The following is a 56,215-nucleotide window of genomic DNA, read 5'->3' as shown; positions in this document are numbered from 1 at the left end:
GCGGCGTGCGCGCACGTCGTGCCAGACGGCGGCGCCGAGCAGGGCAAGCAGCAGCAGGAGTGGCAGATGTGTCAAGATGGGCTCCGGTCAAAAAAAATCCGGCACGAGACTTCCGTGCCGGATGGGGGCCGACTGGCGGCGGCCGGTAAGCTGCGATCAGGTATTGGTCGGGGTCTTGGCCGAGATACGGGTCGCCAGGGTACTGAACAGGGTGCTGATGTTGCCACCCAGTGCGCTGACTGCGGCGATGATGACGCCGGCGATCAGCGAGGCGATCAGTGCGTACTCGATTGCGGTGACGCCGTCTTCTTCTTTGATCAGGTTGGCGATGAAGTTCATGGTATTTCCTTTCAGTGATATAAATGAGTTGGGCTTTATGCGCTCGTCCACACGGCCATTGCCGCGATGAAGCAGACGACTGCGAGCAGGACGCTCAGGACCAGGTACGACATCGCCGGGCTGCCGCTTCTTTCGTAATGCTGCTCCGGGTTATCTTCCTTGTCGTACACGTTCGCTCCTATCCTCTTGCCGCCGTTCCGCATGAAACGAAACGCAGCGCATGAGTTGAATCTTACGGATCGGCACTTTCGTTGCCATCCGTCAAAACTACCTTTTTGAGGGGGACTTCTTGCCGTGGCGGTCTAGGACATATGTCCTAGACGCCGTGTGGGAGGGGGCTGACAGAGGGATGACGCCCAGGGAGGGCGCCAATAAGGGCACGGTCAGGACAGGCCGTGCTTGGTGGCGTAGACGTACAGTTCGAGGCGATTGGCCACGTCCAGTTTCTGGTAAATCGTGGTCAGGTGGTTGCGCAGCGTGCGCTCGGAAATGAAAGCGCGCTCGGCCAGGTCCTTGTTCAGGGCGCCCTTGCCCTGCACGATCATGCCGATCACCTCGCGTTCGCGCGCCGTGAGCGAGGCGATGCGCTGGGCCTCCGGATCGGCCTTGGCGCTTGGGGCCACCAGCTGGCCCAGCAAGACCTGCATCAGCGTCTGGTCGAGCCACAGCTCGCCGCCATGCACCTTGCGCACGGCCGCCAGCACGTCGTCGGTCGGGGCCTCCTTGGAAACCACCCCGCGGGCGCCGGCCTTGACCGCCGCCGCCAGAGTCGCCTGGTCGCGGTTGGCGCTCAGGATGACCACCTTGCTGGTGCCGTTCTGCAGCAGGGCCGGAATGAAATCGATCGAGCTGCTGCCTTTCAGGTCGAGGTCCAGCAGCACGATGTCGGGGCTGAACTCGGCGCACAAGGCCCTGGCCTCGATGCCGTCGCTGGCGCTGCCGACCAGCTGGAAGGCGTCGCCCTCGGCCTGGATCAGGCGCTCCAGGCCCCACAACATGGTTTTATGGTCGTCGACCAGCAAGATACGAATGGTCATGGTTCTCCTTGAAACTTGGTTCAAATCGGAATGCGGATGCGCAACAGGGTCTGGCGGCCGTCGGCCTCGACCTCCAGCCTGCCGCCCAGGCCCTGGACCCGTTCCGCGATCGAGCGCGGCACGAAGGGTGCGGCCGCCTGTCCGGCCACGGCCGCCGGGTTGAAAATATCGATGGCGAGCGTGCCGCCCTCTTCTTCGACCACCACGCCGGCCGTGCGCGCCCGCGTATGCTTGCAGATATTGCTGATGCCTTCGGTGACGATCTGGAACACCTCGGCCGCCATGCGGTCGTTGATGGCGCTGCCGGCATGCATTTCCAGCATCACGTCGAGGCCATAGAAGGTCTCGACCTGGTGCAGCTGGCGCCGCAGTGCGATCAGCAATTCCGGTTCTTCCTGGCGCCCACTGCGGAATCGCTGGGCGAAGTCGCGCATGTCGCCGATCACGCCCGAGCACATCGCCATCAGGCGGTCGAGCTCGGGCGCGACCGGACTGTCGTCGCCGGCCTGGTTGCGGATCGCGGCCACTGCGTGGCGCAGGCCGATATACGGCTGAATTGTACTGTCGTGCAAGTCGCGGGCAATGGTCTGGCGCTCGCGGAACGCCGCTTCCGACGCCAGGCGGTCGAGCAGGTCGATGGTTTCGATGACCGGGAAGGCCTGTTGCACGATATGCTTCAGGAAACCGGCGTCGCTGCGCTTGAGCCGGGAACCGGTGACGATGATGCGGCCACTGCCCTTGCGCAGGGGCAGCGAGGTGCTGATATAGCCGCTGACATCGAGCAGGTCGGCGACGTGGCCGCAGGCGTCGGGGTCGGCCTTGAGCCAGTCGCGTGCACCCTTGCCTTGCTGCAGGGCTGTGGCGCGGCCCAGCACGAACAGGCCGAAGTGGCGCGGCGGCGCCTGGTACAGGGTCGCGCCATCCGCGAGCCCGAGCAGCGGCTCGATGTCGGCCGCATCAGGCCGGCTGCGGCTGATCGCGCGCCCGCTCCTCGGATGGTGGGCGGTGCTCATGACCCAGCGCTCATGGCTGTCCTGCATCAGCAGCACGCAGCTGTCGGCGCCATAGAAGCGCAGGATCTTTTCCATCAGCGAATCCAGGGTGTGCTGCACCCCGAAGCGCGGATTGGACAGGCGGCTGACGTCGCGCAGCAGCGCCAGGCGGCGGCGCTGGTCGACCGCCAGCCCGCCCCAGAACGCGACCATATAGCCCAGCGCCAGCACGAAGGTCGCGCGCAGCAGCAGGATGTGCAGCGACGCCAGGCCCTGCGCCGCCAGCACCGACAGCGCCACCACGCCGACCGAGCCGAGGGTGAGCTTGGCGCCGGCGTCGAAGCCGTGGCGGAACGAGGCGGCCAGGATGGCGAAGAAAAAGAACGAGAAGAAGGGACTGGCGCTGCCGCCGCTGGCCCAGACGATCAGGCCATACCAGGCGATATCGATCCAGTACACCAGCGGACCGTGCGAAAAGCCGGCGCGGTAGCCGGCGATCGCCAGCAGGGTCAGGCTGTGCAGGACATAGGCAGCGAACACCGCCCAGGTCCATTCGCCCGACACCGTCACGCCGCCCGGCCCGATGTACAGGGTCAACAGCGCCGACACGGCCAGCAGCACGCGCATGCCGAACACCATCCAGACCTCGGCGTCGGCGGAAGCCACGCGCTGCTCGGCATTTGACTGGCCCGCGCGCGCGCGAACCGATGAACGAAGGAAGGAAGGAACGATGCTAGCTAACCAATTCATGTTGTGCGGCGCCGACAGGGGCGTTGAATCCTTTCTAAAAGCGATGCGGGAAAGGATTTTTGCCCTGTAGAATCCCCGAAGCTTACCGCATGCCAAGTCATACTTTCCGTAAAATTTCCTGGATTACGATGTATTCCCTTCCCCGACGTCAATCTGGCGCCACAATCGTCGAAATGGCGATCATCGCGCCGGTATTCCTGCTGGTGCTGGTCGCGATCATCGAGCTCAGCATGATGTTCTTCGCGACCCTGACCATGCAGTATGCTGTGCGCGAAGGCGGTCGTTACGCCATCACGGGCCAGACTGCCGATCCCAATGTCGTCATCGCCAGGATCCGCGACAACTCGATGGGGATGTTCGAACGCACCTCGCCCCAGGTCTCGGTCAACGGCACCAAATATGTGAACTACAGCAAAGGCATGTTCGGCGCACCCGGCGACATCCTCGTGATCCAGCTCGACTGCAGCTGGCCGGTGACGACGCCGATCTTGTCCAGCTTCTTCACCAATGGCGTCTATCGCTTCGCCGTCGCAGCCACGATGCGCAACGAGATATTCCCATGACGCAATTTAAAACACGCAAGGCTGGCATGACTGTATCGAAATTCCGCAAATCCGAGCGCGGCGTTGCGGCAGTCGAGCTCGCCCTGCTGCTGCCCATGCTGGTGATCCTCGCGCTGTGCGCCATCGATGGCGCCCGGGCCCTGCAGGCGAACATCATCATGACCAATATCGCGCGCGAGGGAGCCAATCTGGTGGCGCGCGGCGGCACCGATCTCGACGACGGCGCCCAGGACGTCATCTATGCCGTGATGGCGAGCGCGCCGCCGCTGAACGTCAACCAGCAGGGCATGATGTACATCACGCGCGTGATGGGCGTGACGGGAACGGGGGGAACGCGCAGCGTCGTACTGGACCAGTACCGCTGGGACGACGCCGCACGCAACCTCGGCGCCCGCCGGACCGCCTATCAGCCAACCAGCCGGATCTATGCCTGCGGCTCGTGGAGCAGCGCCGGCAAGTGCTCCAGCATCAGCAGCACGTCGCGGCCCGCCGTGGCCGTGCTGACGGGCAAGCTCGACGATGGAGAGATCGTCTACGTGGTCGAGACTTTCTATAAATTCGACATGCTGGTGAGCGCTTTTACTTTCCGCAAAGATGCCCTGCCCACCTTCGGGCCCGACCTGTATTCCATGAGCGTGTTCTGATATGCGTCCTACTCTTCACCGGCAGCGCGGCGTCGTCGCCATCATGGTGGCCATCGCCATGCTCGTCCTCCTCGGCGTGGTCGGCCTGACTCTCGACGCCGGCCTGGCTTACCTGATCAAGGCGCGCCTGAACGCGGCGGTCGACTCGGCCGCCCTGGCAGGCGCACGGGCAGTTACTACCGGCAACAACCAGGCCGAGCAGACCGCCAGCGCGCGCGCCGCGGCGGCGGATTTCTTCGCGGCCAATATACCCACCAATTACCTGCTCTCCGCGCCAAGGATCCTGAGCACGAACGTGACCTTCAAGGGTGGCCAGGCGATCATCGACGTCGAGGCGGACGCGAAGATGCCGGTGTCGATCATGCAGGTGATGGGCTTCGAGTCGCTGACCCCGGTGGCGGCGGCGCAGACCATCCGCAACGACCTGGACATGGCGCTGGTGATCGATACTTCGGGATCGCTGAGCGCCTCGGCCACCACCGTGCGCAACTCGGCCAAGAGCTTCCTGAACAAGTTCAACGTCACCCAGGACCGCGTGGCGCTCGTGCACTTCGCTTCGGGCGCCGAGACCGACGTCCCGTTCAACCTGTCGGCCCGCGGCTTCAACCGCACGCTGATGACTACCAAGATCAATAGCTACGCGTTCACGGGCGGCACCGCGTCGGTGGAAGGCATGTGGAATGCGCGCGAGCAGCTGAACCTGGTGCCGATGGCCAACCGCTCGACCATGCGTGTGATCGTGTTCTTTTCGGATGGCGCACCGACGGCCCTGGGCACCTTCCTGGCCTTCACGAATACCAGCGATTGCAAGGACCTGCTTGGCAAGAGCATCGCCGGCACGATCGATTCGGCCGGCGCCACGTATGGCTTGAGCAAGCTCGACGACAGCGACAACGTCATCATCAAGGAAAACTGCAGAGTGCTGCGAAACGGCGCCTATACCGCGCGCCGCCTGCCGGACTGGTACAACGCCCATAACGACGGCGCCAAACCCGACGACATGACCAAGCGTGAGTTCCCCATTGTGACGAGCACGCCGCGCACGGTGACGGCCGACATCAGCACTGCGGCATTGTTTTCACGCAACGTCGACCTCGCTTCGCGGAATCTGGCCGAAGCGATTGCCTCGAACGTCCGTGACCAGGGCATCGTGGTGTTTACCCTCGGCATGGGCGCGGCGTTGAAATCGACCGGCGCCCACGATACGGCCAATACCGGCGAGATGGTGCTGAAATGCATGGCCAACGCCGTCGATGCACCGAAGCGCTGCCAGAATGCCAACCAGCCGGTCGGCATGTACTGCTACGCTGCCACCGACGCCGACCTGACGCCCTGCTTCTCGCGCCTGGCCTCGGCCATCCTGCGCATCTCGAAATAAGCGCCGGAGCGCCCCGGCAGCGGCCGGGGCGCCCTCGCCGCCCGATCACATCAGCTTGTCGAGCGTGATCGGCAACTCCCGCACCCGCTTGCCGCAGGCATTGTAGATCGCGTTGGCGATCGCCGCCATCGTGCCGGTAATGCCGATCTCGCCCACCCCGCGCATGCCGGCCGGCGCATGCGGATCGGGAATGTCCAGCCACATCACCTCGACCTCCGGCACGTCCAGGTGGGCCGGCACGTGATATTCCGACAGGCTCGCATTGACCACACGCCCGCTGCGCTCGTCGAAGTGCGTCTCTTCCATCAGCGCCGCGCCCAGGCCCATGATCATCCCGCCCCGCAGCTGGCTGGCGGCGGTCTTGGCGTTGAGGATGCGGCCGACGTCGAAGGACCCGAGCAGTCGCGTCACGCGCGGCTCGCCGGTGACGACATTGACCCGCGCCTCGCAGAAGATCGCGCCGTAGGAATGCATCGACCAGTGCTCGCTTTCCTGCGACGGCGGCGCCTTGGCCGTGACGTCCACTTCGTCGCGGCCGGCCCGCGCCAGGATGTCGGCGTAGCTTTCCCAGCGACTGGCATCGTCGATCTTGCACAGGCCGGCGTCGCGCGACCGCACTTGTTCAGGCTTCAAGCCCGCCAGCGGCGAATCGCGACCGGCCAGCTTGAGCAGCTCGGCGCACAATGCCGCGTGCGCTGCCTTGACCGCGGCCGCGACCACGGCGGTCTGCTGCGAGCCGCCGGCCAGCACCGCGCCCGGCAGCGCCGAGTCGCCATAGTCGAAACTCACCTTTTCCATCGGCAGCCCCAGGCGCACCGCGCACAACTGGGTCTGGGCGGTGGCCGTTCCCATCCCCATCTCGTGCACGCCGACCGACACCCGCGCATGGCCGTCGCGCGCGAGGACGATACGGGCCGCCCCGCCTTCCATCCGGTAATAGGGGAACACCGCAGTGGCGCAGCCCAGGCCGACCAGCCATTCGCCCTCTTGCCGCATACGGGGCTTCGTGTGCCGCTCCTGCCAGCCGAAGGCCTGGGCGCCGGCGCGATAGGCCTCGATCAGGTGGCGCGACGAGAACGGCGTGCCCTCGGTCGGGTCCTGCACAGGCTCGTTGCGCCGCCGCAGCACGATCGGGTCGATGCCCAGCTGGTCGGCCAGCTCGTCCACCGCGCTTTCGAGGGCGAACGATCCGACCGATTCTCCCGGCGCGCGCATCGGGACATTGGCGACCATATTCATGGTCACCTTCTGCACCTCGAGCTTCATGGCGGGGGCGGCATACAGCACGCGCGCATTGTGGATGTACGGCTCGGGCATGGCATTGTATTCGGTCATCACGGCCACGCCGGTGTGGATCAGGGAAACGAAACGGCCGTCGCGGTCGGCGCCGATGGCCACCCGCTGCTCGGTCGTCGTGCGCCCGCCAACGGCGCGGCACACGCCTTCGCGCGACAGCATGATGCGCACCGGCCTGCCGGACACTTTCGACGCGGCTGCCGCCAGCAGGTGGTGGCGCCACACCAGCTTGCCGCCGAAGCCGCCACCGACGAAAGGCGACGTGACCCGCACCTGTTCCTGCGCGATGCCGAACACCTGGGCCAGCGTGAAGGCCGCGTTGACGACGCCCTGGGTGGAGTCGTGGACCCGCAGGACGTCGCCATCCCAGGCGACCGTCACCGCGTGCAGCTCGATCGCGTGATGGTTCTGGCGCGGGGTGCGGTACACCAGGTCGACCCGCTGCGCCGCCGACGCCAGCGCGGCCTCGGCGTCGCCGATGATGTTCTGCAGCGGCGCACCCATGAATTCGGCCACCTTGATGCCGGCCGCGCGCGCGGCTTCCATGCTGGTCACCCCGTCCTCGACGTCGTAGCGCACCTGCACCAGGGACGCCGCATGATCGGCCTGCTCACGGGTCTCGGCCAGCACCAGGGCCACCGGCTGGCCGTTCCAGTGCACCCGGTCGTCCTGGAACACCGGCAGCGCGTCCCCGCTGCCGCCCAGCGGCTCGCGCATCAGGAGCGGCGGCGGCTGCATCTTCGGGGCATTCAGATGGCTCATCACCAGCACGACGCCGGGCGCCGCCTCGGCCTTCGCGACGTCGATGGCGGCGATGCGCCCTTTCGCCACCGTGCTGTATACGAGGGCGGCATGCACCATGCCGTCCAGCGCGAACTCGGCGGCATATTTGGCCTCGCCCTTCACCTTGACTGGGCCGTCCAGGCGCGATACCGGCGCGCCGATCAGCGGATCGTCGCTGGACGTCAGTGGATCGGGCTTGCCGCCCGTGACGTAGCGGTCGGGCGCGAGCGCCACCGCCTTCTGCATGATCGCCTGGCCGGCCTTCTGGATGTTCTGCACGATCTTCATGTTCCAGCTCCTCAGGAATGCGCGGTGGCCAGCCCGTCGAGCACGGCCACCATCGTGCGCTGGGCCAGCGGGATCTTGAACGCGTTGTCGCGCAAGGGCCTGGCATCGGCCATCTCGGCGCGCGCCGCGGCCTCGAAATGGATGGCATCGGCCGGTTGGCCGCGCAGCATCTGCTCCAGCGTCGCCGCGCGCCACGGCTTGTGCGCGACGCCGCCCAGCGCCAGCCGCACGTCGCTGACCACCCCGTCCCGGACGTCGAGCGCGGCCGCCACCGACACCAGCGCGAAGGCATAGCTGGCGCGGTCGCGCACCTTGCGGTAGGTGGAGTTGGCGCCGAAGGCCAGCGCCGGAATCTCGATCGCCGTGATCAGTTCGCCGGGCTGGAGGATGGTCTCGCGCTCGGGATGGTCCTCGGGCAGCAGGTGAAAATCGGTGAACCTCACTTGCCGCGTAGCGCCCACGCCCTGCAGGTGGACGACGGCGTCGAGCGCGGCCAGCGCCACGCACATATCGGACGGATGGGTGGCGATGCAGGCGCTCGATGCCCCCAGCACCGCGTGCATGCGATGCACGCCCTGGAGCGCGTCGCAGCCCTCGCCCGGATTGCGCTTGTTGCAGTGGGCGCCGTCGCGGTCGTAGAAATAGGTGCAGCGGGTGCGCTGCAGGACGTTGCCGGCGACGGTGGCCATATTGCGGATCTGGCCGGAGGCGCCGGAAGCGATGGCGCGCGCCAGCAGCGGAAAACGCGTGCGCACCGCGCGATGCTCGGCCAGCGCCGTGTTCTTGACGGCGGCGCCGACCAGCAGGCTGCCGTCGGGACGTTCTTCGATCTGCTGCGACAGGCCGCTGACGTCGACCAGTTGCGCCGGCCGTTCGATGGTCTCGCGCATCAGGTCGACCAGGTTGGTGCCGCCGCCGAGATAGCGGCTGCCCTGCGCCGCGCCCTGGCGCACGGCGTCCTGCGCGTCGTGCGCGCGGGCGAAGGTGAACGGATTCATGAGGCCTCCCCGGCCGCAGCCTTGCCATGCAGTTGCACATGGTGTTCGGTGACCGCGGCCACGATGCCGTTGTACGCGCCGCAACGGCACAGGTTGCCGCTCATGCGCTCGCGCACCTCGTCTTCGCTGCAGGCAATCGACTCGGCGCCGATGTCTTCGGTGACGTAGCTCGGCACGCCGCGCCGCAGCTCGGCCTCCATGCCCAGCGCCGAGCAGATCTGGCCTGGCGTGCAATAGCCGCACTGGAAGCCGTCATGCTCGATGAACGATTGCTGCAGCGCATGCAGCTGGCCGTCGGTGGCCAGTCCCTCGACCGAGGTGATCGCGCGCCCCTGGTATTGCACGGCCAGAGCCAGGCAGGACAGGATGCGCTGCTCGCCGTCGAGCAGCACGGTACAGGCCCCGCAGGCGCCCTGGTCGCAGCCCTTCTTGGTGCCGGAGAGGTGCAGGTACTCGCGCAGGAAGTCGAGCAGTGACACGCGCGGGTCATCCGGGAGTGCGACGGCGTTTCCGTTGATGGTGATGGTGGTCGACACGGTAGAAACTCCTTCTCGGGTGGCGGTCGCCTGCCTGCAGGATCATGGCGAAATCGTGCGGGAAAGTGACCGTGTGTGTTCCGATAACGAGTACCAAGTGTAGAGTCAGCCGTGCCGGAAAGGCGCACGCTTGAGGGTCATGATGGCGGTTCGGAGGATCGTGCAATGGGTCGATTCGCGGCCGGAGCGGCCGTGCTGATCGAGACGGCCACGGGGTCGCTGGCCGGGAAGGATTCGGCAAGCGCTTCGTCGAGCGCAGCTTCCTGGTGCAGGTCCACGAGGGCCTGCAGGTCGCCGCTCTTGCGCCGGCGCGATGCCTTGACGTGCCGCTTCGCCCCGGGCTTGGAAATGCTCATCGTCTGGCTCCCGTATGATGCGGCCGTCCACGGCGCCGCCCTGTTTCAATGTAGTACACCGCGCGTGCTTGCGCCAGCACAGGATGCATCGTGCCCCGGCATCCTGCCTCGGCGTGAGCCGTTTCAGCCGGTCGCATCCAGGTAGACACCGCGCTCGAGCGACAGGCCGCGCTTGACCTCGCGCGTCAGCGCATCGGCCAGCACTTCTTCTTGTCCCGCCTCGAGGCCGGCGATGGCCTGGGCCACGACGTCGTGCGGCGACGCCTTGGGCGCGTCGATGCCGGCGGTCATGTCGGTATCCATGAAGGCCACGTGCAGCCCGAGCACCTGCGTGCCCTGAGGCTTGAGGGCGATGCGCACGCCATTGGTCATCGACCAGGTGGCCGCCTTCGACATGCCATAGGTGGCGCCGCCCGGGATGCTGATCCAGCTCAGCACCGACAACACGTTGACGATGGCGCCGCCGCCATTGGCGCCGAGGATGGGCGCGAAGGCCCGGCACATGGCGAGCGTGCCGAACAGGTTGGTGTCCAGCTCTTGCCGCGCGCGGTCGACGGCCTCGTCGTCGAACACGTGGCCGCCGCGCACGATGCCGGCATTGTTGACCAGCAGTGTCACGTCGCCGCATTCGGCGGCCGCGCGCCGGACTTGTTCCGGTTGGGTGATGTCGAGCTCGAGGGGAATGACGCCGGGCAGGTCGATGCCGCGTGGATCGCGCGCGCCGGCATACACCTTGCGCGCACCGGCTTCGAGCAGGAGCCTGGCCCAGGCGCGGCCCAGCCCCCGGTTCGCCCCGCTGATGAGTACGACGGAATCCCTGACCTTCATGGCGCTCTCCTGTTTGGATGCCGGGTGCACGCCCGCCCCGGCGATGCATCGATACTAAGGTCAGACCGCGGCCCGCCACAGTAAATCCTTGTGAAATGGCGTGCGTTCGATCCGGCGCAAACCACCCCATCTCTCCCATTGGTTGCGCCCGCCTCCGCGCCGCACATCTCATCACACGTCTTTACAACCGGCCTTCCACGGCCCGACTAAGCTCGGTGACGATTGCAGCACACGAACGCGGCCAACGCCACCACCGACAGGGAGCCTTCATGACATTCACGCGCACCAAACTCGCAGCCGCCCTCGCCCTCGCCGCCTGCGGCGCCGCGTCACTGGCCGCCGCCCACCAGGGCGGCAAGCCCCATACGGGGGGAATCCAGACCCCTGCCGCCAAGGGCGTGAAGGCCGACTACGACATCGTCCACACCAGGATCACCACCGAGGGCAACGTCGCCACCTTCCACGTGGCGGTATCCGGCAAGGCCGGCAAGACCTATCCGACCAGGACCGGCAAGCTGGGCGGCAGCGCGGTGTTTTCCTACGTCTGGCCGACCACCATCGACCCCTACGTGGTCGGATTCGAGAGCAAGGCCGGCATCCTCACCTTCGCCGTCACCTCCCACCCCGACTTCGACGACACCCCGCTGTACGACGAGAACGGGGATGGCGACGTCGGCAACGACGGCAACCTGTGGCACTCGCACTGGGTGGTACTCACCAAGGACGACGCCTGCGGCAAGGATGCGCTGAAGGTGGTCGATATCCCCCAGGGCGCCAAGCCGCGCCTGCCCAAGACCTGGCCAGGGTTTCCGATCCTGCTCGACAGCCCCGGCTGGCACCCGGTATTCAAGGCCGACGCGCTCGAGGTCAAGGTGCCGTTCGACGACATCGGCGTGGCCGAGGCGGCGAGCTTCGACGGCGTCACCGCGGCGCTGCGGGTCAATGCCAGCGTCCACAGCCCGCTGCTGTGCGTCGCGGACGTGTTCAAGGTCGCGTCCGGAAAACTGACGCTGCCGGGCAAGGTCAACCAATGACAGTCGCCATCCCTATGCTTTATCACCACCAGGAGGAACCATCATGAGCAAGCAAGCACTGATCGTCATCGACGTCCAGAACGACTATTTTCCGAACGGCCGCTGGGAGCTGGCCAACATGGACGCCGCCAGCGCCAACGTCGGCCGCCTGCTGCGCCACTACCGGGCCGGCCGGGCGCCGATCGTCCACATCCGCCACGAATTCCCCGACGCCGCCAGCGCGCCGTTCTTCGCGCCCGGATCCAGCGGCGCCGCGATCCACCCGTCGGCCGCCCCGATCGAGGGCGAGCCGGTGCTACTGAAGCACCACATCAACTCGTTCCGCGATACCGCGCTGCTGGACATCCTGCGCGGCCACGAGGTCGACGAAGTCGTGATCTGCGGCGCCATGAGCCATATGTGCGTCGACGCCTGCAGCCGCGCCGCCAACGACTTCGGCTTCAAGGTCACGGTGGTGCACGATGCCTGCGCCTCGCGCGACCTGGAATTCGGCGGGGTCCGGGTGCCGGCGGCGCACGCCCATGCCGCCTTCATGGCGGCGCTCGGATTCGCCTATGCCGACATGCGCGCCACGGACGAGGTCACGACGGCATGATGGCCAACGCCTCCGGCCGCGCGACCGCCTCTGCGGCGTAGTGGCGGGTAGCGTTCGTCAGCCGGTAGCGCACCCCCTGCCGCCCATAATCGACCTCGACCAGCGAGCGCGCCACGAGCCCCGGGATGCACCACTTCACGGCGGCGCCGTCGATCTCGGGGCAGGCGCATACCCGGGCGGCGTCGTCGAGGGTGAAGCTGCGGCGGAACACCGACAGGCGGTGCAGGACGGCGCGCTCGCGCGGCCCGAGCAGGCGCCAGCTCCAGTCCAGCAGCGCGTCGGCCGAACGGTGCCGGCCCTCTTCCTCCGCGTCCGGATCGCACAGCGCCCCGATCCCGCCAGCCTGTGCCGCCATGCCGCAGGTCCTGGCGCGCGCCGCGGCCAGGCCGATCAGCAAGGGGTTGCCGTCCAGCTGGCGGCACAGTTGCGCCGCCTGGGACCGGCCGGCTGGATCGAGCCGGGTTCCACAGCGCAGCGCGAACAGTTCCAGCGCCGCCGGCAAGGCCAACGGCGCCAGCCGGTGCACCCATTCCGCGCGCAGGTCCAGCGCCTCGCGGCTGGTCGCCAGCAGGTGCAGCCGGGGCGCGGCCCCGAGCAGCGCCTCGGCCAGCAGCGCCGCCGGGTCGGCGAGGTGGCCGCAGTTGTCCAGCACCAGCAGCAGGCGCCGCTCCGCCAGGGCGGCGCACAGGCCGCGGAGCGAGCCGCCCACCGCCAGCCCCACGGCGCCTGCTACCGCATCGGTCAGCCGGGCGCCGTCGGCCAGGGGCGCCAGGTCGAGCCAGGCCACGCGGCCGTCGAAGCGCGGCGCCACACGGCGCGCCACCGCCAGCGCCAGCGCGCTCTTGCCCAGGCCGCCGGCGCCGACCACCGAGACCAGGCGCCGCTCGCCGACCAGGCGCGCCAGCGAAGCGACCGTCTCCTCGCGGCCCAGCAGCGGCGTGGCGCCGCCCGGCAGGTCCGCCACCTTCGGCAAGGCGGGTGGCCGGAGCCGGCGCACGGCGGCGACGAACACATAGCCACGCCCCAGCACGTTGACGATGTAGCGGCTGCCATGTTCGCCGTCCCCGAGCGCGCGGCGCAGGGCGGCGATATGGGCGCGCAGCCGGCCCTGCTCCTGTCGGCGCCGGGCGCCAGGCGAGCGACGATCTCGTCCTTGCCCACCACCTCGCCGGCGCGCCCGGCCAGCAGCGCCAGCAATTCCAGCGCACGGGCGCCGAGCGGCAACGCGCGCCCGTCCAGGCGCAGCTCGCGCCGGTCGAGCGACAGCGTAAAAGGGCCGAACCGCAGCTCGCCTTCCATCTCCATCACCAGCCTCCCCTGTCAATCTTATGATTACGATCATATGACTTGGATCAAGAGGCCGATGTGAAAAAGTGTGAAATCGCGATGATCTATAGGTCTTGCAGCAGGAGCAACGCGGCGCGCCGGTCGGCGCCGTCGTGGCCGTCGCCGAGGGCCAGCACCAGCGGTTGCAGCAACGCCCGCGCACGCGCGCCGTCACCGGCGTCACGCCACGAGCGGGCCAGGCTGATCGCGCAGCGCAGCTCCCAGGCCAGCGCGCCCTGGGCCCGCGCCGCAGCCAGACCCCGTTCGAACAGCGCCTCGGCCGTCCGTGGCGCGCCCGGTCCCGCCAGCAGGCGTTCGGCGCTCGCGCGCCAGACCTCGGCGGCGCACCAGCCGACCTGGCCCTGGGCGCAGCGCTGCGCGGCCGCGTCCACCCCGGCGCCTGCGGCCGCACCAAGCCAGGTCACCAGGTGGTCGCCCTGAACCGCGTCCAGGCCCCGGGCGGCGCCGGGCAGCGGATCCAGGCGACTGGAGCGGGCCGCCAGCACCTGGCGCGCCAGCCGCGCCCAGTCGCTCCAGTAAGCCAGCGCGTGACGCCCGGCATGCTCTTCCAGCAGGCCGGCCAGTTCGCGCGCCCAGCCTTCGTCGCCGCGCCACAAGGCCACCGGCAAGGCTCCCAGCGCCACGGCCCAGGCCAGCGATGCCGGCGCGCCGTCGCGGGACGCCAGCGCCACGAGGTCACGCGCCAGCGCCGCCGCCGCACGCCCCTCCCCCAGCAGCCAGCGCGTGCGCGCCAGCAGCACGCCGCAGGCGACGTCGGCGCCGACCGGCCCGGCCAGGCGCAGCGGCGCGCGCGCATCCTGGGTCGCGGGACGCCGCCGGGCCAGGCGCAGCGCCGCGTCATGCTCGCCCAGCATGTGCAGGCTCGCGGCCGGCAGGCGGCGCGCCACCGCCAGCGTGCGCGCCAGCCCGGCCTGCGCCGCCACCCGCGCCATCCGCAGTGCGTGTTCGTGGGCGCTGCGATACAGGCCGGCGCCAAGGCAGCACACGGCGCACACATGCAGGGCTTCGGCCAGGGTCTCCGGCTGCCCGCCGGCCTCGGCCTGGCGGATCGCGCGCAGGTACGGCTCCCAGTCCGTGACCGCACCGCGGGCCATGGCGGCGTGCAGGCGCGCCGCGTAGAGCGGGTCGGCCACCGTCCCGGCGTCGATCGCGTCCAGCGCCGCGCGCACGTGGCGCTCCAGCTCCCGCTCGCCGAGCAGGCCCGCGCCCAGCACCGCCGGCGCGGCCACCAGGCGCACGCCCAGCGCGCGCTCGCCGCCGGGTCCGAAGGCCCAGTCGAGCGCGGCGCGCAGATTGCCCACCACATGGCTGGCGCAAGCCAGCCAGGCGTCATGGTCGAGGGTGTCCCAGGCCCGCTCGCAGTCGTCCAGCAGGCCCAGGGTGTAAAGCGCGTGGCGCGCCGCCAGCGGGCCGCGCCCGGGATCTTCGGCCAGCCGCTCGATCGCATAGGCGCGGGTGAGACCGAGCAGCACGAAGCGGGCATCCGGCCCCCCGGTGTCGGCCACGACCAGCGACTTGGACACCAGGTCCAGCAGGCAAGTCACCACGCAGCCGGCGGCGCCCGGCCCCACCACCGCCAGCGCCGCCTCGAGCGAGAACGGGCCGACGAACACCGCGCAGTGGCGCAGCACGCGTTGTTCGTCCGGCGACAGCAGTTCATGGCTCCAGTCGAGCAGTGCGCGCAAGGTGCGATGGCGCGGCAGCACGGTGCGGCGCCCGCTGCCGAGCAGGCGCAGGCGATCGCCCAGCTGCTCCACCACGCCGTGCACGCCCAGCAGGCCCACCTGGGCGGCGGCGAACTCGATCGCCAGCGGCACGCCGTCGACCCGGCGGCACAGCCTGACGGCGGCCGGAAGCTCGGCCTGGCTTAGCCGGAAGGAGTCCATGCCGGCCTCGGCCCGGCTGGCCAGCAGTTCCAGGGCCGGGTAACGCAGCGCCTGTTCGAGATTCAACGCGGGATCGTCGGGCGGACAGGCAAGCGGTCCCAGTCGCAGCACCCACTCGCCGTCGGCGTCCAGCGGCTCGCGGCTGGTGGCGACGACGTCGATCCCGGGGGCCAGCCGCAGCAGGCGTTCGGCGAGGGAGGCCGCGGCCTCGATCAGGTGCTCGCAGTTGTCCAGCACGATCAACATGCGGCGCGGCGCCAGCCAGCGCTCCAGCAGCGCGCGCACCGCCTCGCCGTCCGGCTCGAGGCCCAGGCTGGCGGCCAGCGCATCGGGAATCTGGATCGCGCTGCTCAAGAGGGCCAGGTCGACGAAGCAGGCGCCGTCGGCATAGCCGTCCTGCAGCTCGGCGGCCAGGCACAGCGCCAGCGTGGTCTTGCCGATGCCGCCATGGCCGACGATGGTGACCAGGCGGCAGCGCGGCAGCAGCGCCCGCAGCTGGTCGAGCACGTCGTCGCGCCCCAGCACGCTCGTCATGCGCAGTGGCAAGGGTCGCGCGCCGGCGGGCGGCGCGGCACCGGTATCGGCTTCGGCATCGAGGCGCAGCGCGACCACCGGGGCCACGAAGCTGTAGCCGCGCCCGGGCACGTTGGCGATGTAGCGCGTGGCGCCGGGAGCGTCGCCCAGGGCCTTGCGCAGCGCCCCGATGTGGACCCGCAGGCAGCTGTCCTCGACCACGCTGCCGGGCCAGATCGTGCGTTCGAGTTCGGCGCGGCTGACCACTTCGCCGGCCCGCTCGACCAGCACCAGCAGCAGCTCCAGCGCGCGCCCGCCCAGCCGCACCGGGGTCGGCCCCAGGAACAGCTGGCGCGCCTGGCGCAGCAGGCGGAAGGCGCCGAAGACGTAGACGGGCGCCTCGCCCTGATGTTCCTGTCTTATTCCCACACTGCGTCCCGCACTGCGCTCCGCGCCTGCCCCTTGTCGTCAGGACCGGTGTGCGCCAGGCGCTGCGCCACGATCCCCGCCTCGCCGCTGGCGGCCAGTTGCGCCGACGCATAGCGGCGTGTCGTGTTCAGCAGGCGGTAGCGCTGCGCGTGGGCGCCAGCTGCGCCGTCGTCGGCGGCCAGCAGCGAGCATGAGCCCAGCACCGCCAGGGCCCGCTCCGCCTCGCATGGCGCCAACGCACCGAAGGCGCACACCCGCAGCGCCGTCTCCGGCGCGAAGGCGCCCGCGAACACCGACAGCCGGCGCAGCAGCGTGCGCTCCGCCTCGTCCAGCAGGCGATGACTGGCGTCGAGCATGGCCCCGAGCGAGGCATGGCGCGGGCCAGCCAGGCGCCGGCTGCGCGTCAGCAGGAGGAACAGGTCATCCAGGCGCGCCGCCAGTCCCTCGACGCCCAGCGCCTCGACCCGCGCGGCGGCCATCTCGAGCGCCAGCGGCAGGCCGTCCAGCTGGCGGCACAATGCGGCCACGCAGGCCAGGTTGGCCGGCGTCAGCGCGAAGCGGCTGCTATTGGCCTCGGCGCGCTCGACGAACAGGGCGATCGCGGGCAGCGCCAGCGCTTGCCTGCAATCGAGCGCGGCATCCGGCGCCGGCAAGTCCAGCGGCGGCACCCCGACCAGACACTCGCCGGCGAAGCCCAGCGGCGCGCGGCTGGTGGCCAGGACCGTGACGCGCGCCTCGGCGCCGGCCAGGCGCGCGGCCAACGCCGCCGCCTCCGCCAGCGCCGCTTCGCAGTTGTCGAGCACCAGCAGGACCTGGCGCTCGCGCAACGCGCGCCGGTCGATGGCCGCCGGGTCGACGCCGCCGGCGCAGTCGACCACGCGGCAGCCGTCGGGATAACGGCGCGCCTGCGCGGCCGCATGGGCCAGCGCGAGCGCCGACTTGCCGCTGCCGCCGGCGCCGACCAGGGTCGTCACCCGGCCCGGCGCCAGGCTGCTTTCGAGCCGTTCCAGCAGCGCCGCGCGCCCGACCAGGCACCCCGGGCGCGGGCCACGCAGCGGCGCCAGCGGGCCGGCCGCCACGGTCTTGACGAAGCGGTAGCCGCGTCCCGGCACGGTCAGGATGTACTGCTCCGACGGATTCTCGCCGAGCGCCTTGCGCAGCGCCGACACCTGCACCCGCAAGCCGTTTTCCTCGACCACCGAATGCGGCCACACGGCCGCGACCAGTTCGTGGTGGCTGACCACCTCGCCGGCCCGCGCGATCAGCGCGACCAGCAGGTCGAAGGCGCGTCCCCCGAGCGGGACCGGCGTCTCGCCGCGCACCAGCAGCTTGCGCGCCGGGTACAGGGCGAAGCGCCCGAAGGTGTAGTCGGGCCCGCTCCGCGCCGGCCTGGCGTGCTGCATGCCGGCGGACGGCGGTGGTGAAGGCGCGGTGAAGGTATCGGTATGCATGCGATCGGTGAGGCGCACGACATAGCGCCCAGTATTGCGCGTCGATACCGCTACCTTAAATCTTTGCCGTCCTCATGACAAGAAGTAAAGACACGACAGACCGGCCCAGGTGCGCAGGAGGGCTTCGGGTATCGATCGTCTGGTCGACGGCTCTTCCTTCTGTCAGGTGTCGTCGGGCTGTGAATTCGAGTCTACTCACCCTGGAAGGCGCGCTCACTGCCAGTCGGCGCCAGCCTTATTTCGTCAACCACATCCACTCCAGGGAGAAACCCGCATGGCCATCTACACCACCAAGGAAGGCGTCGAACTCTATTACAAGGACTGGGGCAGCGGCCAGCCCATCGTGTTCTGCCACGGCTGGCCATTGAACGCGGACAGCTGGGAATCGCAGATGATCTTCTTCGCCGGCCAGGGCTACCGCTGCATCGCCCACGACCGCCGCGGCCACGGCCGCTCGAGCCAGCCATGGGACGGCAACGACATGGACCATTACGCCGACGACCTGGCCGAGCTGCTGGAGCACCTGGACGTCAGGGACGCGGTGCTGTTCGGCTTCTCGACCGGCGGCGGTGAAGTGGCGCGCTATATCGGCCGCCACGGCACCGCGCGGATCGCCAAGGCCGGACTGATCTCGGCGGTGCCGCCGCTGATGCTCAAGACCGAGGCGAATCCGGGCGGCCTGCCGCTCGAGGTCTTCGATGGCCTGCGCGCCGCCCAGCTGGCCGACCGTTCCCAGTTCTACCTCGACGTCCCGAGCGGCCCGTTCTACGGCTTCAACCGGCCCGGCGCCAAGGTCTCGCAAGGGCTGATCCAGTCCTGGTGGATGCAGGGCATGCTGGGTGGCCACAAGAACACCTACGACTCCATCAAGGCGTTCTCGGAAACCGACTTCACCGACGACCTCAAGAAATTCACGATCCCGACCCTGATCATCCACGGCGACGACGACCAGATCGTGCCGATCGACGCCGCCGGGCGCGCCTCCAAGCGCCTGGTCCCGCACGCGCAGCTGATCGTGTATCCGGGCGCGCCGCACGGCCTGACCGACACCCATAAAGACCAGGTCAATGCCGACATGCTGGCCTTCGTGCGCGGCTGACCTTCCGCCAAAACAAGCCAGAGGACGATGCCATGAAAGAGCTGACCACCGCCGCGGGCGCCCCCGTGGTCGACAACCAGAACACGATGACGGCCGGCCCGCGCGGCCCGGCCCTGCTGCAGGACGTGTGGTTCCTGGAAAAGCTGGCCCACTTCGACCGCGAAGTGATTCCCGAACGCCGCATGCACGCCAAGGGCGGCGGCGCCTTCGGCACTTTCACCGTGACCCACGACATCACGCGCTACACCAAGGCGCGCATGTTTTCCGAGGTCGGCAAGAAGACCGAGCTGTTCCTGCGCTTCTCGACGGTGGCGGGCGAGCGCGGCGCCGCCGACGCCGAACGCGACATCCGCGGCTTCGCGATCAAGTTCTATACCGAACAGGGTAACTGGGACCTGGTCGGCAACAACACGCCCGTGTTCTTCCTGCGCGACCCGCTCAAGTTCCCCGACCTGAACCACGCCATCAAGCGCGATCCGCGCACCGGCCTGCGCAGCGCCGACAACAACTGGGACTTCTGGTCCAGCCTGCCCGAGGCGCTGCACCAGGTGACGGTCGTCATGAGCGACCGCGGCATCCCCAGGAGCTTTCGCCACATGCACGGCTTCGGGAGCCATACCTTCAGCTTCATCAACGCGGACAATCAGCGCTTCTGGGTCAAGTTCACCCTCAAGACCCAGCAGGGCATCCAGAACCTGAGCGACCTTGACGCCGGCGCCCTGATCGGCCGCGACCGCGAAAGCCACCTGCGCGACCTGTATGACAGCATCGAGGCCGGCGACTTCCCGCGCTGGACCCTGTACGTGCAGATCATGCCCGAGAAAGAAGCGGCCACCTATCGGTACAACCCGTTCGACCTGACCAAGGTCTGGCTGCATGCCGACTATCCCCTGGTCGAAGTCGGCGTGCTGGAGCTGAACCGCAACCCGGACAACAACTTCGCCGACGTCGAGCAGGCCGGCTTCAACCCGGCCCACATCGTGCCGGGCATCGGCTTCTCGCCCGACAAGATGCTGCAGGGCCGCCTGTTCTCCTACGGCGACGCGCTGCGCTACCGGCTGGGCGTGAACCACCACCAGATTCCGGTGAACGCGCCGCGCTGCCCGGTGCACAGCTATCACCGCGACGGCGCGATGCGGGTCGACGGCAACCGCGGCGGCACCACCTCGTACGAGCCGAACCGCCACGGCGAATGGCAGGACCAGCCCGACTTCAGGGAACCGCCGCTGTCGCTCGAAGGCGCCGCCGACCACTGGAACCACCGGGTCGACGACGACTATTATTCGCAGCCGGCCCTGCTGTTCAGGAAGATGTCGCCGGCCCAGCGCGAAGCGCTGTTCCAGAACACGGCGCGGGCGATCGCCGGGGCCTCGGATGAGGTCAGGGCGCGCCACATCGCCAACTGTACGATGTGCGATCCGGCCTATGGCGACGGCGTGGCGCGCGCCATCGTGCAGGGCAGCGAAGGCGCCTGAAGCAGAAACGGCGCGGGCGGGCGCGGTGCTATAGAATCCGCATCCTCGGTGCGGATCGCACCATTCATTCCAGAGGTAAGCCGTGTTCCCCGTTTCCGCCCTCGACATGGGCGCCGCCATGAAGACCCTGGTGCTGACGCTCGACCTGGTCGGCACCTTCGTATTCGCCCTGAGCGGCGCCACCGCCGGCCTGCGGCGCCAGCTCGACCTGTTCGGCGTGCTGGTGCTGTCCTTCGTCGCCGCCACCTCGGGCGGCATCGTGCGCGACCTGTTGATCGGCGCCACGCCGCCGGCCGCCTTCACCGACTGGCGCTACCTGGGCGTGTCGCTGCTGGCCGGGGTGGCGATCTTCTTCTGGTCACCCGCCCTGCAGCGCCTGCGGCACCCGGTGCTGCTGTTCGACGGCGCCGGCCTGGCCCTGTTCTGCGTCGCCGGCGCCCAGAAGGCCCTGGTGTTCGGCCTGGAGCCGGTGATGGCGGCGCTGCTCGGCATGTTGACCGGCATCGGCGGCGGCGTCGCGCGCGACGTGCTGCTGTCGAACGTGCCGGCCGTGTTCAGGTCGGACATCTACGCCGTGGCGGCCCTGGCCGGGGCCACGGTGGTGGTGCTTGGTGACGCCCTGGGGCTGCCCAGCACCCCGACCGCGCTGGCCGGCGCCGCCCTGTGCTTCGGCCTGCGCCTGGCGGCCATCCGCTATGGCTGGCACTTGCCGACGGCGCGCGCCCCGGAGGGGACCGAAGGCGAGCAGGACGCAGGCCGCGACGGCCGCTAGAAATACTTGGAGAGGTAGAAAGCGCCAGAGTCCGGGAAGATCGTCACGACGCGGGCATTGCCCAGTTTCGGCAGCAGGCGGGCGATGCCCGCCGCCACGCAGGCGCTCGAACCGCCGGCCAGGATGCCCTCTTCGCGCGCCAGCCGGTGGATCCAGGCCAGCGCCTCTTCGTCCGGCACCTGCACCACGTCGTCCACCACCGCAGGGTCGAACACGGGAGACGGGCAGCCCTTGCCGACGCCCTCGATCGCGCTGGAGAACTCGCCGCCCGCCGGCAGGTCGGTCACCAGTTTCCTGTAGGCCGAGTCGCGCGGCTCGACCCCGATCACGCGGATAGCGGGATTGCGCTCCTTCAGGAAACGCCCGATGCCCGAGATCGTCCCGCCCGAGCCGACGCCGCACACGAAGACATCGATCTGGCCTTCCATTTGCGACCACAGTTCGGGCGCGGTGTCGCCGTAATGCGCCTGGCTGTTGAGGGTCGAGCGGTACTGGTCGAGGTGGTGGGCGCCGCCCTGGCGGGCGATGTCCAGGGCCGTTTCCTGGTAGTCGGGACCACGCTCGCCGTCGCACACGCGTACCGTGGCGCCATAGGCTTCGATGCGCCTGATCTTTTCGCGGCTGGTGGTGACCGGGACGGCGACCTCGCAATCCAGGCCGAGCACGGCGCTCGCCATCGCCAGCGCCGCGCCCGTGTTGCCGGACGACGCCTCGACCACGCGCTCCGCCTGCGGCGGCAGCTTGCGCAGCATGGCCCGCACCATGCGGTCCTTGATGCTGCCGCCGGGATTCATGAACTCCAGCTTGGCCACCACGTTGGCGTCCGCGAATACGCGGCCGAGCCTGACCACCGGGGTGTTGCCGATCGCTTCCATGACAGATGACTTGATGTGGGATTGCACGCCACTTCCTTTCGAACGAGACCCGCACATGCCCTATCCGTCCAGCGGATATGCCGGCTGCATGCGAGGCACAACGAACAAGCGCCCGCACAAGGGCGGGCGCTGACGGTGCATCGTCATAACAGGATGCATGACGATTGTAGTGGTTAATCTGCGTCAATGTCAGGAATTTTTTACGGTATTTCCCCTAGGCTACTAAACCGATATCAATACGTCGGCGCCACCGCTGGTGCTGGCTTCAGGTGCGCGCGCCCAGTCCCAGGCCCGGCTCCAGCTGGCCAGTGACCGACGGCTCGACCGGTTCGCGCTGCAGCACCTTGCGGTACAACACCCCGGCCAGCGCACCGCCGAGCAAGGGGGCGAGCCAGAACAGCCATAGCTGGGCCATCGCCCAGCCCCCGACGAACAGCGCCGGGCCGGTGCTGCGCGCCGGGTTGACCGAGGTATTCGTCACCGGGATGCTGATCAGGTGCACCAGGGCCAGGGCCAGGCCGATCGCGATGCCGGCGAAACCGACCGGCGCCCGCGTGTGGGTCGCACCCAGCACCACCAGTACGAACATGAAGCTCATCACCAGCTCGCACACGAAGGCAGCCTCGAGCGAATAGCCCCCCGGCGAGTGCTCGCCATAGCCATTCGCCGCGAAGCCGGCCTGGACGTCGAATCCGGCCTTGCCGCTCGCGATCACGTAGATCAGGGCCGCGGCCAGCACGGCGCCGGCCACCTGCGCCACGACGTAGGGCGCCAGGTGGCGCGCCGGGAAGCGCCCGCCGGCCCACAGGCCCACCGACACCGCGGGATTGAAATGACCGCCCGAAATCGGGCCGAGCGCATAGGCCGCCGTCAGCACGGTCAGGCCGAAGGCCAGCGAGACCCCGGTCAGGCCGATCCCGACCTCGGGAAAGGTGGCGGCCAGCACGGCGCTGCCGCAGCCGCCCAGCACCAGCCAGAATGTGCCGATGAACTCGGCCAATAGTTTATTCAACATGACGCCCTCCCCATCGTGCCGGGCGCACGTACGGCGCGCGCCTGCGGATTGCCATCGTGCTCTGGCCGGTGGCAAGTGCCTATTGGACCAAAGGGCGATGCGGGAGAACTCGGCCGCCCTTCAGCCACCACCCTTGTCGACGCCGTCGCCGGCAAACACGGCGCCCGCCTCGAGCTCCAGGGTCTCGCGCACCAGCTGGGCCAGCGACGTCGCGCCCATCTTTTCCATCACCCGGGCGCGGTGCACCTTGATCGTTTTCTCGGCGATGCCCAGGTCGAAGGCGATCTGCTTGTTCAGGCGGCCCGAGACCACATGGCGCAGCACCTGCTGCTCGCGCCTTGTCAGCGTGTCGAGGTGGGCGCGGATGCGCTGCAGCTCGCGCCGCACCGCCCGCTCGTGGGCGTCGCGCGCCAGCGCATGCCGGACGGCGGCCACGAAACCGGCCGCCTCGAGCGGCTTGATCAGGAAGTCGTCGGCCCCGGCCTTCATGGCCCGCACGCCCAGTTCGACGTCGCCGCCCCCGGCGACGAACACGATGGCGCGCTCGGCGCCGCCCTGCTGCAGTTCGCGCTGCAGCGCCAGTCCGTCGAGGCCGTTCAAGCCGTCCAGGCCTGGACTGCGCACATCGATCACGGCGCAGCCGGGCATCGCCGGATCGTGGGCCTGCAGGAACACGTCGGTGCGGTCGAAGGCGGCGACCCGCAGGCCCGCGGCTTGCAGCAGGCCCGCCATGTCCTTCAGCGCCCCGGCATCGCCGTCAACGAGATAGGTCAGGGGTTCGATCGTATGCATAGGCAACTCCCGCTGCAAGAATGCACCGGAAGCCGCCGGCCTGTTTCGGAGTCTGCGCCTTCCGCTGTCAACCATCATCCTGCGCATGCAAGCGCGGTGCAGTCGATTCTAGATGCGCGCCTACCCACGCACGGGAGGACAGATGGCACGTTTGATATGTCACAAACATCCGCTGCGCTTAGCCAGCCTCCTGCGAAACCAATCATGAGTAATGCGGTCATACAGCATCGGTCTTTCCGTGTGCCCCGGTTCTAACCGCACTTCAGCCATAGAAATCGCCCCTCAGAAGCGGAAGCCAACCCCGACATACAGGCCCTGCATCGTCGTGTCGAGTTCGATGCGCTCGCCGCTGTACTTGGTCTTGAGCTGGCGGTAGCCGAACTTGAGCGAGCGGTCCGGCCGCCAGGCATAGCTGGCGCCCACCAGCAACTGCCAGGCGTAATCGCTGCCGTCGAAGGTGCCGACGTCGAGGTAGCCGACCAGGGTCCAGCGCGGGTCCAGCGGATAGTGCCCGCGCACCCCGATATAGGGATCGAGCGCATCCTTGCTCTGGCCGCGCTCGACGCCGCCCAGTCCGAGCGTCGGCTTCAGGTAGTTGTAGCGCAATCCCCCGATCAGGTCGACCGGCGCGGGCCCCTCGAGCGCACGCCAGGCGCCGCCCAGCGTATACATCTGCTGCACCGCTTCCACGTCCACCGTCCCGCGGGCGCTGCCGACGTCGTCCGAGAGCTTGATGTAGATGGCGTCGAACAGGATGCCCCAGCGTCCCTTGCGCGCCTCGAAGGCGCCGGTGAAGCCGAAATCGATCTTGTCCACCAGGTCGGAAAAGCCGTGGTCGCTCTCGACCGACAGATCGCCCACCGTCGTGGTGCCGTCGAGGCCGGCCGCCCACAGATACGGCGCGAACGCGTATTCCCAAGGCTCGCCCGCCTGCGTCTGGGCGGCGGCCGGGGCTGCCAATGCCGCCAACACCGCACAGCTTGCCAACGCCTCTGCCGTCTTGCTCGTGGAACGGATATTCATTCCAGCCTCCAATTGTCATTCACTACGGTTGGGAAGAATCAGGGCAAACCGATGAACAGGTACAACGACGAGCGGCCGCCCTGGGCCAGCCCGGCGCCGAAATACAGCGGGCCCAGTGGCGTCATGCCGCCCAGGTAGATGGACCCGGCGGCCTGCCAGCCATCGAGCCCGGTCTCGGTGTAGCGATTGCGCGCGCTGCCCGCCTCGAGCGACATGCCGATGCGCAGGTCGCCGTGCAGCCCCAGCGGCATGCGGCCGATGATCTTCTCTCCGCGCAGGCTGGCGAAGCGCACGTCGTCGGCCAGGATCTGGCTGCGCACATAGCCGGACAGATTCAGGAAGCCGCCCAGCTCGGCGGCGTCGGCCAGCGGCAGCCGCCCCTGGGTCGAGGCGGTGTAGTGCAGGCGCCCATTGATCACGTAGTTGCCCCAGACGCGCGCGGCGCGCAGTTCGGTCGCCAGGCGGCTGTAGTCGCCGCCGTCGTGGCGGAACCAGGCGGCGCGCGCCGACCAGCCGCGGCTGGGAAAGAAGGCGCTGTCGAGCTGGTCGAGATCGGCGACGGCCTGCCAGCCGTGCAGGGTCGTCTCGCCGGTGGGCAGGGTCGCCGGCCCCGTCTCGACCGTGGCTTCGACCTTGCGCACCGTGCGCTCCAGGCGCAACTGGCCGACAGTGCCGGCATTCATGCCCAGCCCCAGGCTGGCGCCGCGGCTGCGCAACTGGTATTCGGCGATGCGGCTGTCGTCCTGGTAGACATTGAGCCGGTCGTGGGCCAGCGCCAGCGCCGGCTGGACGAAGAAGCGCTGGCGCGCCTCGAGCGGCTGGTAGAACTGGGTGTACAGCGTGGCGCGCTCGCCGATCTGGACCCCGGACAGCCATTCGCCGCCCAGTGGGTTGAGCCATTTGCGGTGGTAGGCCATCCGCAGCGCGAAGTCGTTCTCCTTGTTCGACGCATGCAGGTCGACCCCGAAGCGCAGGTAATCGGGGCCCCAGCTCTTCTCGGTGGGCGTGACCTGCAGGATGCGCCGCGCGCGCGTGCCCAACAGCGCATAGTCGACGCTCTCGAAGTCGCCTTCGCCATACACATGGGCCAGTCCGTCCTCGAGGCGAATGGTGTCGAGCGGCTGGCCGGGGACGATATCGAGATGCTCATGCACCAGCACCGGGTTCACATGGCGCAGCCCGGCGATCATGACGCCGTCGATGAGCGGCGCCGGCTGCGGCGGTCCGCGCAGGCGGGCAGTCCACGCCGCGTAGTCGGCGGCCGGCAGCGCCAGGCGCGCCAGCAGCGGCGCCGCCGCCTCTGCCGCCTTCTTGCCCCGCGCCGAGGCCTCGCGGAATTTGCCGAAATCGGCCGCCGTGATGCCCTTCAGGTCGGGCTGGATATATATGTCGCCCGGTCCCAGCGAGGCGCGCGAGGCCTGCGCATTCTGCTCCGTCAGGATATTGATCATTTGCAGGGACACGCTGGCCAACGACTCCACCTGCTGCGGCTGCAGCAGCGGCGAGCCGACGTCGACCGCGATGACCACGTCGGCCTGGCAGCGCTCGCGCGCCTCGCGCACCGGCAGGTTGTCGACCAGGCCGCCGTCGACCAGGTAGCGCCCCTCGTAGGGCACCGGGGCCAGCACCGCCGGCACGCTCATGCTGGCGCGCATGGCGGCAGCCAGTTCGCCGCTGCGGAACACGACCCGCTCGCCGGTGCCGATGTCGGTGGCCACGATCGACAGGGGCAGCGGCAGGCTCTCGATGGTGCGCTCGCCGCGGTCGGCGCCGACCAGGGCGTTGAAGAACAGCTTGATTTTCTGGCCTCCGACCAGCCCGCGCGCCATGCGCAGGCCGTCCGGGGTCACCCCGGCCTCCAGGGCGGGATAATAGCTCTGCGCCAGGCGCCGCTCACGGTAATTGGTCTCGCTGCGGGACGGGTCGTCGTCGAACAGGTCGTGCCAGTCGACCTTGCCCATGCGATCGAGCATCTGCGGCGGCGTGAGCCCGCCCAGCCAGGCGCCCGCCACCAGCGAGCCCATGCTGGTGCCGGCCACGCAATGGACCGGCACCCGTAAGGCGTCGTGCACCTCGAGCACGCCGACGTGAGCGGTGCCGCGCGCCCCGCCGCCGCCCAGCACGAGGCCGATGCGCGGCCCAGGCTGCGCCCATGCCGCGGACCAGGCCGAGATCAAGAGAAGCGCCAACACGAAGGCGCGGCGCAGGCAGGTGCTCGCCGTCATTGTCCGAATGTCCTTTTGCACTGTCGTGGCCGCAGATCGGCCTTGCGGTAGGACCAAAGGGCAATTGGCTTGTTCCGTCGATTCACCCAGGATGACGATGGCCATCAGACTTTTGAGGGATCGTCATCATGAAAATTTCCATTGGCCCAGTGCGCGTGGCCCGACAAGCCGTCTGCGCGGCGCTGCTCGCAGCCTGCGCCTGCGCCGCCCAGGCCCAGCGCCCGATCGCCTATCCGTCCCAGGGCCAGGGCCAGGAGCGCCAGGACCGCGATGACGGCCAATGCCAGGTCTGGGCCAGGAAGCAGACCGGCGTCGATCCGGCCGCGCTCGCGGCCAATTCACCGCCCCAGGAAACCGGGCCCGCCGTGGGCGGCGGCGAGCGGGTGCGCGGCGCCCTGCGCGGGGCGCTCGGCGGCGCGGCCATCGGTGCGATCGGCGGCGACGCCGGCGGGGGCGCGGCCGTCGGCGCCGGCGTCGGCACCATCGCCGGCGGCCATCGCGCGCGCCAGAACCAGGCCAACCGCAATGCGGCCAGCTCCGGCGCGCAGCGGGCCGCGCTCGACGAATACCACCGTGCCTGGAACACCTGCATGCGCGGGCGCGGCTACACTGTAGAGTAGCTACGCCCGCAGGATGCAGCGAAAGCCCAGGTGGCAGGTCCCGGTGTCGATCGGATGCGGGTAGCGCGCCGCCGGCCGGTAGCGCCGGCAATAATTCGGCGCGCACAGGTGCGAGCCGCCCTTGATGGTCTTGCGACCGATCCTCGGCAGGTCGTCGGGCTGGCCCGCCGCATAACTGCCGTCCAGCGCGCCGCCGCGCGGATTCAGCGGCACGCAGCACGCCTTGTGCGCCGCCTCCGGATGGCGCGCGCGGTACCAGTCCGTCGTCCATTCCCAGACGTTGCCCGCCATCTGGTACAGGCCATAGCCGTTCGGCGCGAAGGCACGCACCGGCATCGTGCCACGGGCAAGCGAGGGCGGCAGCCGCTGCCAGGGTAACTCGCCGTGCCAGGTATTGGCCATCGGCGCGCCGTCCGGCATGAAGTCGGCGCCCCACACGTAGTCGGCGCCATCCAGGCCGCCGCGCGCCGCGAATTCCCATTCGGCCTCGGTCGGCAGTTCCAGCCCGGCCCAGCGCGCATAGGCCAGCGCATCTTCGTGCACCACCTGCACCACCGGATGGTCGTCCAGGCCGGCAAGGGAGCTGCCCGGCCCGCGCGGATGTTTCCAGTCGGCGCCGCCCACATAGGCCCACCAGTTGCCGATGTCGCGCAGGTCGACCCGTCCCGGCGGCTTGAAGAACACCATCCCGCCCGGCACCAGCATGCCGGGAATCGCGCCCGGATACAGGGCCGGATCGGGATCGCGCTCGGCCAGCGTCACGTAGCCGGTGGCGTCGACGAAACGCGCGAATTCGGCATTGGTGACGACCGTCGCGGCCATCCAGAAGCCGGACACCCGCACCGGATGGGCGGGCGCTTCCTCGGGATAGTGACGGTCTGACCCCATCGCGAACTGTCCGCCCGGTATCCAGGCCAGGCCCGGCCGCGGCGCCGGGCCTGGCGCCGGCGCCGCGTCCAGCCAGGCGCTGCGGCGGTCGACGCCGGCCGCCGCCGTGCTTGCCGTTTCCAGCATATGCGCTCCTCGTCAGTGATAGGCCCCGGCGGCGGCTTCGTTCATTTTCTCCAGCGCCTGGTCGATGGTGAAGGACGCCGCCTTCTGGCGCGGCGGGAAGTCCTTGAAGGTTTCCAGGAACTGGCTCACGATGCCCTGGCCCGCCAGCGCCAGGTAGCCGCTGTGCATCATCCACTCCCAATAGCTGTTCGAGGTGATATCGGCCCGCTCGTAGGGATCGGTGCGCAGGTTGAACAGCTTCGGCAGGCGCAAGGGCACGAAGGGTTCGGCCCAGACCTGCATCGTGCCCGGAACACGCTGTTCCATGAACACCAGCTTCCAGTTGTCGTAGCGCAGCGCCACCAGGTCGCCATCGTCGGAGAAATAGATGAAGCCCTTGCGCGGCGAGTTCGGCTCTTCCCCGCTCAGGTAAGGGAGGAGGTTGTAGCCGTCCAGGTGGAGGCAGAAGCGCTTGTCGCCCGCCTGGTGGCCGGCCTTGCACTTGTCGACGATGCCCGGCTCGCCGGCCATGGCCAGGAAGGTCGGCAGCCAGTCGTGGTGCTGCACGATCTCGTTCGAGACCACGCCGGCCGGGATCCGGCCCGGCCAGCGCACCGCCATCGGCACCCGGAACGCGCCTTCCCAATTGGTGTTCTTCTCGCTCCGGAACGGCGTCATGGCGCCGTCCGGCCAGGTGTTCATGTGCGGCCCGTTGTCGGTGCTGTACATGACGAAGGTGTCGTCGGCGATGCCGAGTTCATCGAGCAGGCCGAGCAGCTGGCCCACGTGGCGGTCATGGTCGACCATGGTGTCGTGGTAAGGCGACTGCAAGCGCCCGGCCTGGCCAACGCTCTCGGGCTTGGGATGGGTGAACGCATGCATATGGGTCGTGTTCACCCAGCAAAAGAAGGGCTGGCCCGCGCCATGCTTGCGCTTGATGAAATCCTTGGCGGCATCGACGAACTCGTCGTCGCAGGTCTCCATGCGCTTCTTGGTCAGCGCCCCGGTATCCTCGATGCGCTGGCGCCCCACCCGGCCCCAGCGCGGATGGACGGTGTCGTCGTCCTGGTCGGTGGCCTGGCAGCGCAGCACCCCGCGCGGACCATAACGCGCCTTGAATTCGGGGAAGTCCTCGACCGTCGGGTAGTTGGGCGATTCCGGGTCTTCCTCGGCATTGAGGTGGTACAGGTTGCCGAAGAACTCGTCGAAGCCATGCACCGTGGGCAGGAACTCGTTGCGGTCGCCCAGGTGGTTCTTGCCGAACTGGCCGGTTGCATAGCCGAGCGGCTTGAGCAGCTCGGCGATGGTCGCGTCCTCGGCCCGCAGCCCGGTCGGCGCGCCCGGGATGCCGACCTTCGACAGGCCGGTGCGAAACACGCTCTGGCCGGTGATGAAGGACGAGCGCCCGGCGGTGCACGACTGCTCGCCATAGCAGTCGGTGAAGCGCATGCCCTCGTCGGCGATGCGGTCGATGTTCGGCGTGCGGTAGCCCATCAGCCCGTCCGAATAACAGCTCAGGTTACTGATGCCGATGTCGTCGCCCCAGATGACCAGGATGTTGGGCCTGGCGCCTTGGGTGGATGTGTTTGCCATGCTAGCCTCCCTCTCAGAAATGCATGTGGTTCAGGCGACCGGTCCAAAGCCGACCACCATGTCCCCGATCGCGAACAGGCCGATCAGCAGCATCGCCAGCGCCACGATCAGTGTCAGCGACACCGGGAACGCGCTCTGGGCATGGATCAGGCCCTCGGCCGCCAGCTGGCGCCGCTCCTTGCGCAGGCCGCGCATGAAGGCCACGTGAAAGCCGATGCCGCACACCAGCATCGCGATCCCGAGCAGCACCAGCGACACCCCGAAGCCGCGCATCACGCCGCCGCCCTCCTCGAGCACCTTGGCCTGGGCCAGCTTGAGGAACAGCTGGAAGATCGTGAAGCCGAAGCTGATCAGCGACAGCGAGGTGCGGATCACCGACATCAGGGTGCGGTCGGCGCTCATGCGGGTGCGTTGGAACGACATGCCGGTGCGGCGCGCCGACAGCTCGACCGCCGGATCGTCGAAGGGATTGGCGCCGCGCGGCGCGCTGACGGTGTCCATCTGCCCTCTCCTTCAGTCCACCGGTTCGGCCGCCGGGAAAGTCCATTCTCCGGACAGCACTTCGGCCCGTGGCCGGTACAGGCGCACCGTGTAGTTCCAGCCCGGCATCACCGGCAGGCAGTTGACGGCGCTGGCATGCTCATGCTCGTTGCCGCAGCCGCCGAACTGCACCAGCACCGTGCCGTCCAGGTCGCGCCGCGCCGTGTAGCCGTTCACCGTGTAGGCCCCGCGCGCATTCGGCTCGAAATAGCCGCGCCCGTTGTAGACGCTGATCGACCAGAAACCGTCCACCGGCACCTCGCCCAGGCGCAGCCGGTGCACGGTGCGGCCGTCGTTGCGCGCCGGCGTCGTCCCTAGGTAGATCGCGTGCTGCTCGGGATTGCCGCCCCAGCCGACCGCGGTGCCCACCAGGTGGCGCACCGGATCGACCTGCTCGCGGGTGCCGAAGGTGCGGCGCCAGTCCGGCAGGCTGGCGCCCAGCGCGGCCAGGGCGTCGCGCACCCGGCCCTGGCTGGTCGCGTCCCAGTCAGGGACCTCGAACCGTCCCGCGCGCGCCTGCTCGATCGCGATCCGGTCCTGCAGGGCGTGCGCGCGCTCGAAGCCGCCCGGCGATGTGGGATCGACCAGGGTGCGCACCGCCACCATCATGTAGCGCGTGCCGACCCGGTCGCGGCTGAAGGTGACCGCCCCGCCGCCATACCAGACCCCGAAGGCGTACTGATCCTCGTCCAGCGCCATCAGCGACATGAAGCGCCCTCCGGCATCCGGCAGGGTGACCGTCGCCGGCCCGGCGTCGAGGTCGATCACGGCGGCCGAGTACAGGGTGTCGCGGTTGGCCCGCACCACGGTCTGGGCCTCGATCGGCATCAGCTCGCGCCGGTGGTCGAACCGGCCGATGCCGCCGGCCAGCTTGATCGTCGACGCGAAATACATATCGGTCTCGGCGCGTGTGAAGTTGTCGATCGTGACCGCGACCGGCTGGGCGCGCGTCAGTTCGGGATTGACTGGCTTGTTCATGGGAGTCTCCGCATTCGGTTGGAAAGCCTGCTAGCGCCGCCGGAATCCGCCGCGATGACCGCCGAAATTGCGCTGCAGGTTCATCGCGGAACGGTCGAAGTTACGGGTACGCATGTCGCCGAGCTGGCGCGCGCCGCGATCGCCGTCGAGCCGCTGGCGCATCGTCGCGGCGCCCTGCCGGTCGCCGGCGGCGCTCCAGCCCTGGGCGCCGTGCCGCTCCCAGCCGGCGCCGGTATTGCGATACACCTGGCCATCGCGCCCGGCGTAGACGTCGTTGCCGACCCGCGCCACCGCGCCGCCCCCGGCGCCGCGCGCGCCGGCCACCCGTTCGGCCCGGCCGCTGGCCGGATCGGCGATCACGCCACGCCCGCCGCTGACCACCGCGCCGCGCGGCCCCTGCGCCACGCCGCGCGTGCCGGCCGCGAATTCTCCGGTATACACATTGCGCACCGCGCTGCGCTGGCCGGCGGCGGCCACGCCGGTGCGCGAGTTGTACGAAGAGCCGACCCGGCTTGCCCAGGCGTTGCCGCTCCAGGCATCGAAGCCGCCCGCGGCGCGGCCCACGCTGGCGCGACTGCCCCACTGCGAATAGATATTGCCCGTATAGCCAGCCCAGCCACGCGCGCCCCAGGCCACGGCGCCGCCGCGCGCGCCGTAGGCGGCGCCCCAGGCCGGCGCCGCCCAGGCGCCCCAGTAGGGATAGGCGCCCCAGCCCCAGCCGCAGGACGAGACCGCCGCGCCCCAGGCCCAGCCCAGGCCGAAAGCCACCGCCCAGCCGGTCCAGGGCGTGTAGGCCACCGACGCGCCATAGCCATAGGTCACGGGCGTGCCATACCAGTAGCTGCCCATCCAGGGCTGGTAGGCATAGCCGGTGCCGTAGACCACGACCCCGCTGCCGGGATCGACCAGGGTGCCCTGGTAGGCCGGGGTGTAGCCGACTGTCACGCTGCCGTCGTCGACGCCGTAGATGCGCACCGCGGTCACGAAGTACAGCGGCGACTCGGGCGGGATCGCATAGATCTCGGCCGGAACGCTGGTCGCCACCCGGTACGGGCCGGCGGGCGCGCTGGCGCTGAACCAGACGCCGTCCTGCACCGCGTAATAGCTGCCTGGTCCGGCCTCGATGATGGTGGTGGCGGTATTGACGATGTAGCGCAGCGCGGTGCCGTCGATCGGCCTGAACTGGGGCGGGCCGTCGAACACCGGCGCCGGCAAGGTGGTCTGGGCGACCTGGACGGTCGCCGTCTGCGGTATGGCGGCCGCGATCGCCGCCTCGCGCGCCTGGGCGGTGCCGGCCACCGAGGCCTTGACGTTTTCCTTGGCGCTGTCGTCCGGAATCGCCGCGAAATCGGGCGGCAGCGCGGACGGCGCCACGTACTCCCAGGGTCCACCCTCGTCGGCGGCGCGGAACCAGCGGCCCGAGGCCAGCACATAGGTGCGGCTATCGAGCGTCGACTTGAACACGTTGCCGGTGGTGTTCTCGACATACAGCAGGCGGGTGCCGGCGATCGGGACAAAGCGCGGGGCGCCATCGGTTACCACCAGCTCGGTCGGCACGCTGGCGACATGAATCGCGGGCGCGCCGCCGGCCAGGCGCGGCGCCGGATCGTCCGGCGCCGCCTGGCCGGTCAGCGGATCGGCCAGGTGCGCGTCCGACACCTGGCGCCAGGCCCGTTCGAGGTCGGCGCCGGGCGCCGCCAGCACGCTCCAACGGTCGTCCAGGGCCGGCGCGCTCATCCAGCCGTCGAAGATCTTGAGGTAGTGCACGCCGCGCGCATCGCGCAGCAGCAGCGGCCGGGTGTTGATCACGCGCTCGAGCGGCAGCCCCTCCAGGCGGCGGTAGACCGGCGCGCCGTCGATGCTCACCAGGAGCGCCGGCACGGTGGAAAACACGAAGCGCGGCGGCGTATTGCGCAGCGCCTGCTGCGCGCCCGCGCGCCCGGCGCCGAGCGCCTCAAGGTCCGCCTCCAGGCGGTCGAGTTCGACGGTGCGCGAACGGCCTTCGAGTTCGGCCCGGATTGCCGCCTCCCAGGCGCCCTTCTCGGCGGCGGAGGCGGAGGGAAACTCGGATTGCACGATGCGGGCCCGGACCAGCGTCACGCTGCGGGTGCCCTTGTCGACCAGGGTGTCGGCCTCGAGCGTGGCGACGCCGTAGCGGGTGCGTGGCGGCTCGCCGGCGCTGGCGCCGACGGCGGCGCGCGCCTGCAGGCGCGCGCCATCCCAGGCGTCGAGCTGGGGCTGGTACATGGTCAGGGTGGTAGCGCCGGCGCGCACCTGGCGCGGCCAGGGCGCGGCTTCGGGCGGTGTGGCATCGTCCTGGAGCGCCTGCGGGTTTTCCTGCAGGTTCTCCTGTGGCGCCTGCGCAGCGCACGACACACCGGCTGTCAGCACCACCGCCAGCGCCAGGATCGCGCCGGGCCTCATTGCGGCGCTCCCGCGGCAGGCCCGAACACGGTGCGCCAGGCGCCGGCCATGCCGGCCACCGTCCAGCCATCGCGCGCCGCGCGCAGCAGGGCTTCCTCGGCGCCGCCGGTGTACGCATATTCGCGCTCGGCGTCGTCGTGGTGGATCAGCAGGCACATCGAAGCGCCGGGTCCGCGCGCGCAGTAGTCGAGCATCTGGATGTCGCCATTGGCGTTTCCGGCGGCGAAGATCGGGCGCCGTCCGAGCCGGCTCCAGATGCGCACCGGCTTCATCGGCCCGTCGTCGAACACCTCGACCGCGGCGGTATGCACGATGTCGCCCACGTCCTCGCGGTACTCGAGCGCGACCGAGCTGCCGACCACGTTCTCGGGCGGGATGCCGTACACCTCCTCGGTCACGGTGCGCATGAAGTCGCGCGTGCCGCCGCTGGCGATGCAGTTGGTGAACCCGTGGCCGGCCAGGTAATGCAGCAGCTCGGTCATCGGCGCATAGGTGCAGGCAAGATAGGGGCGTTTCAGTTGCGGATGGCGTCCGCTGCGCAGGAAGTCGCCCGCCGCGCGCGCGAATTCGTCGGTCGTGAGTCCCACATAGCACTGCAGCAGGCCGTCCACCATCGCATGCAGGTCGGCGTCGTCCCCCCGGTAATGCTTCTCGATCGCCCCGCCCAGCCAGGCGTAGTCGCCCGCCACCACCGCCTTCCACGGCTGGCGCCCGGCCAGCTTCGGCTCGCGCTCGGCCATGCGCGCCAGCTGGCGAAACAGGAATTCCGACTGGATCGGGCCGGGCTTTTCGCACCACAGCGTGCCGTCGTTGTCGAACACGGCGATCCGGCCCGACGGCGGCACGTGGGCGCCGGACTCCTCGTCGGTCACGCGCCGCACGAAGTCGATGATCTCGTCCCTGGCCGGGCCGTCGGTCCAGGATGGCAGCGCCGGTATCATCGTCGTCTCCTCAGCGCGGCACCAGCATGTGTCGCCGCAGCCATAGTTGATAGGGGACGGCCGCCATCAGGCCGACGATGACGAACAGCAGGACCGTCGCCCTGACCTCGTCGCCCAGCGCGTTGGCGCTGGCGACGAGCATCGCGATGCCGGGATGGCGCGTCGCGCTCGACAGCGCCAGCGCGACCCGGTCGTGCGGTTCCGGCCCTCCCAGCAGGTGGCCGGCCACCAGGCCCGCCAGCACCACGGCCAGGATCACCAGCACCGTGCCGTCGCCGACCAGGCGCACCAGCTCGGGCGTTGCGGTCACCAGCACCGGCAGGCAGGCCAGCGCCAGCAGCCCGACAGCGAAATTGCCGACCATCGGGGCGGCATGGGCGGCCGGTCCGGGCGCCAGCGCGCGCAGGCCCAGGCCGAGCCCCAGCGGCACGAACAGGGAAACGAACACCAGCTGCGCCACCGCCAGCGGGTCCACCGCGGCGTGGGCGTCGAACAGCCAGGCCAGGATCGCCACCGCCGCCGGCACCGTCACGATCGACAGCAAGCCGACCGCCACCAGCAGGCCATAGGCGTACGACTTGCGGCCTCCGGACCGGATTTCCCTGGGCAGCGCGACCGGCGGCAGTGGCGATACCGCCATCAGCACGATCGCGATCTCGACCGATTCCTTCAGCGGCAGCAGCGCCACCAGCAGCGCCGCGACCAGCGGCACTACGACCACCACCGCCAGCAGGGCGCGCGACAAAAGCCGCGGACGGCGCAATACGTACAGGCCATCGCCCCTGGCGATGTCCAGGCCGATGCTCAGCGCCAGCAGCAGCAGGCTCGCGTGCAGGGCCAGCGCCACCAGTTCGTGCAGCAAGTCCATATCGTCTCCACACCCAACGCCCGGCCACCAGTGTGGCGACCGTCCATCGATGTTAGCCGCACCGCCTGCGCGGCGGCATTGGACCATGGTCCCAAGGAATGGCCGTGTTGGACGAAAGTCCAATAGCGCCGGCGCCAGGGGCGGCGTTAGGCTGTGACAGCCCGCAGCGGCGCCTGCATCGAAAGCCCCCATCCACTTTCCTATGAGGTCACCATGAAGGCACAACCAGGCAACACGAGACGCTTGCTGATGCCGGCCATCCTGGGCGCGGCGCTGGGACTGGCCGCCTGCGCCGGCCAGCCGACGCGCGACGAGACCCAGGCCCGGGTCGACGCCGCCCAGGCCACCCTGAACAACTTCGTGCGCGATCCCGACATGACCTGGTTCCGCGAACACGTCGGCCACGCCAGGGCGGTCCTGATCAGCCCCGAGATCGTGCAGGCCGGCTTCATAGTGGGCGGCTCGGGCGGTTCGGCGGTCCTCATCGCGCGCAAGGACAATGCCTGGGCCGGCCCGGCCTTCTACCGCATCGCCGCCGGTTCCATCGGGCTGCAGGCCGGCGCCCAGGCGTCCGAGATGGTGGCCCTGGTCATGACCGAGAAGGGCCTCAATTCACTGCTGTCGACCACCTTCAAGCTGGGCGCCGACGTGAGCGTCGCCGCCGGTCCCGTCGGCGCCGGCACGGGCGCCCCGCTCAATGCCGACATGGTGGTATACACGCGCTCGAAGGGGCTGTACGGCGGCCTGAACCTGGACGGAACCGTGATCTCGGTCGACGACGGCCGCAACCACGCCTATTACGGCGCGGGGACGACACCGGTCGACATCCTGGTCACGCGCAGCGTCAGCAATCCCCACGGCCAGACACTGGCCCGGGTCGCGTCCAACGCGGCCAGCGGCGATCCGGGCGATCAGTAGGCGCGCGCCAGCAGGCGGCGCAACTGGGCCGCCTGGTAGGCGCCGAAGGTGTCGCCGAACAGGCAGCGGATCAGCGGGTCGTCGACCAGCTCGGCGTCGTGCAGCGCGCGCTCGGTCCCGGCATCGAAGACGACGCCGTTGATGCGCACGTACATCGAGGTCAGCGATTCTCCCAGCGCCAGCGCCGCATGCAGCTTGGCGGCCGGCACCTCGGTGGTCCAGCCGAGCGGGCCGGCATCGGCATCGGGGTCCAGCAGGACCGCGCGCTCGCCGTCGAGGCGGTAGCGGTAGACGCGCGCCTCGCCCGCGTGGTCGAACACCGACAGGCGCCAGATGCGCGGCCGCTCGAAGTAGTCCGAGCCCGCCTCGGTCGCGCCGTAGCGTTCGGCCAGCCCGCGCAGGCAGTAATCCGTCACGCGCACCTCTTCCTCCGGCGCCAGCGGCGCGAAATGGCGGGCGATCTCGCCCGTCGACGGCGGCGCCGCATTGCCTTCGTAGACATAGTCGACGTCCTGCGCGCCGACCGGGATCACCCAGGGCAATGGCGGCGCCGGATGCAGCCCGCCGGCATCGAGCCGGCGCGAGACGGACGGGTCGAGCCGCACGACCTGCGCCTGCGGCAGGGCCGCGCCCACCTCCTGGGCGAAGCGGGCGTACGAGATCGGGAAGAAAGCGCGGTTATACCAGGACCACGGCTCCTGCTGGAACTGGCAGGAGCTCGGCACGATGTAGCGCGGCGCCAGTGCCTGCAGCTGGTCTAGCCATTCTTGCGGCAGGCCGGGCGGCGCGGCCGCGTGGCGCGACGGCGCCAGCACCTCGAGCTCGCGCATGGTCTGGAACGGCCACAGCACCATGTCCCACGGCCCCTGCGCGACCAGCTTGGCGAGCGTGTCGTCGTCGATCCAGGAGTCGACGACGTTCAGCACGTTCATGCCGGCGGCGCGCACCTGGAACATCGAATCGACGTCGATATCCATCGCCTCGCGCGGGAAGACCGTGAACGGCCCCACCTCGATTGCCCGATCCAGCGCCAGCGCCTGGACGTTCGTGAATCCCAGCTGGCGCAGCATGTCGAACAGCGCCTCGAACTGGCAATACAGGTAGATCGGCGTGGCGCGCTCCAGCAGGTCCAGGCTGTCGAGCGAGCAGTGGTCGTCGTGGAAGTGCGAGATGAAGACGGCGTCGAAACGCTGGCGCCGGATGGCGTCCAGGTCGAAGCGCACGTCGGGGAAGGCGTGGCAGTTGCGGCTGAAGGGATTCTCGAAGATGGTATCGAAGGCGATACGGCTGCCCCCGCATTCGAAGACATACCCCGCATGCAGGATTCTCGAAATCGTCAGTCCCGCCGTGTCCATGCTTCCCTCCCTGAAAGGCGGCATTCTACACGCCGGCCGCCTGCCGCGGCCCGTCTGGCTGTAGAATCGCGTCTTTGCCCGGCCGCTCCCCATGTCGACATCGCACTCCCAGCAGACTCACTCGGAACTGATCCTCGGACTCGAAGACCGTCCTCCCCCGCTGCTCGGCATGCTGGCCGCGCTGCAGCACCTGCTGGCCATCATCGTCCCCATCGTCACGCCCGGCCTCCTGATCTGCCAGGCGCTGGGCGTATCGAGCCGCGACACCAACCTGATCGTCTCGATGTCGCTGGTCGTCTCCGGCATCGCCACCTTCGTCCAGTGCCGCCGCTTCGGCCCCTTCGGCGCCGGCCTCTTGATCGTCCAGGGCACCAGCTTCAACTTCGTCGGGCCGCTGATCGCCGGCGGCGCCCTGATGGTCAAGCAGGGCACGCCGGTGGAAGCGGTGATGGCGGCGATCTTCGGCGTCGTGGTGGCCGGCTCCTTCATCGAGATGGGCGTCTCGCGCGTGCTGCCCTTCGTCAAGCGCCTGATCACGCCGCTGGTCACGGGCATCGTGGTGCTGATGATCGGCCTCACCCTGATCAAGGTCGGCCTGATCAGCATGGGCGGCGGCTACGCGGCCATGGCCAATGGAAGCTTCGCCAATGGCGAGAACCTGCTGCTCTCCGGCGTGGTGCTGGCCATCATCGTGATCCTGAACCGGGTGCCGGTGGTCTGGATGCGCAGCGCCGCCATCGTCATTGCGCTGGCCGTTGGCTATGGGCTGGCCGGCTGGATGGGACGCCTCGACTTTACCGGCATGCACGAGGCGCCGCTGTTCCAGGTGCCCACGCCCCTGCACTTCGGCCTGGGCTTCTCGTGGTCGCTGTTCATCCCGATGATCGTGATCTACCTGGTCACCTCGCTGGAGGCGATCGGCGACGTGACGGCCACCAGCAAGGTCTCGCGCCAGCCGGTCGAAGGACCGCTGTGGATGCAGCGCATCAAGGGCGGGGTGCTGGTCAACGGCGCCAACTCCCTGCTGGCCGGCATCTTCAACACCTTCCCCAGCTCGATCTTTGCCCAGAACAACGGCGTGATCCAGCTGACCGGCATCGCCAGCCGCCACGTCGGCATGTGGATCGCCCTGTTCCTGGTAATCCTGGGCCTGTTCCCTGCCGTCGCCGGCGTGATCCAGGCGGTGCCGGAACCGGTGCTGGGCGGCGCCGCCATGGTCATGTTCGGCGCCGTCGCCGCGGCCGGCATCAACATCCTGGCCAGCGTCACGCTCGACCGCCGCGCCCTGCTGGTGATCGCGGTGTCGCTGGCGCTGGGGCTGGGCGTGTCCCAGGTGCCCGAATTCCTGGCCCATATGCCCGCCGCCGTACGCAACGTGCTCGAATCGGGCGTCGCCACCGGCGGCCTGTGCGCGCTGCTGCTGAACTGGTTCCTGCCCGAACAGACGGCGCGGAAGGAAGCGCAGTGAACTGGAAGCGGATCGCCAGGAGCCTGTCGGCGCTGCCGGTGGTGGCGGTGACGACGTGGGGCGCGCTGGCGCTGTGGTTCCAGCTGGCGCCGGCGCTTGCGCTGGCCATCGGCGGCGCCTGGGCCCTGCTCGGCCTGGCCGCGGCGCTGGTACTGGCGCGCGCGCCGGGCTGGCGGCACGAACGCAGGCTGCTGCTGGCCGGCGCGCTGGCAGCGCTCGCGATGCTGGGGTGGTGGCAATCGCTGGCGCCGTCGCACGCTCGACCCTGGGCCGACGACGTCGCGCGCCTGCTGGAATCAACGGTCGACGGCGACCGCCTGGAGCTGCGCAATGTGCGCGCCTTCGAGTGGCGCACCGAGACCGACTACACGCCGCGCTGGGAAACCCGGCGCTACGACCTGTCCCGGCTCGAGTCGGCCGACCTCGTACTGTCCTACTGGATGGGGCCGCACATCGCCCACACACTGGTGTCGTTCGGCTTCAGCGACGGCCAAAGACTGGTGTTCTCGCTCGAGATCCGCAAGGAGCGGGACGAGGAGTTTTCCGCCATCGGCGGGTTCTTCCGCAAGTTCGAGCAGGTGATCGTCGCGTCCGACGAGCGCGACCTGATCCGCACCCGCAGCAATGTGCGCGGCGAGCAAGTCTATCTGTACCGGCTGCGGGCGACACCCGCGCAGCTGCGTTCGGTGCTGCTCGACTACCTGGCGCGCGCCGAGCGGCTGCGGCGCCAGCCCGAGTTCTACAATACCCTGACCAGCAACTGCACCACGATCCTGTTCGAACTGGCGCGCCAGATCGATCCCGCGCTGCCGCTCGACTACCGGCTGCTGGCGTCCGGGCACTTCGCCGAATACGCCTACGACCAGGGCGCGCTCACCTCGAGACTTCCCTACGCGGTCTTGCGCGATCGGGGCCACATCAATGCGCGCGCAATCGCATCCGATGCCGACGCGCACGACTTTTCGCAGGCGATCCGGGCCGGCGTGCCGGGCATCGCCGCACCCGCGGCGTCCACTGTCTCCGATCAACTGTTGAAGATCAATAGGCCCTGATCCCTCCTCGATAGAATCGATCCAGGTTCGATTTGCTCCTGCGACGCTGCCAGGAATCGATAAGGAAAAGCAATGGTATCGGGTCGACATCCGCCGTGGCAAAGCCCGCCTGGACCGGCAGCCCAGGACGGCGCCTTCGCCATCATGTTCGTGCCGTTGCTGGTGCTGCTGGTGGCCTTTGCGGGCCTGGCGATGGATATGGGCATGGTCTACAACCGCAAGGTCGAGCTGAGCGGCATGGCCAAGGCCGCCGCGCTGGCCGCGGCCAAGGAACTCAACGGCAAGAGCAGCGGCATCACGGCCGCCAAAACCCGCGCGCGCGAAGCCGCCCAGCGCTTCACCTACCGCTACGGCAACACGATCGAATGGGATGACGCAGCGCTCAGCTTCGGCACCACGCCGGCGCGCGGCGGCGCCTGGGTGGGCGCGGGCGGCGTCGCCAATGCCGCCGGCTATTTCTATGCTAAGGTGGACACCTCCGCGCTCGACGCCGTGGATGCCTCCATCAGCACCATTTTCATGCGCGTGCTCTCGAGCAGCCTGGCCACGATCGACGTGGCCGACGTCGCGATCGCCGGCCGATCCGGCATCCAGGCCGTGCCGCTCGCCGTCTGCGCGATGTCGGAAACCGCGGCCAGCGCGCGCGTCAATACCGGCCTGACCAATCACGAACTGATCGAGTACGGCTTCCGGCGTGGCGTCAGCTACGTCCTGATGCAGCTCAACCCACGCGGCACCGAGGCGGCGCGCTACGTGATCAATCCGGTCGTCCCGCCGGGCATGCCCAGCACCTCGTTCAACACGGGCATCCTGGGCCCCTTCGTGTGCGCCGCCAACCTGTGGATGCCGCGCCTGACCGGCGATGCGATCCGGGTCTCTTCGATGGCGCCGGCGGCGCCCCTCGCAGGGCTGGCCACCCAGCTCAACTCGCGCTTCGACGACTTCGGCCAGAACCTGTGCTTCCCCGCCGGCGCGCCGCCCGACTACAATATCCGCGCCTACACCTACGAGACGGCGGGGGGCGCCCCGTGGATGTCGCCCGCCACCGGGCTTCCCGCCGCCATGACCACCACCGAACGCGACCGGCTCGAGACGGTGGCCGACATCCCGCCGCCCGGCAGCACGCGCTCCGGCGTCAATGCCGGCTCCTTCGGGCCGCTGTGGTCGTACGCCAAGGCGGTCCGGTACTCGTCCTACAGCGCGGGCACGCCCGAGCCGTCCGGCGGCTACACGCCGTTCAGCACCGCCGACTGGCCCAAGCTGTACCGCGCCGACATCGCCGCGGTCAACTATCCGGGCAGTGGCCAGAGCAGCCCCTACAATCCCGAAAACATCATGGATCCACCCACGCTCCTCTCGCCCGCGCAAGCCCGCCGCGAGTATGCGACGCAGCTGCGCCGGGTGCTGTATGTGCCGCTGCTTTCGTGCGCGACCGAGGCTCCGTCCGGCAACAACGTCACCGCCACCGTCCTCGCCGTGGGGAAATTCTTCATGACGGTGCCCGCCACCAGCGACACCCTGATTGCCGAGTTCGCCGGCATCGCGGCCGAGCAATCGATTCCTGCCTCAGTGGAGCTTTATCCATGAACCCGAGATTTTCCTTCCGCCGATCCGCGCTCGGGCAACGGCAGCGCGGCTCGGCGGCCGTCGAGTTCGCCATCCTGGCGCCATGCCTGGCCATCGCCCTGGCGCCGCTGGTCCTGTGCGCACGCTTCATGTGGCACTACACGGTGGCGCACAAGGCGGCCCAGGATGCGGCGCGCTACATGGCCACCGTGCCGGTCGTCGAAATGCGCTCGCGCACCCTGGCCACCCAGGCCAGCGCAGTGGCGATCGAGATCGTCCACAGAGAGCTGGCCGACCTTGCTCCCGGAGAAGACATCCTGGATCCGGAAGTCGGATGCGATACCAACGCCTGTGGGATCCGGGCCGGCACCGTACCGCGCAACATCAGGGTCACGCTGGTCTTCTATATGCGAGACCCGATCTTCAACACCCACCTCGGCCAGTACGGCCTGCCGATCGACGTGACCGTGGTGACGCCCTATGTCGGCAAATGAGATGCCCAGGCTGCGGCGGCAACGCGGCGTCGCCGCCGTCGAATTTGCGCTGCTGGCGTCGCTGTTCGTCCTGATCCTGTTCGGCATCATGGAAGTGGCGCGCATGCTGTACGTCTACGGCACGCTGCAGGAAGTGACGCGCCGCGCCGCCGCGAGCGCGGCCCACGTGTACCCGACCGACGGTGCCGGGATCGCCCGGCTCAAGTATGCCGCGCTGTTTCGCAGCGGCCCCGGCGAACTGCCGCTGGCGCCGCCGGTATCGGACGCCCACCTGCGCATCGACTACCTGGCCCTGACCCGCGATCCCGACGATGGTGCACTGAGCCTGGCGCCGGTCGCCCCGGGCTCGATCCCGAATTCCGCCGCGCGCAACCGCCAGATCTGCATGGGCAACCCGAACGCGGCCGACTGCATCCGCTTCGTCCAGGTCCGCGTCTGCGGCGCCACGGACGACGGCGATGGCGAGTGCCCGCGGGTGCGCTCGCGCATGATTCTGCCGTTCGTCGACATGGGCGTGCCGCTGCACCGGGCGACCACGATCGTGCCGGTGGAATCGTTCGGCTACCAGCCTGGCGACTCGCCCTGCCCCTGCCCGTAGCCCTCGGCGAGTGCGCGCTCAGCGCGCCTGCAGGGCCGCGATCCGCTCTTCGATCGGCGGATGGCTCGAGAACAGCGCCATCGCGCCGCCCTTGCCCGAGATGCCGAATGCGCTCATGTTCTTCGGCAGCTCGCCTTCGGCCATGCCGCCCAGGCGACGCAGGGCCGCGATCATCGGCTGCGGCTGGCCCATGATGCTGGCGGCGCCGCGGTCGGCGCGGAACTCGCGCTGGCGCGAGAACCAGGCCACGATGATGCTGGCCAGGATGCCGAACACGATCTCGCACACGATCACGGTGACCATGTAGCCGATGCCGGGACCGGTGTTTTCCTCGTCATTCTTGCGCAGCATGCCGTCCACGAAGTAGCCGACGATGCGCGCCAGGAAGATCACGAAGGTGTTGACCACGCCCTGGATCAGGGTCAGCGTCACCATGTCGCCGTTGGCGATGTGGGCCACCTCGTGGGCCAGCACGGCCTCGACTTCCTGCTCGGTCATCGATTGCAGCAGGCCGGTCGATACCGCGACCAGCGACGAATTCCTGGTGGCGCCGGTCGCGAAGGCGTTAGGCTCGCCCTCGTAGATCGCCACTTCGGGCATGCCGATGCCGGCGCGCTGAGCCTGGGCCGCCACCGTGTTCAGCAGCCACTGTTCGGTCGAATTGGACGGCTGCTCGATGACGCGGGCCTTGGTCGACCACTTGGCGATCGGTTTCGACAGCAGCAGCGAGATGAAGGCGCCGCCGAAGCCCATCAGGCCGGCGAACATCAGCAGCCTGGTGAGATCCAGGCCGTTCGAGGTGAGGAAGCGGTTCACGCCCAGCAGGCTGGCGGTGATGCCCAGCACCAGCATGATGCCCAGGTTGGTCGCGATAAACAAAAGAGTACGTTTCATGATGTCCTTCTTGGTACGGTTGCGGTGAAAAAATAAGGTCAGGCGGCCTGTTCGGTATCGTCGGCCACGATGCGCTGGACCAGCACCCTGGCGATGCGGCGCTCCTCCACGCTCAGGATGCGGTAGCGCAGGCCGTCGATCTCGATCTCCTGGCCGGGCTCCGGCAAGCTCTCGAAGCGCGCCAGCAGGAAGCCGGCCAGCGAGGTGTAGTCGTCGTCGCTGCTCACCAGCCCCCCGGTTTCCAGCACCTGTTCCAGCTGGTGCAGGTCGGCGGTGCCGATGACTTCCCACTCGCCCGGACCCTTCGGCTGGATCGCCAGCTGCTCGTCCTCGTCGGGGAACTCACCGGCGATCGCCTCCAGGATGTCGACCGGGGTCAAGAGGCCCTGGACGATGCCGAATTCGTCGGTCACCAGCACCAGCTGGCCGTGGGCGCGCTTGAGCGTGTCCATGGCCTTGAGCACGCCGGCGGTATCGGGCAGCAGGATCGGCTTCCGAATCGGCCCGGTGCCGTCGACGGCGGTGTCGTCGATGCGCGCCTGCAGCACCAGCTGGCTGATCAGGTCCTTGGTGCGGGCGATGCCGACCAGGTTGTCGAGCTGGCCGCGGCCGACCGGCATCCGGCTGTGCGGCGACTCCTGCAGCTGGCGCAGGATCTCGTCCGCCTCGTCGTCGAGGTTAACCCAGGACATCTCGGAGCGCGGCGTCATGATCGAGCGGATCGAGCGGTCGGCCAGGGTCAGCACGCCGCTGACCATATTGCGTTCCTCGACGCCGAAGGCCTGCGCTTCGCCAGGTTGCTCGTCCTGGGCGTCCGGCTCGGCATCCTGGCGCCGCTTGCCGCCCATCAGGCGCAGCACGGTGTCGGCGGTGCGGTCGCGCAGCGGCAGGCGCGCCTCGTTCTTCAGGAAGTTACGGCGCGCGAACTGGTTCAGGGCCTCGATCAGGATCGAGAAGCCGATCGCCGCGTACAGATAGCCTTTCGGGATGTGGAAGCCCAGGCCCTCGGCCACCAGCGACAGGCCGATCATCAGCAGGAACGAGAGGCACAGCACGACCACGGTCGGGTGCGCGTTGACGAAGCGGGTCAGCGGCTTGGACGCCAGGATCATGACGCCGATCGAGATGATCACGGCCGCCATCATGACGCCCAGTTCGTCGACCATGCCGACCGCGGTGATCACGGCGTCGAGCGAGAACACGGCATCGAGCACCACGATCTGCACGATCACGGCGCCGAAGCTGGCATACACCTTCGACTGGGTGTGGACGTGGGTGACGCCTTCCAGGCGTTCGTGCAGTTCGACGGTGGCCTTGAACAGCAGGAACACGCCGCCCAGCAGCAGGATCAGGTCGCGCCCGGAGGGCGACCACGGCCCCAGCGCGAACAGCGGCGTGGTGAGCGTCACCAGCCAGGACACGATGGTCAACAGGCCCAGGCGCATCAGCATGGCCAGGGTCAGGCCGATCAGGCGCGCCTTGTCGCGCTGGTGCGGCGGCAGCTTGTCGGCCAGGATCGCGATGAAGATCAGGTTGTCGATGCCCAGGACGATTTCCAGGACAACGAGTGTGAGCAGACCCGCCCAGATTGCCGGGTCGAATAGCCATTCCATTGGTGTACCTCGTTATTTTGCTAAAAGTGTGTCGCGGCCGCGATCGCGGGCATGTCGGCGCAGTCGGGTGACGCGCGCCGCAATGCAGGGATCGAGATCGGCCAGGGGCGCCGCGCATGCGGCGAAGCAGGCCCTCAGGCCATGCGCGGGGGTTTTAGCGGTGGAAACGAGGAGTGATTGGCGCGTGGCGGCGCCGGAGGCGCGATCGCGCCTCCCGGCGAGCCGCCCACTTGCAGGCCGAGGTCTTCATAGACGGAATCGTGGACGTCGGCGCCGGCTGGCGGCTCATCGGGATCGATGTCGCAGCCGGCCTGGCAATCGTAGGGGCCAGGCAGGTAGGCATCGGCGAACAGGGGGACGGCCGCATCGGTTTCGAGGGCTGCCGTGTGGATGAGGACTGCGGAAGGTGTGACGTGTTCCGTCGCGCCGGCCGGCTGCATCGCGGATGCGGCCATGGCCAGGGCAAACATGTTCAGGGGGAGCAACAGGGTCAGGCAGATGACGAAAAATCGTCTCATATACGCAGCGAGAGTCGGAACGGCGTCAGTATAGCATGCGTTCGCCTAGCCCCGCCCCGCCGCGCACAAGCGCGCATAGCGGGCCGGCGTCACTCCCACCGCCAGCCGGAAGCGCCGCGTGAAATAGCTCTGGTCGGCGTAGCCCACCAGCGCCGCCACCTGCGCCAAAGGCAGCCGGCCCTGCCGGATCAGCTCCTGGGCGCGCCGCATGCGCGCCTGCTCCAGCCAGGCGATGGCGCTGGCGCCGGTGCTGCGCCGGAACAGCCGTGCGAAATGAAAGCGGCTGACATTGGCGACGTTCGCCAGCATCTGCAGGTCGATCTCTTCGCCCAGGTGGGCGTCGATGAAGTCCTTCACCCGCTGCAGGCTGCGCGGATTCAGGCCGCGCGGCGCCGGCGCCAACGGCGCCAGCTGGCAGTTGAAGCGGTGCACCAGGTGCAGCGCCAGCGCGCTCGACAAGGCCTGGCTCACATAAGCCTGGGCCGGATGCGGCGCGCGCTCGATCTCGGCCAGGAACAGCGCCACGATGCGTTCCACGAACGGGTCGCGCGCCGAAAAACAGTTGACCAGCTCAGTGCGCGGCAGCGCGCCCCGCAGCGTCGTCTCGGCCGCCTGCTGCAGCAGCGCCGGTGGCACCCGCATCAGCATGATCGCGCCGGGTCCGTCCCAGGCCCATTCGGACGGCATGCCGCGCGGATGGATGCCGATATTGCCGGGGCCGATCATGGCGCTATGGGTCTTGCCATCGCGCACCTGGGTCAGGCGCACCGCGCCCGAGATGCGCATCCCGATCACGTCCTGGTCGAGCACGCCCGAGCCGACGCTCCCCGCCGCTGTCCACTCGTAGACGCTGATGCCGACGCCGCTCCAGGGGCGGCCCTGGCTGGACGCGACCGGGGTGGCCAGCAGCCGGTTACCCGGCACGGGCGAAGCATGCATGACTGCCTCCCACTGATGGCAAGTAAATACCAAAGCTTGGCAATAACTTACCGCTCCACAGACCATGTTTTAAAGATAATCGCATCAGGCGCTGGCAGCTGCCGCAGGCCACCAGACGATACCCCATCCTTGGCCATACCTCGTTACCTGCCGTTGGTGGCAGCCGCCGACAGCCGATCCATGACGTTCGACGAAGGAGCGGAACTCTAGTCGCAGTTTCGGTGTCTGATACTAGGTAAGCTGGTGCGACTGAACACGATTGAAGTACTCATCCATTCAGCGAAAACCAAGCGATTGTGATGGGCAGCATGAATGTTCGCCGTACTGGCTTGCTGCACGATGCCACGCGAAATACGGCTCGCCCCCGGTGCCCTCGAGGCGCGATAGGCGCTACCCGTGGCGAGTCTGACGGCAACGTCAGGCACTGCCGCCTGCAGTTTGCCGGCGGGAGGCGGGAAAGTAACGCCTGTCAGGTATGAGCTCGGTCAGCAAGACGGTTCAGGGCAGGAAGAGGACGTTGAGCGCATTTGCTCACGTCTTTGATAGCAGGTGCACATGCTTATCACTAGCCGGCACGATCAAGCGATGATCGAGGCGGAGCAGTCGAGGACCCAGGCCTTGAGCGTAGCCCGCCTGATCGCGGTAATCGACGGTGGCTGTCACCTGAAGGCGTTCCAGCGCATGGATGGCGCTCCGCTGGGTTCGATCGACATCGCCCTGGGCAACGCCAGGCCCGCCGCCCTGCTGGCCCTGCTGGCCCTGCTGGGCGCGGCCTATTGCCATGCAGCTGGGCGGCCTGTCGATGGCCATGGGCGCTTTCCTGGCCGGGGTACTGCTGTCGGAATCGACCTTCCGTCACCAGCTGGAAGCCGACATCGAGCCGTTTCGCGGCATCCTGCTCGGCCTGTTCTTCCTGGGCGTCGGCATGGCGCTCGACCTGGGCGTGATCGCCAGCGGCTGGCAACAGGTGGCGCTGGCCGTGGCCGGCTACATGCTGCTCAAGATGGCGGTCATCTATGGCGTCGCCCGCATGTTCGACCTCGACAACCGCGAGGCGGTCGGCCGCGCCGTGCTGATGGCCCAGGGTGGCGAGTTCGCTTTCGTGCTGTATGCGGCCGCCACCGCCGCCGGCATCCTCGACGCCCGCCAGAACGCCATCCTCAGCACCGCCGTCATCGTCTCGATGATCCTGACGCCGTTCCTGATCATGCTGTACGACGCCTTCATGCCGAAGTGGGCGCCATCGAAGGCAGCGGTGACGCCGCCCGCGGACCTGTCGGCCAACGTGCTGCTGATCGGCTTCGGCCGTTTCGGCCAGATCGCCAGCCAGCCGCTGCTCGAGAACGGCTACTCGCTGTCGATCATCGAAACCAGCACCCAGGCGATCTTCGACCTGGAGCCGCTCGGCTTCAAGGTCCATTACGGCGACGGCACCCGGCTCGACATCCTGCAGGCGGCCGGCGCCATGGAGGCGCGGCTGATCGTGGTGGCCATCGACGACCGCCAGGCCTGCCTCAGAATCGTGGAGATCGCCAGGGCCGAATTCCCGCACACCCCGGTGCTGGCGCGCGCCTTCGACCGCGAGCACGCGCTCGAGCTGATCCGGCGTGGGGTGGACTGGCAGGTGCGCGAGACCTTCGAATCGGCGCTGACCCTGGCCGGCAAGACGCTCGAACTGATCGAGCCCGACGCCCGCGTGCGCGCCGCGGTGATGGACACCGTGCGCCGGCGCGATGCCGAGCGGCTGGCGATCCAGGTCACCGAGGGGCTGTATGCGGCGCCGGGGCTGATCCGGAATAATGCGCAAGGCCAGGAGCGCTGAATCGCGCCAGCCGCCGTCCATGCTTCATCGAGGCGTCATATACTGGGGTTAGACTATCGGCGCAGCATCTTTTTTGCGATCCGATACCGGATTTTCCAGGACTATTCGTCTACCCATGTAACACATGCTCAATGATCTGGACGAGTGGTTCATCCACGAGATACTTCCCGTCGAGGGCGCGCTGATGCGCTACCTGCGCCGGAACTGGCGGGATGCGTCCGAATGGCCGGACCTGCGCCAGGAGGTCTACGCGCGCGTGTACGAGGCGGCGTGGGGCGGCTATCCGGAGCGTCCGGCGGCCTTCGTGCTGGCCACGGCGCGCAACCTGCTGATCGACCGCGCCCGCAAGAGCCAGGTGGTGTCGATCGAGGCCTTCGCCGAACTCGACGACATGGCGACCGACGAACTGACGCCGGAACGCCATGCCAGCGGGCGCGCCGAACTGGAAGTACTGGTCGAGGCGATCGAGGCGCTGCCGCCGCGCTGCCGCGAGGTGGTAGTGCGGCGCAAGGTGGACGGCCTGTCGCAGCGCGAGGTGGCGCAAGAGATGGGGATCACCGAGGATACGGTGGAAAGGCAGATCGCGAACGGCATGCGCGCGCTGGCCGACGCGCTGTTCGCGCGCGGCATCGGCGCCGGCATCGCGAAGCTGGAGCGCAAGCTGCGCAAGAGAGGCACGGATGACTGACACGAACAGGAAGGCCGCGACGGTCGAGCAAGAGGCGGCCGCCTGGCTGGCGCGCCAGGATGGGCCGGAATGGGACGCCGCGCGGCAAGCCGAGCTCGATGCCTGGCTGGCGGCGGACACCCGCCACCGGGTGGCCTGGCTGCGCCTGCGCGCAGCCTGGAGTGAAGCGGATGCCCTGCACGGCCGCGAGCGGGCGCCTGCGGCCAGGCCCGCATTGGCGCGCTTTTCGCCCTGGCGTATCGCCGCCGGCGTCGCGCTGGCCTGCGCCCTCGGCGCCCAGCTGGCATCGATGAGGAACGACCACGGCGTCCAGCGCTATGCGACGGCGGTCGGCGAGAGCCGCCTGGTCGCGCTGGCCGACGGCTCACGCGTCACGCTCAATACCGACACCCGGCTGCGTTCCTCGCAAGACGATGTGCGTACCGTCTGGCTCGACAGCGGCGAGGCCTATTTCGACGTCGCCCACGATCCGCAACACCCCTTCGTCATCGAGGCCGGCGCCAGCCGCATCACGGTGCTGGGCACCCGCTTCACGGTGCGCCGCGAGGAAGGCGGCACCCGCGTGCTGGTAGCCCAGGGCCGGGTGCGGGTCAGCGACGGCGCCGCCACGATCGAACTCGCGCCCGACGAGGAAGCGCTGGCGCACGCCGGCGCCATCGCGCGCAGCGTCCACGACGCCGCGCATACCGAGCGCCAGCTGGCCTGGCGCGAAGGCCGGATCGTGTTCGACCGGACGCCCCTGGGCGAGGCGGTCCTCGAGTTCAATCGCTACAACGCGCGCAAGATCGTCGTCGATGGCCCGGAAGTCGCCGGCATCGTCCTGGGCGGCAGCTTCGCGCCGACCAATATCGACGGTTTCCTGCGCCTGCTCGAACAGGGTTTCGGCTTGCGCACCGAACGGCGCGGCAAGGATGTCGTGATAAGCCGCTGATGTTTTTGCGGCTGACATACCGGATTTTTTGCAACCAGTCGTCATTGAGGGAAGCAGCACACAATCGAGCCGCATGGCTCCTCTCACACCAGGAACGACGACGATGGCCCAACCTACCCTCACCACCCTGATCGGCGCGCTGTGCGCCGCCATGTTCTGCGGCGCAGTCCAGGCCCAGACGATGCCGCTGCAGATCCCGGCCGGCGATCTCAAGACCGCGCTCGACCGCTATGCGGCCCAGAGCGGGGTGCAGCTGCTATACCGCGCCGACGACGTCCAGGGGCGCACGAGCCCCGGCGTCCAGGGCAGCCTGGATCCGGCGCAGGCGCTGGCTGCGCTGCTGGCCGGCACCGGCATGGCGACGCGCAAGGATGGCAGCAACGCCATCCTCGTCTTTCGTTCCGGCCAGGACGACGGCGCCGCCGCCACCAAAGCGGCCGACAGTGAACTGACCACGGTGACCGTCACCGCCCAGAAGCGCACGCAATCGGCGCAGGCGGTGCCGATCGCCATGACCGCGCTGTCGGCCAAGACCCTGGACGTGCACCGCGTCCAGGGCCTGCAAGACCTGGCGCGTCTGACCCCGGGCCTGCTGGTGTCGAGCTTCAGCCAGGCCAATCCGACGATTGCGATCCGCGGCATCAGCAACACCTTCAACCAGATCGGCGTCAACAAACCGGTGGGCATCGTGGTCGACGACGTCTTCATCCCACGCAACAGCGCGGCCAGCTTCGAACTGTTCGACCTCGAATCGATCGCCGTGCTCAAGGGCCCGCAAGGCACGCTGTTCGGCCGCAACGTGACCGGCGGCGCGATCGTGATCACCACCCGCCAGCCCGATCCGGCGCAGTTCGCGGCCGAAGCAGAACTCAGCGCCGGCAATCATGGCGAACGCCAGGCCAAGGGCGTGCTCAACGTCCCGCTGTCCGACAATGCCGCCTTCAAGATCTCGACCTCGCTGCGCAAGCGCGACGGCCTCGGGCGCGACCGCCTGACGGGACGCGAACAGGACGACATCGACAGCCAGAACTTCCGCGCCCAGGCCTATGTACGCGCGGGCAGCGGCTTCGACGCCACCTTCAGCGCCGACTATGGCGACGACCGCAATGGCGGGCGCACGCTGTCGTCCGACACGCTGGGCAATGACGGCGACGTGCGCACCTCCGAAGTCGGGGTCGAGCAGCGCTTTGCGCGCATTATCGCCGGCCTGTCCGCCAAGCTGGTGTGGCGCCTGGACGCGGGCGAGATCACCTCGATCAGCGCCTGGCGCAAGTCGCAGTCGGGCGAGGATTATGCCGGCGTCGGCGCCCATTATTCGCTGCTGACCGGCGGCAGCCAGAGCATCACCCGCGACGCCGACCAGATCACGACCTTCTCGCAAGAGCTACGCTACGCCAGTCCCAAATGGGCGCGCGGCGACTTCGTGGCGGGCCTTTATTTCGCCGACGAGAATGGCGACCGCCAGCTCGGCGTGCGCGGCCTGGCCGCCGGCACGGGCCTGCTGGCCAGTTCGACACTGGCCGAACAGTCGGTCGACAGCCGCAGCGCCGCCGTGTTCGCCGACGGCACGCTGCACCTGACCGACACGCTCGACCTGACCGTCGGCGCGCGCACTACGCGCGACCGCAAGCGCGTCAGCCTCGTGCGCAGCGACCTGGTGCGGCCCGCGAGCGGCTGGCGCGTCGACGGGCTGGCCCACAGCTGGACCGAGACCACCCCGCGCGCGGTGCTGAGCTGGACGCCCCGCAGCGGCCTGATGGCCTACCTGAGCGCCAGCCGCGGCTTCACCAGCGGCGGCTACAACGCCGATGCCACCAGCGTCGCGGCCTTCAGCATGCCCTTCGACCCGGAAACCGTGACCAATACCGAACTCGGGCTCAAGTCGCAATGGCTGCAGAACCGGGTGCGCCTGAACGCCGCCCTGTTCCGCATGAAGTACCGCGACAAGCAGGAATTCGTCAACAACACCCTGACCGGCATCCTCTCCATCGTCAATGCCGGCAAGGCCAGCGTCGACGGCGCCGAAGTCGAACTGGCCTGGAAGGCGGCGACCTGGCTCGACCTGTCGGCCAGCTTCGGCTACCTCGACGGGCGCTATGACCGGTTCGTGGTCGGCACCGTGAACAACAGCGGCAACCCGCTGTCGAATTCGCCGCGGCGCCAGGCCGGCCTGGCCGCCAATTTCAGTTATCCGGTCTCGTTCGGCTACCTGGTCGGCGCCGCCAGCTACGCGTGGAAGGACAGCTACAACACGGGCGCCGCCAACGACCCCAACCTGCAGCTGCCGGGCTTCGGCCTGGCCAACCTGTCGGCCGGCGTCGAGTCGCCCGACCGCAGCTGGCGCCTGCTGGCCTGGGTCAAGAATGCGAACGATACCGAGTACCTGCTGACACGTTCGACGCAGGTGGTGCGCGCGCGCTATGCCGGCGAGCCGCGCACCTTTGGCCTGAGCCTGACGGGACGCTTCTGATGGCCGCCCCATCGATCCAACGCCGCGCGCTGCTGGCGGCACTGCTGGCCGGCCCGGCCTGGCATTGGCCTTCGCCGGCACTGGCCGGCGCGAGCGAGGTTCCCGACCGGCCCGGCGAGCGCCTGGCGCCCTGGCAGCCCGGCTGGCTGGACATCCACCATATCGCCACCGGCCGCGGCAACGCGACCTTCGTCCTGCTGCCGGACGGGACCAGCTTGCTGATCGATGCCGGCGCCTCGCTGAACGCGCTCGACGTCTCGATGGCGCCGCGTCCCGACGCCAGCCGCCGTCCCGGGGAGTGGATCGGCCGCTATGCGGCGCGCCACCTGCGCCGGGCCGGACTGGACGGCATCGATTACCTGATGGCGACCCACGTGCACCCGGACCACACGGACGGCGTTGCCGACGTCTCAGCACAGCTCCCGGTGCGCACCGTGATCGACCGCGGCTTCCCCGACTACGCCTATCCGCAACACGTGGATGCGCCGTTCGCCGCCAGCTACCGCGCATGGGTCGCGGCGCGGCGCGCGGCCGGGTTGGCGGTCGAGCGCTTCCGGGTCGGCAGCGCCAGCCAGGTCGCGCCGCGCGGCCATCGTCCGGGCGGAACGGGCTGGGACATCCGCACGGTCGCCGCCAATGGCGTGGTCTGGAGCGGCCAGGGCGAATCGACCCGTTCGCTGTTCCCGGACCTCGCGAGCCTGCCGCGCGCCGACTGGCCCAATGAAAACCAGTGCTCGGCGGCGCTGCGCATCGGCTACGGCCCGTTCAGCTACTTCACGGGCGGCGACCTGACCAGCTACACCGCCGACGGCGCGCTGCCATGGCAGGACGTACTGGGACCGGCGGCGCGCGCGGCCGGCCCCGTCACCGTGGCCACCGCCGACCACCACGGCATGTTCGACGGCCTGGACGGCGACATCGTGCGCACCCTGCGGCCACGGGTGTGGGTGATCCAGTCCTGGCATATCGCCCACCCCGACATGTTGCAGCTCGAGCGCATGTTCAGCGAGCGCCACTATCCGGGGCCGCGCGACGTGTTCGCCACCTCCGTGATGCGCGAAAACCTGCTGGCCAACGGCCGCCTGACGCGGCGCCTGCGCAGCCACGACGGCCACGTCGTCGTGCGGGTGGCGCCGGGCGGCGGCCACTTCCACGTGGCGGTCACCGGCAACGCCGACGAGGCCGATATCGTGCAACTGGCGACGGCGCGGATGGCACCTTGAACACTGCGCCTTGTCATATGGGTGACACACCGCGGCGCTAGACTGGGGCGGCCGCCCGGTGTGGTTTCTCGTGAACGGCCGCTCATCGGCCGACGCCGCACCGGGCGAATTTTCTTGTTCCATGAGGATGCCTCCATGTCTACCGCCCACACTACCGACCTCACCCACCGCGTGCAGCGCGACCTCACCGACAGCTATGACGAAGAGCTCGAAATGGAACTCGACGACCGTGACCTCGATCCCGAGACGCTGCTGCCCCCGCCTACCCGCAGCGAGCAGGAGAAGGAAGCCCGTCGCCAGTATTTCCATGAGCTGTTCCGCCTGCAGGCCGAGCTGGTCAAGCTGCAGGACTGGGTCGTACACACCGGCCACAAGGTCGTGATCCTGTTCGAAGGCCGCGACGCCGCCGGCAAGGGCGGCGTCATCAAGCGCATCGCCCAGCGCCTCAATCCACGCGTGTGCCGGGTGGCGGCGCTGCCGGCGCCGAACGACCGCGAGCGCACCCAGTGGTATTTCCAACGCTACGTCTCGCACCTGCCGGCGGCGGGCGAGATCGTCCTGTTCGACCGCAGCTGGTACAACCGCGCCGGGGTCGAGCACGTGATGGGCTTCTGCACCGATGCCCAGTACGAGGAGTTCTTCCAGACGGTGCCGGAATTCGAACGCATGCTGGTGCGCTCCGGCATCCAGCTGATCAAGTACTGGTTCTCGATCTCGGACGAGGAACAGAATGCGCGCTTCCTGAGTCGCATCCACGATCCGCTCAAGCAGTGGAAGCTCAGCCCAATGGACCTGGAATCGCGTCGGCGCTGGGAAGAATACACGCGGGCTAAGGAAATCATGCTCGAGCGGACCCATATTCCCGAGGCGCGCTGGTGGGTGGTGCAAGGGGTCGACAAGAAGCGTGCGCGCCTGAACTGCATCCATCACCTGCTGCAGCAGATGCCCTATGTCGAAGTCGAGCGTCCGGCAATTGAATTGCCCGAACGCGAATATCACGACGATTATGTGCGGCGGCCGGTGCCGCCGGAGATCATCGTGCCTGAGATATTCTAGTCACGCCGGCTTGCGCCAAAGGATGGCCCCGAGGCGCGGCGGCTCACGACCGCCGTTCCCACCCGCAGCGCCAATCTGGGGTGGCATGCATCCTTTTATATCGTAACGGTTACAAGTCTTGCTTCCCTCCGGCTGCCGCTCCAACTGGCTACGCGTCCCGCATAGCAGGTGAAGCCACAGATCCCGCCTGTTGTAAATAACTTACTCATCCGAGGGCTTTGTTGCATAAATCAATTGAGCGCGTAGTACCCCAAACCCCAGACGGATTTACGGCATGGTCACCGCTACGGTCGTGGGCGTGCCCAAGCGCGTGAAGCGATTGAGGATGGCGGCA

Annotated in this window: 51 protein-coding genes and 1 pseudogene (1 of these 52 cut by a window edge); 22 read left to right on the top strand and 30 right to left on the bottom strand. The window is 68.8% G+C overall.

The window, feature by feature from the left end; genetic code table 11:
• From J3U95_RS23615 to J3U95_RS28815, 5 genes are all read right to left on the bottom strand, one after another.
• Positions 1–75 carry the 5' portion of an A24 family peptidase gene (locus J3U95_RS23615; protein WP_208281083.1) on the bottom strand. It extends 501 nt beyond the left edge of the window, so 75 of the gene's 576 nt are visible here — the first part of the coding sequence; its start codon is at positions 73–75; the stop codon falls past the left edge of the window.
• 81 nt (positions 76–156) lie between these two features.
• The gene (locus J3U95_RS23610; protein ID WP_208281082.1) at positions 157–339 is read right to left on the bottom strand and encodes a Flp family type IVb pilin; all 183 of its coding nucleotides are present in this window, start codon (positions 337–339) and stop codon (positions 157–159) included.
• 35 nt (positions 340–374) lie between these two features.
• Positions 375–509, bottom strand: coding sequence for a hypothetical protein (locus J3U95_RS28595; protein ID WP_267877809.1), 135 nt, complete (start codon positions 507–509; stop codon positions 375–377).
• Positions 510–722: 213 nt separating this feature from the next.
• Complete coding sequence (locus J3U95_RS23605) at positions 723–1,376, bottom strand: response regulator (protein WP_208281081.1); 654 nt, start codon at positions 1,374–1,376, stop codon at positions 723–725.
• A gap of 20 nt (positions 1,377–1,396) precedes the next feature.
• Complete coding sequence (locus J3U95_RS28815; protein WP_208281080.1) at positions 1,397–3,034, bottom strand: sensor histidine kinase; 1,638 nt, start codon at positions 3,032–3,034, stop codon at positions 1,397–1,399.
• 173 nt (positions 3,035–3,207) lie between these two features.
• Here J3U95_RS28815 and J3U95_RS23595 point away from each other — a divergent pair, with 173 nt between their 5' ends.
• From J3U95_RS23595 to J3U95_RS23585, 3 genes are read left to right on the top strand one after another with little or no spacing between them, the layout of a single operon-like run.
• Positions 3,208–3,681 carry a TadE/TadG family type IV pilus assembly protein gene (locus J3U95_RS23595; RefSeq protein ID WP_307728408.1) on the top strand — a complete coding sequence of 158 codons (474 nt, stop codon included), beginning with the start codon at positions 3,208–3,210 and terminating at the stop codon, positions 3,679–3,681.
• A 26-nt stretch (positions 3,682–3,707) separates the two neighbouring features.
• Positions 3,708–4,325, top strand: a complete 618-nt coding sequence (locus J3U95_RS23590) for a TadE/TadG family type IV pilus assembly protein (RefSeq protein ID WP_208281078.1) — start codon at positions 3,708–3,710, stop codon at positions 4,323–4,325.
• Position 4,326: 1 nt separating this feature from the next.
• Positions 4,327–5,703, top strand: a complete 1,377-nt coding sequence (locus J3U95_RS23585) for a pilus assembly protein (protein WP_208281077.1) — start codon at positions 4,327–4,329, stop codon at positions 5,701–5,703.
• A 45-nt stretch (positions 5,704–5,748) separates the two neighbouring features.
• Here J3U95_RS23585 and J3U95_RS23580 read toward each other — a convergent pair whose 3' ends face one another.
• The 5 genes from J3U95_RS23580 to J3U95_RS23560 all read right to left on the bottom strand — a co-directional run bounded on the left by J3U95_RS23580 (position 5,749) and on the right by J3U95_RS23560 (position 10,788).
• The gene (locus tag J3U95_RS23580) at positions 5,749–8,070 is read right to left on the bottom strand and encodes a xanthine dehydrogenase family protein molybdopterin-binding subunit (RefSeq protein WP_208281076.1); all 2,322 of its coding nucleotides are present in this window, start codon (positions 8,068–8,070) and stop codon (positions 5,749–5,751) included.
• Positions 8,071–8,081: 11 nt separating this feature from the next.
• A complete protein-coding gene (locus tag J3U95_RS23575; RefSeq protein ID WP_208281075.1) occupies positions 8,082–9,068 on the bottom strand; it encodes an FAD binding domain-containing protein in 987 nt (328 codons plus the stop codon).
• On the bottom strand, positions 9,065–9,604 hold the full coding sequence (locus J3U95_RS28810) for a 2Fe-2S iron-sulfur cluster-binding protein (RefSeq protein ID WP_208281074.1): 540 nt from the start codon (positions 9,602–9,604) through the stop codon (positions 9,065–9,067). The genes J3U95_RS23575 and J3U95_RS28810 overlap by 4 nt, the downstream gene beginning before the upstream one ends.
• Positions 9,605–9,741: 137 nt before the next feature.
• A complete protein-coding gene (locus tag J3U95_RS23565; protein WP_208281073.1) occupies positions 9,742–9,960 on the bottom strand; it encodes a hypothetical protein in 219 nt (72 codons plus the stop codon).
• Between the two features lie 123 nt (positions 9,961–10,083).
• Positions 10,084–10,788: an SDR family oxidoreductase gene (locus J3U95_RS23560; RefSeq protein ID WP_208281072.1), complete on the bottom strand. Its 705-nt coding sequence runs from the start codon at positions 10,786–10,788 to the stop codon at positions 10,084–10,086.
• Positions 10,789–11,057: 269 nt separating this feature from the next.
• Here J3U95_RS23560 and J3U95_RS23555 point away from each other — a divergent pair, with 269 nt between their 5' ends.
• A complete protein-coding gene (locus J3U95_RS23555) occupies positions 11,058–11,822 on the top strand; it encodes a hypothetical protein (RefSeq protein ID WP_229520056.1) in 765 nt (254 codons plus the stop codon).
• 43 nt (positions 11,823–11,865) lie between these two features.
• The gene (locus J3U95_RS23550; protein WP_208281071.1) at positions 11,866–12,417 is read left to right on the top strand and encodes a cysteine hydrolase family protein; all 552 of its coding nucleotides are present in this window, start codon (positions 11,866–11,868) and stop codon (positions 12,415–12,417) included.
• On the opposite strand, the gene J3U95_RS23545 is transcribed toward J3U95_RS23550, so the two are convergent.
• The 3 genes from J3U95_RS23545 to J3U95_RS23535 all read right to left on the bottom strand — a co-directional run bounded on the left by J3U95_RS23545 (position 12,404) and on the right by J3U95_RS23535 (position 18,061).
• Positions 12,404–13,447, bottom strand: coding sequence for an ATP-binding protein (locus tag J3U95_RS23545; RefSeq protein ID WP_208281070.1), 1,044 nt, complete (start codon positions 13,445–13,447; stop codon positions 12,404–12,406). The two genes, J3U95_RS23550 and J3U95_RS23545, sit on opposite strands and share 14 nt — an antisense overlap.
• 361 nt (positions 13,448–13,808) lie before the next feature.
• Positions 13,809–16,592, bottom strand: a complete 2,784-nt coding sequence (locus J3U95_RS23540) for an ATP-binding protein (RefSeq protein ID WP_208281069.1) — start codon at positions 16,590–16,592, stop codon at positions 13,809–13,811.
• Entirely contained in the window at positions 16,583–18,061 is a 1,479-nt protein-coding gene (locus J3U95_RS23535; protein ID WP_208281068.1) for an ATP-binding protein, read from the bottom strand. Before J3U95_RS23535 ends, J3U95_RS23540 begins: the two co-directional genes overlap by 10 nt.
• A gap of 256 nt (positions 18,062–18,317) precedes the next feature.
• Between J3U95_RS23535 and J3U95_RS23530 the strand changes: the two genes are divergently transcribed.
• The 3 genes from J3U95_RS23530 (at position 18,318) to J3U95_RS23520 (ending at position 21,389) form a co-directional block, all read left to right on the top strand.
• Positions 18,318–19,142, top strand: a complete 825-nt coding sequence (locus J3U95_RS23530) for an alpha/beta fold hydrolase (protein ID WP_208281067.1) — start codon at positions 18,318–18,320, stop codon at positions 19,140–19,142.
• Between the two features lie 32 nt (positions 19,143–19,174).
• Positions 19,175–20,617 carry a catalase gene (locus J3U95_RS23525; protein ID WP_208281066.1) on the top strand — a complete coding sequence of 481 codons (1,443 nt, stop codon included), beginning with the start codon at positions 19,175–19,177 and terminating at the stop codon, positions 20,615–20,617.
• A gap of 82 nt (positions 20,618–20,699) precedes the next feature.
• Positions 20,700–21,389 (top strand): trimeric intracellular cation channel family protein, encoded by a 690-nt coding sequence (locus J3U95_RS23520; RefSeq protein ID WP_208281065.1) that lies wholly within the window; start codon positions 20,700–20,702, stop codon positions 21,387–21,389.
• Here the strand turns inward: J3U95_RS23520 and J3U95_RS23515 are convergent.
• The 5 genes from J3U95_RS23515 to J3U95_RS23495 all read right to left on the bottom strand — a co-directional run bounded on the left by J3U95_RS23515 (position 21,386) and on the right by J3U95_RS23495 (position 27,319).
• Positions 21,386–22,291, bottom strand: a complete 906-nt coding sequence (locus J3U95_RS23515) for a PLP-dependent cysteine synthase family protein (protein WP_313167033.1) — start codon at positions 22,289–22,291, stop codon at positions 21,386–21,388. The genes J3U95_RS23520 and J3U95_RS23515 overlap by 4 nt on opposite strands.
• A gap of 238 nt (positions 22,292–22,529) precedes the next feature.
• Complete coding sequence (gene aqpZ, locus J3U95_RS23510; RefSeq protein ID WP_208281064.1) at positions 22,530–23,279, bottom strand: aquaporin Z; 750 nt, start codon at positions 23,277–23,279, stop codon at positions 22,530–22,532.
• A gap of 120 nt (positions 23,280–23,399) precedes the next feature.
• On the bottom strand, positions 23,400–24,071 hold the full coding sequence (locus tag J3U95_RS23505; RefSeq protein WP_208281063.1) for a response regulator transcription factor: 672 nt from the start codon (positions 24,069–24,071) through the stop codon (positions 23,400–23,402).
• A 282-nt stretch (positions 24,072–24,353) separates the two neighbouring features.
• Entirely contained in the window at positions 24,354–25,094 is a 741-nt protein-coding gene (locus J3U95_RS23500) for an outer membrane protein (RefSeq protein WP_208281062.1), read from the bottom strand.
• Between the two features lie 38 nt (positions 25,095–25,132).
• On the bottom strand, positions 25,133–27,319 hold the full coding sequence (locus J3U95_RS23495) for a patatin-like phospholipase family protein (RefSeq protein WP_208281061.1): 2,187 nt from the start codon (positions 27,317–27,319) through the stop codon (positions 25,133–25,135).
• 128 nt (positions 27,320–27,447) lie between these two features.
• Here J3U95_RS23495 and J3U95_RS23490 point away from each other — a divergent pair, with 128 nt between their 5' ends.
• A complete protein-coding gene (locus J3U95_RS23490; protein WP_208281060.1) occupies positions 27,448–27,939 on the top strand; it encodes a glycine zipper domain-containing protein in 492 nt (163 codons plus the stop codon).
• Here J3U95_RS23490 and J3U95_RS23485 read toward each other — a convergent pair whose 3' ends face one another.
• The 7 genes from J3U95_RS23485 to J3U95_RS23455 are packed head-to-tail and all read right to left on the bottom strand — an operon-like array spanning position 27,940 to position 36,276.
• Positions 27,940–28,953: a formylglycine-generating enzyme family protein gene (locus tag J3U95_RS23485; RefSeq protein WP_208281059.1), complete on the bottom strand. Its 1,014-nt coding sequence runs from the start codon at positions 28,951–28,953 to the stop codon at positions 27,940–27,942. It lies immediately after the preceding gene.
• 12 nt (positions 28,954–28,965) lie between these two features.
• On the bottom strand, positions 28,966–30,525 hold the full coding sequence (locus J3U95_RS23480; RefSeq protein ID WP_208281058.1) for an arylsulfatase: 1,560 nt from the start codon (positions 30,523–30,525) through the stop codon (positions 28,966–28,968).
• 30 nt (positions 30,526–30,555) lie between these two features.
• Positions 30,556–31,026, bottom strand: coding sequence for a YidH family protein (locus tag J3U95_RS23475; RefSeq protein ID WP_208281057.1), 471 nt, complete (start codon positions 31,024–31,026; stop codon positions 30,556–30,558).
• Positions 31,027–31,038: 12 nt separating this feature from the next.
• Positions 31,039–32,043 carry a DUF1254 domain-containing protein gene (locus J3U95_RS23470; RefSeq protein ID WP_208281056.1) on the bottom strand — a complete coding sequence of 335 codons (1,005 nt, stop codon included), beginning with the start codon at positions 32,041–32,043 and terminating at the stop codon, positions 31,039–31,041.
• A gap of 30 nt (positions 32,044–32,073) precedes the next feature.
• Entirely contained in the window at positions 32,074–34,467 is a 2,394-nt protein-coding gene (locus J3U95_RS23465) for an autotransporter (protein ID WP_208281055.1), read from the bottom strand.
• On the bottom strand, positions 34,464–35,408 hold the full coding sequence (locus J3U95_RS23460; protein WP_208281054.1) for an HAD family hydrolase: 945 nt from the start codon (positions 35,406–35,408) through the stop codon (positions 34,464–34,466). The genes J3U95_RS23465 and J3U95_RS23460 overlap by 4 nt, the downstream gene beginning before the upstream one ends.
• Positions 35,409–35,418: 10 nt before the next feature.
• A complete protein-coding gene (locus J3U95_RS23455) occupies positions 35,419–36,276 on the bottom strand; it encodes a hypothetical protein (RefSeq protein WP_208281053.1) in 858 nt (285 codons plus the stop codon).
• A 213-nt stretch (positions 36,277–36,489) separates the two neighbouring features.
• On the opposite strand from J3U95_RS23455, the gene J3U95_RS23450 reads away from it, so the two are divergent.
• Positions 36,490–37,194 (top strand): lipid-binding SYLF domain-containing protein, encoded by a 705-nt coding sequence (locus tag J3U95_RS23450; RefSeq protein ID WP_208281052.1) that lies wholly within the window; start codon positions 36,490–36,492, stop codon positions 37,192–37,194.
• On the opposite strand, the gene J3U95_RS23445 is transcribed toward J3U95_RS23450, so the two are convergent.
• Positions 37,188–38,549, bottom strand: coding sequence for an MBL fold metallo-hydrolase (locus tag J3U95_RS23445; protein ID WP_208281051.1), 1,362 nt, complete (start codon positions 38,547–38,549; stop codon positions 37,188–37,190). The genes J3U95_RS23450 and J3U95_RS23445 overlap by 7 nt on opposite strands.
• Positions 38,550–38,640: 91 nt before the next feature.
• On the opposite strand from J3U95_RS23445, the gene J3U95_RS23440 reads away from it, so the two are divergent.
• From J3U95_RS23440 to J3U95_RS23420, 5 genes are all read left to right on the top strand, one after another.
• Positions 38,641–40,017, top strand: a complete 1,377-nt coding sequence (locus J3U95_RS23440; protein WP_208281050.1) for a nucleobase:cation symporter-2 family protein — start codon at positions 38,641–38,643, stop codon at positions 40,015–40,017.
• Positions 40,014–41,069, top strand: a complete 1,056-nt coding sequence (locus J3U95_RS23435) for an Lnb N-terminal periplasmic domain-containing protein (protein WP_208281049.1) — start codon at positions 40,014–40,016, stop codon at positions 41,067–41,069. The genes J3U95_RS23440 and J3U95_RS23435 overlap by 4 nt, the downstream gene beginning before the upstream one ends.
• Before the next feature lie 72 nt (positions 41,070–41,141).
• Positions 41,142–42,656, top strand: coding sequence for a pilus assembly protein TadG-related protein (locus J3U95_RS23430; RefSeq protein ID WP_208281048.1), 1,515 nt, complete (start codon positions 41,142–41,144; stop codon positions 42,654–42,656).
• Positions 42,653–43,129, top strand: coding sequence for a TadE/TadG family type IV pilus assembly protein (locus J3U95_RS23425; protein WP_208281047.1), 477 nt, complete (start codon positions 42,653–42,655; stop codon positions 43,127–43,129). The genes J3U95_RS23430 and J3U95_RS23425 overlap by 4 nt, the downstream gene beginning before the upstream one ends.
• A gap of 1 nt (position 43,130) precedes the next feature.
• The gene (locus J3U95_RS23420) at positions 43,131–43,727 is read left to right on the top strand and encodes a TadE family protein (RefSeq protein ID WP_208281046.1); all 597 of its coding nucleotides are present in this window, start codon (positions 43,131–43,133) and stop codon (positions 43,725–43,727) included.
• A gap of 18 nt (positions 43,728–43,745) precedes the next feature.
• On the opposite strand, the gene htpX is transcribed toward J3U95_RS23420, so the two are convergent.
• From htpX to J3U95_RS23400, 4 genes are all read right to left on the bottom strand, one after another.
• On the bottom strand, positions 43,746–44,621 hold the full coding sequence (gene htpX / locus J3U95_RS23415; RefSeq protein ID WP_208281045.1) for a protease HtpX: 876 nt from the start codon (positions 44,619–44,621) through the stop codon (positions 43,746–43,748).
• A gap of 38 nt (positions 44,622–44,659) precedes the next feature.
• Positions 44,660–46,234: a TerC family protein gene (locus J3U95_RS23410; protein ID WP_208281044.1), complete on the bottom strand. Its 1,575-nt coding sequence runs from the start codon at positions 46,232–46,234 to the stop codon at positions 44,660–44,662.
• Between the two features lie 134 nt (positions 46,235–46,368).
• A complete protein-coding gene (locus tag J3U95_RS23405; protein ID WP_208281043.1) occupies positions 46,369–46,752 on the bottom strand; it encodes a hypothetical protein in 384 nt (127 codons plus the stop codon).
• A gap of 45 nt (positions 46,753–46,797) precedes the next feature.
• The gene (locus tag J3U95_RS23400) at positions 46,798–47,691 is read right to left on the bottom strand and encodes a helix-turn-helix domain-containing protein (RefSeq protein ID WP_208281042.1); all 894 of its coding nucleotides are present in this window, start codon (positions 47,689–47,691) and stop codon (positions 46,798–46,800) included.
• Positions 47,692–48,246: 555 nt separating this feature from the next.
• Between J3U95_RS23400 and J3U95_RS28805 the strand changes: the two are divergent.
• The 7 genes and pseudogenes from J3U95_RS28805 to ppk2 all read left to right on the top strand — a co-directional run.
• Positions 48,247–48,378 (top strand): annotated as a pseudogene (locus tag J3U95_RS28805) (hypothetical protein); the annotation flags it as partial.
• Between the two features lie 94 nt (positions 48,379–48,472).
• Entirely contained in the window at positions 48,473–49,513 is a 1,041-nt protein-coding gene (locus J3U95_RS23390; protein ID WP_208281041.1) for a cation:proton antiporter domain-containing protein, read from the top strand.
• 124 nt (positions 49,514–49,637) lie between these two features.
• Positions 49,638–50,201, top strand: a complete 564-nt coding sequence (locus J3U95_RS23385) for an RNA polymerase sigma factor (protein ID WP_208281040.1) — start codon at positions 49,638–49,640, stop codon at positions 50,199–50,201.
• Positions 50,194–51,132: a FecR family protein gene (locus J3U95_RS23380; RefSeq protein ID WP_208281039.1), complete on the top strand. Its 939-nt coding sequence runs from the start codon at positions 50,194–50,196 to the stop codon at positions 51,130–51,132. The genes J3U95_RS23385 and J3U95_RS23380 overlap by 8 nt, the downstream gene beginning before the upstream one ends.
• A gap of 103 nt (positions 51,133–51,235) precedes the next feature.
• Entirely contained in the window at positions 51,236–53,602 is a 2,367-nt protein-coding gene (locus J3U95_RS23375; protein WP_208281038.1) for a TonB-dependent receptor, read from the top strand.
• Positions 53,602–54,825, top strand: a complete 1,224-nt coding sequence (locus J3U95_RS23370; protein ID WP_208281037.1) for a ComEC/Rec2 family competence protein — start codon at positions 53,602–53,604, stop codon at positions 54,823–54,825. The genes J3U95_RS23375 and J3U95_RS23370 overlap by 1 nt, the downstream gene beginning before the upstream one ends.
• A gap of 135 nt (positions 54,826–54,960) precedes the next feature.
• Positions 54,961–55,881: a polyphosphate kinase 2 gene (gene ppk2, locus J3U95_RS23365; RefSeq protein WP_208281036.1), complete on the top strand. Its 921-nt coding sequence runs from the start codon at positions 54,961–54,963 to the stop codon at positions 55,879–55,881.
• Positions 55,882–56,215 lie beyond the last annotated feature (334 nt).

It is taken from the genome of Massilia oculi, from assembly GCF_017582745.1.
GTDB lineage: Bacteria > Pseudomonadota > Gammaproteobacteria > Burkholderiales > Burkholderiaceae_D > Telluria > Telluria oculi_A.
Note: the sequence above shows the minus strand (reverse complement) of the source record. Positions and strands in the feature narration are given on the sequence as shown.

What these genes read in the sequence shown, in the direction of transcription:
- J3U95_RS23610 (WP_208281082.1), bottom strand. Translation starts at nt 339, where the DNA reads ATGAACTTCATCGCCAACCTGATCAAAGAAGAAGACGGCGTCACCGCA.
- J3U95_RS23605 (WP_208281081.1), bottom strand. Translation starts at nt 1,376, where the DNA reads ATGACCATTCGTATCTTGCTGGTCGACGACCATAAAACCATGTTGTGG.
- J3U95_RS23595 (WP_307728408.1), top strand. Translation starts at nt 3,208, where the DNA reads ATGCCAAGTCATACTTTCCGTAAAATTTCCTGGATTACGATGTATTCC.
- J3U95_RS23590 (WP_208281078.1), top strand. Translation starts at nt 3,708, where the DNA reads ATGACTGTATCGAAATTCCGCAAATCCGAGCGCGGCGTTGCGGCAGTC.
- J3U95_RS23585 (WP_208281077.1), top strand. Translation starts at nt 4,327, where the DNA reads ATGCGTCCTACTCTTCACCGGCAGCGCGGCGTCGTCGCCATCATGGTG.
- J3U95_RS23580 (WP_208281076.1), bottom strand. Translation starts at nt 8,070, where the DNA reads ATGAAGATCGTGCAGAACATCCAGAAGGCCGGCCAGGCGATCATGCAG.
- J3U95_RS23575 (WP_208281075.1), bottom strand. Translation starts at nt 9,068, where the DNA reads ATGAATCCGTTCACCTTCGCCCGCGCGCACGACGCGCAGGACGCCGTG.
- J3U95_RS23565 (WP_208281073.1), bottom strand. Translation starts at nt 9,960, where the DNA reads ATGAGCATTTCCAAGCCCGGGGCGAAGCGGCACGTCAAGGCATCGCGC.
- J3U95_RS23560 (WP_208281072.1), bottom strand. Translation starts at nt 10,788, where the DNA reads ATGAAGGTCAGGGATTCCGTCGTACTCATCAGCGGGGCGAACCGGGGG.
- J3U95_RS23555 (WP_229520056.1), top strand. Translation starts at nt 11,058, where the DNA reads ATGACATTCACGCGCACCAAACTCGCAGCCGCCCTCGCCCTCGCCGCC.
- J3U95_RS23550 (WP_208281071.1), top strand. Translation starts at nt 11,866, where the DNA reads ATGAGCAAGCAAGCACTGATCGTCATCGACGTCCAGAACGACTATTTT.
- J3U95_RS23530 (WP_208281067.1), top strand. Translation starts at nt 18,318, where the DNA reads ATGGCCATCTACACCACCAAGGAAGGCGTCGAACTCTATTACAAGGAC.
- J3U95_RS23525 (WP_208281066.1), top strand. Translation starts at nt 19,175, where the DNA reads ATGAAAGAGCTGACCACCGCCGCGGGCGCCCCCGTGGTCGACAACCAG.
- aqpZ (WP_208281064.1), bottom strand. Translation starts at nt 23,279, where the DNA reads ATGTTGAATAAACTATTGGCCGAGTTCATCGGCACATTCTGGCTGGTG.
- J3U95_RS23505 (WP_208281063.1), bottom strand. Translation starts at nt 24,071, where the DNA reads ATGCATACGATCGAACCCCTGACCTATCTCGTTGACGGCGATGCCGGG.
- J3U95_RS23500 (WP_208281062.1), bottom strand. Translation starts at nt 25,094, where the DNA reads ATGAATATCCGTTCCACGAGCAAGACGGCAGAGGCGTTGGCAAGCTGT.
- J3U95_RS23495 (WP_208281061.1), bottom strand. Translation starts at nt 27,319, where the DNA reads ATGACGGCGAGCACCTGCCTGCGCCGCGCCTTCGTGTTGGCGCTTCTC.
- J3U95_RS23490 (WP_208281060.1), top strand. Translation starts at nt 27,448, where the DNA reads ATGAAAATTTCCATTGGCCCAGTGCGCGTGGCCCGACAAGCCGTCTGC.
- J3U95_RS23485 (WP_208281059.1), bottom strand. Translation starts at nt 28,953, where the DNA reads ATGCTGGAAACGGCAAGCACGGCGGCGGCCGGCGTCGACCGCCGCAGC.
- J3U95_RS23480 (WP_208281058.1), bottom strand. Translation starts at nt 30,525, where the DNA reads ATGGCAAACACATCCACCCAAGGCGCCAGGCCCAACATCCTGGTCATC.
- J3U95_RS23475 (WP_208281057.1), bottom strand. Translation starts at nt 31,026, where the DNA reads ATGGACACCGTCAGCGCGCCGCGCGGCGCCAATCCCTTCGACGATCCG.
- J3U95_RS23470 (WP_208281056.1), bottom strand. Translation starts at nt 32,043, where the DNA reads ATGAACAAGCCAGTCAATCCCGAACTGACGCGCGCCCAGCCGGTCGCG.
- J3U95_RS23465 (WP_208281055.1), bottom strand. Translation starts at nt 34,467, where the DNA reads ATGAGGCCCGGCGCGATCCTGGCGCTGGCGGTGGTGCTGACAGCCGGT.
- J3U95_RS23460 (WP_208281054.1), bottom strand. Translation starts at nt 35,408, where the DNA reads ATGATACCGGCGCTGCCATCCTGGACCGACGGCCCGGCCAGGGACGAG.
- J3U95_RS23455 (WP_208281053.1), bottom strand. Translation starts at nt 36,276, where the DNA reads ATGGACTTGCTGCACGAACTGGTGGCGCTGGCCCTGCACGCGAGCCTG.
- J3U95_RS23450 (WP_208281052.1), top strand. Translation starts at nt 36,490, where the DNA reads ATGAAGGCACAACCAGGCAACACGAGACGCTTGCTGATGCCGGCCATC.
- J3U95_RS23445 (WP_208281051.1), bottom strand. Translation starts at nt 38,549, where the DNA reads ATGGACACGGCGGGACTGACGATTTCGAGAATCCTGCATGCGGGGTAT.
- J3U95_RS23440 (WP_208281050.1), top strand. Translation starts at nt 38,641, where the DNA reads ATGTCGACATCGCACTCCCAGCAGACTCACTCGGAACTGATCCTCGGA.
- J3U95_RS23430 (WP_208281048.1), top strand. Translation starts at nt 41,142, where the DNA reads ATGGTATCGGGTCGACATCCGCCGTGGCAAAGCCCGCCTGGACCGGCA.
- J3U95_RS23425 (WP_208281047.1), top strand. Translation starts at nt 42,653, where the DNA reads ATGAACCCGAGATTTTCCTTCCGCCGATCCGCGCTCGGGCAACGGCAG.
- J3U95_RS23420 (WP_208281046.1), top strand. Translation starts at nt 43,131, where the DNA reads ATGCCCAGGCTGCGGCGGCAACGCGGCGTCGCCGCCGTCGAATTTGCG.
- htpX (WP_208281045.1), bottom strand. Translation starts at nt 44,621, where the DNA reads ATGAAACGTACTCTTTTGTTTATCGCGACCAACCTGGGCATCATGCTG.
- J3U95_RS23410 (WP_208281044.1), bottom strand. Translation starts at nt 46,234, where the DNA reads ATGGAATGGCTATTCGACCCGGCAATCTGGGCGGGTCTGCTCACACTC.
- J3U95_RS23405 (WP_208281043.1), bottom strand. Translation starts at nt 46,752, where the DNA reads ATGAGACGATTTTTCGTCATCTGCCTGACCCTGTTGCTCCCCCTGAAC.
- J3U95_RS23400 (WP_208281042.1), bottom strand. Translation starts at nt 47,691, where the DNA reads ATGCATGCTTCGCCCGTGCCGGGTAACCGGCTGCTGGCCACCCCGGTC.
- J3U95_RS23390 (WP_208281041.1), top strand. Translation starts at nt 48,473, where the DNA reads ATGCAGCTGGGCGGCCTGTCGATGGCCATGGGCGCTTTCCTGGCCGGG.
- J3U95_RS23385 (WP_208281040.1), top strand. Translation starts at nt 49,638, where the DNA reads ATGCTCAATGATCTGGACGAGTGGTTCATCCACGAGATACTTCCCGTC.
- J3U95_RS23380 (WP_208281039.1), top strand. Translation starts at nt 50,194, where the DNA reads ATGACTGACACGAACAGGAAGGCCGCGACGGTCGAGCAAGAGGCGGCC.
- J3U95_RS23375 (WP_208281038.1), top strand. Translation starts at nt 51,236, where the DNA reads ATGGCCCAACCTACCCTCACCACCCTGATCGGCGCGCTGTGCGCCGCC.
- J3U95_RS23370 (WP_208281037.1), top strand. Translation starts at nt 53,602, where the DNA reads ATGGCCGCCCCATCGATCCAACGCCGCGCGCTGCTGGCGGCACTGCTG.
- ppk2 (WP_208281036.1), top strand. Translation starts at nt 54,961, where the DNA reads ATGTCTACCGCCCACACTACCGACCTCACCCACCGCGTGCAGCGCGAC.